The organism is Massilia genomosp. 1, from assembly GCF_011682185.1.
Classification (GTDB): Bacteria; Pseudomonadota; Gammaproteobacteria; order Burkholderiales; family Burkholderiaceae_D; genus Telluria_A; species Telluria_A rubra.
The window spans coordinates 56657-114327 of sequence record NZ_WHJF01000004.1 but is presented as its reverse complement, the minus strand read 5'-3'; the positions used below and the strand labels follow the sequence as shown (position 1 = coordinate 114327).

The 57671-nt window shown below is 65.6% G+C and carries 47 protein-coding genes and 1 pseudogene (1 of these 48 cut by a window edge); 29 read left to right on the top strand and 19 right to left on the bottom strand.

Annotation, left to right across the window (positions count from 1 at the left end):
• The 5 genes from F1735_RS02685 to F1735_RS02665 all read left to right on the top strand — a co-directional run.
• Positions 1–107, top strand: the 3' end of a protein-coding gene (locus F1735_RS02685) for a DNA-3-methyladenine glycosylase I (RefSeq protein WP_167235477.1). 466 nt of this gene lie to the left of the window's left edge; only the last 107 of its 573 coding nucleotides appear in the window; the start codon falls outside the window, past its left edge; it ends in the stop codon at positions 105–107.
• On the top strand, positions 104–1744 hold the full coding sequence (gene mnmC, locus F1735_RS02680) for an FAD-dependent 5-carboxymethylaminomethyl-2-thiouridine(34) oxidoreductase MnmC (RefSeq protein WP_167235476.1): 1641 nt from the start codon (positions 104–106) through the stop codon (positions 1742–1744). Before F1735_RS02685 ends, mnmC begins: the two co-directional genes overlap by 4 nt.
• A 92-nt stretch (positions 1745–1836) precedes the next feature.
• Entirely contained in the window at positions 1837–2544 is a 708-nt protein-coding gene (locus tag F1735_RS02675) for a sensor histidine kinase (RefSeq protein ID WP_167235475.1), read from the top strand.
• Positions 2541–4226 (top strand): tetratricopeptide repeat-containing response regulator, encoded by a 1686-nt coding sequence (locus tag F1735_RS02670; RefSeq protein ID WP_167235474.1) that lies wholly within the window; start codon positions 2541–2543, stop codon positions 4224–4226. The genes F1735_RS02675 and F1735_RS02670 overlap by 4 nt, the downstream gene beginning before the upstream one ends.
• 92 nt (positions 4227–4318) lie before the next feature.
• On the top strand, positions 4319–4534 hold the full coding sequence (locus tag F1735_RS02665; RefSeq protein ID WP_167235473.1) for a hypothetical protein: 216 nt from the start codon (positions 4319–4321) through the stop codon (positions 4532–4534).
• A 260-nt stretch (positions 4535–4794) separates the two neighbouring features.
• On the opposite strand, the gene F1735_RS02660 is transcribed toward F1735_RS02665, so the two are convergent.
• Positions 4795–5454, bottom strand: coding sequence for a PhaM family polyhydroxyalkanoate granule multifunctional regulatory protein (locus F1735_RS02660; protein WP_229505591.1), 660 nt, complete (start codon positions 5452–5454; stop codon positions 4795–4797).
• A gap of 133 nt (positions 5455–5587) precedes the next feature.
• Here F1735_RS02660 and F1735_RS02655 point away from each other — a divergent pair, with 133 nt between their 5' ends.
• Positions 5588–6739, top strand: a complete 1152-nt coding sequence (locus tag F1735_RS02655) for a DUF3108 domain-containing protein (protein ID WP_167235472.1) — start codon at positions 5588–5590, stop codon at positions 6737–6739.
• A 1-nt stretch (position 6740) separates the two neighbouring features.
• On the top strand, positions 6741–7487 hold the full coding sequence (locus F1735_RS02650) for a DUF3108 domain-containing protein (protein ID WP_167235471.1): 747 nt from the start codon (positions 6741–6743) through the stop codon (positions 7485–7487).
• A 313-nt stretch (positions 7488–7800) separates the two neighbouring features.
• Here the strand turns inward: F1735_RS02650 and F1735_RS02645 are convergent, their stop codons facing one another.
• Positions 7801–8703: a LysR substrate-binding domain-containing protein gene (locus F1735_RS02645; protein ID WP_167235470.1), complete on the bottom strand. Its 903-nt coding sequence runs from the start codon at positions 8701–8703 to the stop codon at positions 7801–7803.
• 101 nt (positions 8704–8804) lie between these two features.
• Between F1735_RS02645 and F1735_RS02640 the strand changes: the two genes are divergently transcribed.
• The gene (locus F1735_RS02640) at positions 8805–10097 is read left to right on the top strand and encodes an MFS transporter (RefSeq protein WP_167235469.1); all 1293 of its coding nucleotides are present in this window, start codon (positions 8805–8807) and stop codon (positions 10095–10097) included.
• A gap of 56 nt (positions 10098–10153) precedes the next feature.
• Here the strand turns inward: F1735_RS02640 and F1735_RS02635 are convergent, their stop codons facing one another.
• A complete protein-coding gene (locus tag F1735_RS02635; protein WP_167235468.1) occupies positions 10154–10585 on the bottom strand; it encodes a hypothetical protein in 432 nt (143 codons plus the stop codon).
• Between the two features lie 174 nt (positions 10586–10759).
• On the opposite strand from F1735_RS02635, the gene F1735_RS02630 reads away from it, so the two are divergent.
• The 3 genes from F1735_RS02630 to F1735_RS02620 are packed head-to-tail and all read left to right on the top strand — an operon-like array spanning position 10760 to position 15713.
• Complete coding sequence (locus F1735_RS02630; protein ID WP_167235467.1) at positions 10760–12127, top strand: hypothetical protein; 1368 nt, start codon at positions 10760–10762, stop codon at positions 12125–12127.
• Positions 12120–12878, top strand: a complete 759-nt coding sequence (locus tag F1735_RS02625) for a hypothetical protein (RefSeq protein ID WP_167235506.1) — start codon at positions 12120–12122, stop codon at positions 12876–12878. Before F1735_RS02630 ends, F1735_RS02625 begins: the two co-directional genes overlap by 8 nt.
• Positions 12879–12887: 9 nt before the next feature.
• Positions 12888–15713: an AAA family ATPase gene (locus tag F1735_RS02620; RefSeq protein ID WP_167235466.1), complete on the top strand. Its 2826-nt coding sequence runs from the start codon at positions 12888–12890 to the stop codon at positions 15711–15713.
• 219 nt (positions 15714–15932) lie between these two features.
• Here F1735_RS02620 and F1735_RS02615 read toward each other — a convergent pair whose 3' ends face one another.
• Positions 15933–16439: a hypothetical protein gene (locus F1735_RS02615; RefSeq protein WP_167235465.1), complete on the bottom strand. Its 507-nt coding sequence runs from the start codon at positions 16437–16439 to the stop codon at positions 15933–15935.
• Positions 16440–16606: 167 nt separating this feature from the next.
• On the opposite strand from F1735_RS02615, the gene F1735_RS02610 reads away from it, so the two are divergent.
• Together F1735_RS02610 and F1735_RS02605 are read left to right on the top strand one after the other, a co-directional pair.
• Positions 16607–19054 (top strand): S9 family peptidase, encoded by a 2448-nt coding sequence (locus F1735_RS02610; RefSeq protein ID WP_167235464.1) that lies wholly within the window; start codon positions 16607–16609, stop codon positions 19052–19054.
• 117 nt (positions 19055–19171) lie between these two features.
• The gene (locus F1735_RS02605) at positions 19172–19339 is read left to right on the top strand and encodes a hypothetical protein (RefSeq protein ID WP_166890286.1); all 168 of its coding nucleotides are present in this window, start codon (positions 19172–19174) and stop codon (positions 19337–19339) included.
• Positions 19340–19355: 16 nt separating this feature from the next.
• Here F1735_RS02605 and F1735_RS02600 read toward each other — a convergent pair whose 3' ends face one another.
• Both F1735_RS02600 and F1735_RS02595 read right to left on the bottom strand, forming a co-directional pair.
• Entirely contained in the window at positions 19356–23777 is a 4422-nt protein-coding gene (locus tag F1735_RS02600) for a translocation/assembly module TamB domain-containing protein (protein ID WP_167235463.1), read from the bottom strand.
• On the bottom strand, positions 23777–25621 hold the full coding sequence (locus F1735_RS02595) for an autotransporter assembly complex protein TamA (RefSeq protein ID WP_229505590.1): 1845 nt from the start codon (positions 25619–25621) through the stop codon (positions 23777–23779). The genes F1735_RS02600 and F1735_RS02595 overlap by 1 nt, the downstream gene beginning before the upstream one ends.
• A gap of 141 nt (positions 25622–25762) precedes the next feature.
• On the opposite strand from F1735_RS02595, the gene queC reads away from it, so the two are divergent.
• Both queC and F1735_RS02585 read left to right on the top strand, forming a co-directional pair.
• Positions 25763–26467, top strand: coding sequence for a 7-cyano-7-deazaguanine synthase QueC (gene queC, locus F1735_RS02590; RefSeq protein WP_167235461.1), 705 nt, complete (start codon positions 25763–25765; stop codon positions 26465–26467).
• 282 nt (positions 26468–26749) lie between these two features.
• Positions 26750–27625 (top strand): hypothetical protein, encoded by an 876-nt coding sequence (locus tag F1735_RS02585; protein WP_167235460.1) that lies wholly within the window; start codon positions 26750–26752, stop codon positions 27623–27625.
• Positions 27626–27676: 51 nt separating this feature from the next.
• Here F1735_RS02585 and F1735_RS02580 read toward each other — a convergent pair whose 3' ends face one another.
• Positions 27677–29299 (bottom strand): hypothetical protein, encoded by a 1623-nt coding sequence (locus tag F1735_RS02580; protein WP_167235459.1) that lies wholly within the window; start codon positions 29297–29299, stop codon positions 27677–27679.
• Between the two features lie 365 nt (positions 29300–29664).
• Between F1735_RS02580 and lodA the strand changes: the two genes are divergently transcribed.
• From lodA to F1735_RS02560, 4 genes are all read left to right on the top strand, one after another.
• A complete protein-coding gene (gene lodA / locus F1735_RS02575) occupies positions 29665–31824 on the top strand; it encodes a CTQ-dependent lysine 6-oxidase LodA (RefSeq protein WP_167235458.1) in 2160 nt (719 codons plus the stop codon).
• Complete coding sequence (locus tag F1735_RS02570) at positions 31802–32962, top strand: FAD-dependent monooxygenase (RefSeq protein ID WP_167235457.1); 1161 nt, start codon at positions 31802–31804, stop codon at positions 32960–32962. Before lodA ends, F1735_RS02570 begins: the two co-directional genes overlap by 23 nt.
• Before the next feature lie 162 nt (positions 32963–33124).
• Positions 33125–33868: a metallophosphoesterase family protein gene (locus tag F1735_RS02565; protein ID WP_167235456.1), complete on the top strand. Its 744-nt coding sequence runs from the start codon at positions 33125–33127 to the stop codon at positions 33866–33868.
• 88 nt (positions 33869–33956) lie between these two features.
• Positions 33957–36998 carry a CHASE domain-containing protein gene (locus tag F1735_RS02560; RefSeq protein WP_167235455.1) on the top strand — a complete coding sequence of 1014 codons (3042 nt, stop codon included), beginning with the start codon at positions 33957–33959 and terminating at the stop codon, positions 36996–36998.
• Between the two features lie 10 nt (positions 36999–37008).
• Here the strand turns inward: F1735_RS02560 and F1735_RS02555 are convergent, their stop codons facing one another.
• On the bottom strand, positions 37009–37395 hold the full coding sequence (locus F1735_RS02555) for a hypothetical protein (RefSeq protein ID WP_167235454.1): 387 nt from the start codon (positions 37393–37395) through the stop codon (positions 37009–37011).
• A 220-nt stretch (positions 37396–37615) separates the two neighbouring features.
• On the opposite strand from F1735_RS02555, the gene F1735_RS02550 reads away from it, so the two are divergent.
• From F1735_RS02550 to F1735_RS02535, 4 genes and pseudogenes are all read left to right on the top strand, one after another.
• Positions 37616–37861, top strand: a complete 246-nt coding sequence (locus F1735_RS02550; RefSeq protein ID WP_167235453.1) for a hypothetical protein — start codon at positions 37616–37618, stop codon at positions 37859–37861.
• Between the two features lie 135 nt (positions 37862–37996).
• A pseudogene (locus F1735_RS02545) lies at positions 37997–38404 on the top strand (transposase); the annotation flags it as partial.
• Between the two features lie 149 nt (positions 38405–38553).
• Complete coding sequence (locus F1735_RS02540) at positions 38554–38982, top strand: BPSL0067 family protein (protein ID WP_167235452.1); 429 nt, start codon at positions 38554–38556, stop codon at positions 38980–38982.
• A 2-nt stretch (positions 38983–38984) separates the two neighbouring features.
• Complete coding sequence (locus F1735_RS02535) at positions 38985–39422, top strand: STY0301 family protein (protein ID WP_167235451.1); 438 nt, start codon at positions 38985–38987, stop codon at positions 39420–39422.
• 151 nt (positions 39423–39573) lie between these two features.
• Here F1735_RS02535 and F1735_RS02530 read toward each other — a convergent pair whose 3' ends face one another.
• Entirely contained in the window at positions 39574–40617 is a 1044-nt protein-coding gene (locus tag F1735_RS02530) for a choice-of-anchor A family protein (protein WP_167235450.1), read from the bottom strand.
• Positions 40618–40844: 227 nt separating this feature from the next.
• Here F1735_RS02530 and F1735_RS02525 point away from each other — a divergent pair, with 227 nt between their 5' ends.
• From F1735_RS02525 to F1735_RS02515, 3 genes are all read left to right on the top strand, one after another.
• Positions 40845–41345: a hypothetical protein gene (locus F1735_RS02525; protein WP_166890326.1), complete on the top strand. Its 501-nt coding sequence runs from the start codon at positions 40845–40847 to the stop codon at positions 41343–41345.
• Between the two features lie 41 nt (positions 41346–41386).
• Complete coding sequence (locus F1735_RS02520; RefSeq protein WP_167235449.1) at positions 41387–43324, top strand: GAF domain-containing sensor histidine kinase; 1938 nt, start codon at positions 41387–41389, stop codon at positions 43322–43324.
• A 99-nt stretch (positions 43325–43423) separates the two neighbouring features.
• Positions 43424–44131, top strand: coding sequence for a DarT1-associated NADAR antitoxin family protein (locus F1735_RS02515; protein ID WP_167235448.1), 708 nt, complete (start codon positions 43424–43426; stop codon positions 44129–44131).
• A gap of 13 nt (positions 44132–44144) precedes the next feature.
• On the opposite strand, the gene F1735_RS02510 is transcribed toward F1735_RS02515, so the two are convergent.
• Together F1735_RS02510 and F1735_RS02505 are read right to left on the bottom strand one after the other, a co-directional pair.
• Entirely contained in the window at positions 44145–45650 is a 1506-nt protein-coding gene (locus tag F1735_RS02510; RefSeq protein WP_167235447.1) for an HD domain-containing phosphohydrolase, read from the bottom strand.
• A 188-nt stretch (positions 45651–45838) separates the two neighbouring features.
• Positions 45839–46576, bottom strand: a complete 738-nt coding sequence (locus F1735_RS02505; protein WP_167235446.1) for a DNA-formamidopyrimidine glycosylase family protein — start codon at positions 46574–46576, stop codon at positions 45839–45841.
• A 160-nt stretch (positions 46577–46736) separates the two neighbouring features.
• On the opposite strand from F1735_RS02505, the gene F1735_RS02500 reads away from it, so the two are divergent.
• Complete coding sequence (locus tag F1735_RS02500) at positions 46737–47231, top strand: DUF3016 domain-containing protein (RefSeq protein WP_167235445.1); 495 nt, start codon at positions 46737–46739, stop codon at positions 47229–47231.
• A gap of 49 nt (positions 47232–47280) precedes the next feature.
• Here F1735_RS02500 and F1735_RS02495 read toward each other — a convergent pair whose 3' ends face one another.
• The 8 genes from F1735_RS02495 to F1735_RS02460 form a co-directional block, all read right to left on the bottom strand.
• The gene (locus F1735_RS02495; RefSeq protein WP_187364135.1) at positions 47281–48216 is read right to left on the bottom strand and encodes a hypothetical protein; all 936 of its coding nucleotides are present in this window, start codon (positions 48214–48216) and stop codon (positions 47281–47283) included.
• Between the two features lie 25 nt (positions 48217–48241).
• Positions 48242–48736: a hypothetical protein gene (locus F1735_RS02490; RefSeq protein WP_167235444.1), complete on the bottom strand. Its 495-nt coding sequence runs from the start codon at positions 48734–48736 to the stop codon at positions 48242–48244.
• Between the two features lie 9 nt (positions 48737–48745).
• The gene (locus tag F1735_RS02485) at positions 48746–49348 is read right to left on the bottom strand and encodes an RNA polymerase sigma factor (RefSeq protein ID WP_229505589.1); all 603 of its coding nucleotides are present in this window, start codon (positions 49346–49348) and stop codon (positions 48746–48748) included.
• 63 nt (positions 49349–49411) lie between these two features.
• A complete protein-coding gene (locus F1735_RS02480) occupies positions 49412–49855 on the bottom strand; it encodes a thioesterase family protein (protein WP_167235443.1) in 444 nt (147 codons plus the stop codon).
• A 57-nt stretch (positions 49856–49912) separates the two neighbouring features.
• Positions 49913–51352 carry a PQQ-dependent sugar dehydrogenase gene (locus F1735_RS02475; RefSeq protein ID WP_167235442.1) on the bottom strand — a complete coding sequence of 480 codons (1440 nt, stop codon included), beginning with the start codon at positions 51350–51352 and terminating at the stop codon, positions 49913–49915.
• Positions 51353–51599: 247 nt separating this feature from the next.
• A complete protein-coding gene (locus tag F1735_RS02470) occupies positions 51600–51929 on the bottom strand; it encodes a hypothetical protein (protein ID WP_167235441.1) in 330 nt (109 codons plus the stop codon).
• On the bottom strand, positions 51926–52708 hold the full coding sequence (locus tag F1735_RS02465) for a hypothetical protein (RefSeq protein WP_167235440.1): 783 nt from the start codon (positions 52706–52708) through the stop codon (positions 51926–51928). Before F1735_RS02465 ends, F1735_RS02470 begins: the two co-directional genes overlap by 4 nt.
• A gap of 95 nt (positions 52709–52803) precedes the next feature.
• On the bottom strand, positions 52804–53340 hold the full coding sequence (locus tag F1735_RS02460) for a YcbK family protein (protein WP_167235439.1): 537 nt from the start codon (positions 53338–53340) through the stop codon (positions 52804–52806).
• 336 nt (positions 53341–53676) lie between these two features.
• Between F1735_RS02460 and F1735_RS02455 the strand changes: the two genes are divergently transcribed.
• Positions 53677–54459 (top strand): NF038120 family PEP-CTERM protein, encoded by a 783-nt coding sequence (locus F1735_RS02455; RefSeq protein ID WP_167235438.1) that lies wholly within the window; start codon positions 53677–53679, stop codon positions 54457–54459.
• A 19-nt stretch (positions 54460–54478) separates the two neighbouring features.
• Positions 54479–57646, top strand: coding sequence for a S8 family serine peptidase (locus F1735_RS02450; RefSeq protein WP_167235437.1), 3168 nt, complete (start codon positions 54479–54481; stop codon positions 57644–57646).
• The last annotated feature ends 25 nt before the right edge of the window (positions 57647–57671 follow it).

Genomic DNA, 57671 nt, shown 5'->3' with positions numbered 1-57671 from the left:
GCTTCAAGTTCGTCGGATCGACCATCGTGTACGCCTACATGCAGGGCATCGGCATGATCGACGACCACGCCGCCAACTGCTTCCGTCACGGGAAGCGGCGCGCATGAACTGGCAAAGCATCTGGGGCGAACGCGCCCACTTCGTCATTTTCGATGCCGCCTACGGCGACGGCGCGGCCTTTCAAAAGACGCTGCACGCCTGGCGCAACGACCCGCGCCGGCCCGCGCGCCTGCATTACATTGCGCTGGCCAATGAAGCGCTGCCCGGCTACCGGCGCATTGCGCAAATTGAAGACGCGGTCACGCTCGACCTGCTCAGCGCGCCGCTCGACAGCGCGCTCGAACAACTGACGGCGCGGCTGGACGTGATCTGGCTGCACGACGTCCAGGACGCCGGCACCCGCTTCGCGCACGCGCTGGGCAAGCTGGCCGCGCCGGGCGCGCTGCTCGACGCCGAGGGCTTGACGCACGCGCAAGTGGCGAGCCTGGCGCGCGCCGGCTTTGCCTGGGAACCCGGCGGGCAGCGCGCCGTCTACGCCAGCCGCCGTCCGCAGGCCGCAGCGGCGCCGCCGCGCGCGCGCCACGCCATCGTGATCGGCGCCGGCCTGGCCGGCGCCGCCGCCTGCGAACGCCTGTGCGTGCGCGGCTGGAAGGTGACCTTGATCGAACGCCATGCGCAGCCGGCGCGCGAAGCGTCCGGCAACCGGGCCGGCATCAGCATGCCGCTGCTGTCGAAAGACGACAACCTGATGACCCGCCTGTCGCGCGCCGCCTTCCTGTATGCGCAAGCCTACTGGAGTCGCATCGACGAGAACAGCATTGAGCACGCCCGCTGCGGCGTGCTGCAACTGGCGCGCGACGCCGCCCACGCCGAGGTCCAGCGCGCCATCGCCGCACGCCACCCTTACCCGCTTGATTTTGCCGAGTGGCTGGAAGCTCCGGCAGCGACCGAACTGCTTGGCGCGCCCGCGCCGGATGGGGCCTGGCTGTTCCGCCAGGGGGGCTGGATCCGGCCCGCCAGCGCCTGCGGCGCCATGCTCACCGTCTGCGGCGAAGCGTTGACACGCCACTTCGGCGCCGGCACCGTGACGCTCGAAAAACGCGGCGCCGACTGGTGCGCCATCGATGCCGCCGGCGAGCTGCTGGCGCAAGCGCCGGTGCTGGTGCTGGCCAACGGCACCGGCGCGGCCGACGTGGCGCAAGCCGCCGGCCTGCCATTGACCGCCGTCCGCGGGCAGGTCACCCACCTGGCCGAAGGCGCCGCGCCGGCGCTGTCCTTCGTGCTCTGTCGCGAAGCTTACCTGACACCCGCCGTCGGCGGCCTGCACAGCCTGGGCGCCAGCTACGACGATGACGACGATCCGGCCCTGCGCCAGTCCAGCCAGGACCAGAACCTGGACAAGATCCGCACCATGCTGGGCGACCCGGCACTGGGGCGCGCCGCGCCGCTGCTGGGGCGCGTCGGCTTTCGCTGCGTGGCGCCGGACCGCATGCCGCTGGTGGGCGCCTTGCCCGACCCGGAGGCGGCTGGCCGCATCGAGCGCCTGCGCGACGTGCCGCGCCACCAGGGCGTGTACGGCTTGCTGGGCTACGCTTCGCGCGGGCTGACCTGGGCGCCGCTGGCGGCCGAACTGCTGGCCGCGCAACTCAATGGCGAGCCGCTGCCGCTCGAAGCGGACCTGGTCGCGGCGCTCGATCCGGCCCGTTTCCTGTTGCGCGAAAGGCGCCGCAGCGAGGTAGGATAGCGAACCGGGTCCCTTGTCATCCGGTTATAATTGGTCTGTAGCAACTTTTCTGCAACCGATCGCCGCGCCCAGCGTGGCTGGAGCCGATCACGATGGACGATGCGCCCGAGTCGAACGAGCTGTTTTTGTTTCTTGCGTCCACCGCGCACGATATGAAAAACTCTGTCAGCGTGCTGAGCGGCACCCTGGAAACCTTGCTTGCGCAAGCCGTCCCTGGCGCCGAGGCCGCCTATCCGCAGATGGCGCACATGCTGTACCAGACCAAGCGCCTCAACGACAACCTGATCCAGTTGCTGGCCCTCTACAAGCAGGTCGGTAAGCCTGCTTATCCGTTCGACATGCAGCCGCTGGCGATGGGCGACCTGGTGGCGCAGGTGGCCGGCGCGGGGCGTGTCCTGCTCGACTCGCGCCATATCAAGCTGGAAACGAAGGCCAACCCCGACCTGGTCTGGCATGTGGACGAAGACTTGATCGTCGGCGTGCTCGGGCATGCGATCAACAATGCCATCCATTACACCAAAGACACCATCCGCCTGGCCATCGACGTCGTCGACGGCGACCTGGAAATCCGCATCGAAGACAATGGCGGCGGCTATTCAAGCGCGATGCTGGGCGCCGGCGTGTCGGCCATGCACGGCGCCAGCGCGGGCGTGAATTTCTTGACCAACAGCACCGGCCTGGGCCTGTATTTCTCCAGCGAAGTGGCCAAGATGCACAAGCACCGCCAGCGCAGCGGCCGCCTGCGCCTGGAAAACGGTGGCGCGTACGGCGGCGCCTGCTTCGTATTGAGCCTGCCATGATCGTCGATCCCAAACCGACCGCCAACCTTGCCACCAGCATCGACCTGGTCGACTGGGCCGGCAAGAATTACCTCGTGGTGGATGACTTCATCGGCATCCGCCAGTTGCTGCGCGAAAGCTTGCGCAACCTGGGCGCCAAGAACATCGACCAGGCCTCGAGCGGCGGCGAAGCGATCGCCATGCTGGCGCGCATCCGCTACGACGTGGTGCTGTGCGACTACAACCTGGGCGAGGGCAAGAACGGCCAGCAAGTGCTGGAAGAAGCGCGCGTGCGCAATTTGCTGCTGCCGAGCAGTGTCTGGCTGATGGTGTCGGCCGAGAAAAGTATCGAATCCGTGATGGGCGCGGCCGAACACCAGCCCGACGCCTACCTGATCAAGCCGATTACCGAGGGCGTGCTGCTGACCCGGCTGAACCGCGTGTGGCAAAAGAAACAGGTGTTCAAGCAGATCGACCAGGCGTTTGCCGAAAAGGATTACCTGCGCGCCGCCAGGATGTGCGACACCCAGATCGTGGCCAACAAGCTGCACGAAATGGAATTGCTGCGCATGAAGGCGCGCCTGATGCTCAAGAGTGGCGAGCCCGAAAAGGCGCGCGAAACCTATGAACGGGTGCTGCAGGAGCGCGATTACCAGTGGGCCAAGTCGGGCCTGGCCAGGATCCGCATGGCCAACGGCGAATACGAGCAGGCGCGCCAGATGTTCCAGGGCGTCATTTCCGAGAACCGCTACTACATTGACGCCTACGATCAGCTGGCGCTCACTTACCAGAGCATGGGGCAGATGGAGGAGGCTTGCGCCGTGCTCGAACGCGCCGCCAAGCTCTCGCCCAATTCGGTGATGCGCCAGCGTGCGCTCGGCCACGTCTCGCTCAAGCTGGGCAATGTGGCCATGGCTGAAAAAGCGTTCCGCAAGTGCATTTCGATCGGTGAATATTCGGTGATGAAAACCGTCGACGCCTATCTGGGCCTGGCGCGGGTCTGCGGGCTCAAGCTCGAAACCAAGGAAGCGATGCAATTGCTGGTGCTGGCCCAGCGCGAATTTTCAGGCGAGCAAGTCCAGCTGCGCTGCAAGATTACCGAAGGCATGGTCCACCACGAGAGCGGCGACTTCCAGCGCGCGCGCAAGGCGGGCGATGAGCTCGACGAACTGCTCGTCGCCAATCCGGAACGCCCGGATACGCCCACCTGCCTGGAACTGGCGACCTTGCTGTTTTCCGTGGGGCACCGCGATTCGCCGGTCGAGCTGCTCTGTTACGTGATCAGGAACAATCACGACAACCTGCAACTGCTCGACGACGTGCAAAAAATCTTCGACCGCGCCCACATGGGCGACGAGGGGTTGGCGCTGATCCGGTCCTCGAAGAAAGAAGCGAGCGACCTGATGAACCAGGGCGTGTCGCTATGGAAAACCGGCAAGCTGCCCGAAGCGGTGGCCTGGATGCGCAGTGCGCGCATGAGTTTGCCGAACAACCTGCGCATCCTGTTCAACTCGGCGCAGATCATCATTTCCCATATGCAACAGCTTGGTTTTGACGCCGAGCTGGCGGCCGAGGCGACCGGGGTGTTGCTTCACGTGGACAAAGTCTTGCCCGGGCAACAGCGCTTCGCCCAGCTCATGGAACAGCTCGCCGCACTGGCGCCGGGAGCGGCCGATGGGGCCGGCGGTGTTGAGCCATCCTGAGCCGTTTTCACGTTTGCCCTTGTCCCCACGCTTGCTGGTGATAAACTGCTCACTGCGCGGAAGTTTCCGCATTCAAGAAGAAAGGGACGTACATGCGCGACATCGCAAATGAAGTCTATGAAAAAATGCGTGTAGGCAGCAGTGCATGGATTCGGCCAGTGGCCGCCAAGGGCGATACCGTGCCCTCGTTCCAGGCTGTGCATGAGCAAGTCAAACAGATGGCGGACGATGGTTTGATTACCATTTCGACCATCAAACGCCAGGAAGATGGCTTGATCGACGCGATCAGGATTCAGCGACTGGCGTAAGTGCTGGCGCAATAGCGCAGCCAATACCCTCAAGACCGTCATTCCCACCACTGGCAGAAATGACTTCCCGCGCAGGCGGGAATCCAAGGCCTCTACGCTAAGCGACGGTGCCTTGGATTCCCGCCTGCGCGGGAATGACGGTTTTTTGCGTTAGCGGGAATGACGGTTTTTACGTTGGCGGGAATGACGGTTTTTACGTTAGCGGGAATGACGGTTGTTACGTTAGCGGGAATGACAGTTTTTAAGTTGGCGCCATTAAACTAAGCGTCGCTTTTCGGCTTGGCGCGGCGCGATGCGGCCTTGGCCGCACTCTCCGGCTCGGCCGGGTTGGCGTTTGTCGCGCCCTCGGATGCTCCCTGCGGCGCTGCTTTCCCTCCAGCATCTTCCGCCTGGCCGGCCTTGCCCGCGCCCGCTTCCGGCGTCATCGCCGTCGTTACCGCCTGATTAAATTGTTCCTGAAGCATGTTCCACCACGCCACGGGATTGTTCATCGCGTTCACTGGCGGCGTCTCCTGTTGCTTGACTGGCTCTGGCGCCTTGGCGGGCGCAGGGGCCGGCTGGCTGAAAAATGCCGACGCGAACGGCGCCGCCGCCAGCACCGATTTTTCATCCGCACCCGGCTGCTTGACGGCCGCCGCCAGGGTCGCGCCCATCGATTTCAAGGTGGCGATCGTGCCGCGCTGCACTTCCATGGTCTGGATGGTGCCGCGCAGCATAGATACGTTGATGTTGAGCCAAGCCTCGACGGCTTTCAGGTCTGCGATTTTCTTGTCCAGCTCGTCGAGCGAGACGGGCGGCATGGCCATATTGGGGAAGGACATCCCCGGCACGGCCATGCTTCCCCACAAATTCTTGACGAAGTCCAGCGTGTCGGTCACGGCGCCGACACCGGGGATGTTGGGCATGGGTGGTTTCAGCATGGAAGTCTCCGTTATGTAGAAGCCTGAGCGTAGCAGATAATTATCATCCTATCAAAGCTAGTTGTGCGAGGAGCAAAGCACGCGCGCTGAGCGGTGTCAGCGGCAAAAGCGCGAGACACGTTAAACTATGGCCATGATGATCGCTTCCTTCCTATCCCGACGGCGCCGCGCCCTGGTGATCGGCACGGCGACAGTCCTGTTGCATGTCCTGGCGATCGACTTTGTCGGTGCGCGCATCGGGCTGGCGCCGAGCGCCGCGCCCGCGCCTGAACCGGTGACCATCGTCGCCGTGCTGCACGCGCCGATCGCACCACCTGCGCCAGCGCCGCCGCAACCGACGCCGCCGCCAGCGCGACCGCGTCCGCCTGTGAAAGCCGTGCCGCCGCCCGCCGCCCCGCCGCCCGAGGCCACGGCCGACGCCGAAGCCGGCCCGGCCGACGGCGCGCGCGAGGCCATCGATTCCGCGCCGGCGCCCCTGCAGGCGGGCGCCGCCGAGGTGGCGCCCGCTGTGGAGGTGGCGTCCGCTACGGCCTCCGCTACGGCCGCCGCTACCGCGCCCGAGCCGCCGCCGGTGGCCGACCCTGTGCCGCCCGAACCGGTCAAGCCGGCGTTCAAGGTCAGCCTGCCGCCATCGGCCGACCTGAACTTCGACGTGGCCCGCACTGACCGCGACGGCGGCACCTGGTCCGGGCTGTCGACCATTTCGTGGAAGCATGCCGCCGGGGCCTACAAGCTGTCGATGGAAGCGAGCGTGAGCGTGCTGGTGGCGCGCGTCAACCTGGTGCTGTTGAGCAGCGAAGGTACGGTCGGGCCAAATGGCATCGTGCCGCGCAGCGCCACCGAAAAGCGGCGCGGCAAGACCCAGACGGCCACCCATTTCGGCGGACCGGACGGCAAGATCACCTTTTCCGCCTCCGAGCGCAGCTATCCGATGGTGCCCGGAGCCCAGGACAAAGGGAGCTTCCTGATGCAGCTGGCCGCCATCGGACGGGCCGACAGCGCCCAGCTGGCCAGCGGCGTCGAACTGTTCGTCGGCGAAGAAAAGGACGCCAACCCGTTCGCCTTCGTGCTGGTCGGGCAAGAAGACATCAATACCCCGATGGGGCGCATGGCGACCTGGCACGTCGCCCGTCCGCCGCGTCCGGGGGCTTACAACTCGCGCCTGGATATCTGGCTGGCGCCAGCGCACAACTGGTATCCGGTGCAGATCCGCAATACGGAATCGAACGGTTCGGTCACGACCCAGACGATCCGCAAGATTCTCATCACTGATTTAGGAAACTGATATGCGACCATTATTGACACACCTGTTGGGCGGCGCCGTGCTGGCCAGCGCCTGCGCCGGTAGTTTTGCGGCCGAACATGAAGCTGTGCTGCGCCCGTTCAACCTGGCGCCGTCGGCCGACCTGCATTACACGCTCAAGGCGCGCCAGAAAGGGCTGGCCTTGGCCGGCGATGCCCAGGTGACCTGGCGCGCGGGCGATGGCAAGTACAGCCTGGTCAACGAAACCCGCGCGCAATTGCTCGGCAAGATCCTCGACAGCCGCAGCGAAGGCACGGTCGATACCTACGGCATCGCGCCGGCGCAGTTTGTCGAGAAGCGCTTCCGCAAGGAAGCGACCACGGCCACCTTCGACCGGGGCGCCAAGACCTTGAGTTTCAGCGCCGGCAAGGATACCTTCCCCTTGCTCGGTGGCGAGCAGGACCGCCTGAGCGCGCAGTGGCAACTGGCCGCGCTGGCGCGCGCCCAGCCGGAGAAATTTACGCCAGGGTCGGAATGGCGCCTGTTCGTCGCCGGCCGCAAGGATGCGCAGCCGTGGTCGTTCAAGGTGGTCAATCGCGAGAAAATTGCGACCGGTCTCGGTGAAATCGAGGCCGTTCATCTGTCCAAGGCTCCGCCGCCGGGCGACAAGGACCAGACCATCGACCTGTGGCTGGCGCCGGGGCACGACTGGTATCCGGTGCAATTGCGCTACAGCGATGAAGAGGGCGACTCCATCGAACAGACGGTCGACAAGATCAACAAAAAATAGCCGCTGCCAGGCCCGGACTTTAACCGGTGCCAGGTCTGACATTCGGACACACTTTAACCGGTGCCAGGTCTGACATTCGGACCCGGCCCGGATCGGCACGGGCTCTACAATCTAACCTAACCGGTGCCAGGTCTGACATTCGGACACGGGCTCTACAATCTAACCGGTGCCAGGTCTGACATTCGGACCCGTTTAACCGGTGCCAGGTCTGACATTCGGACACGGGCTCTACAATCTAAACGGTGCCTAACCGGTGCCAGGTCTGACATTCGGACCCGGCCCGGATCGGCACAGGCTCTGCAATCAACTGGTGTCAGACTCTTGTGCTCAAGTTGCCGACATCGGCCAGTTCGTGGATGGCGTCGCGCAAAAGGTCCGCCAGCAGCGTGCTCAAGGCATTCTCATCGCCAGTCGGGCGGTGCATCGTCAGGCTGATGCTCGGCAACGCCGGCAGCTTGCCAGCCGGATCGAGCAGCGCCAGGTTCGACGGCAGCCCGATGCGCGTGCGGATGGTCATCCCCAGCCCGGCAGCCGACCCCGCCCACAACGCGGACAGGCTGGCGCTGGACAAGACACAGCGCCAGGGGATGCCGGCCCGGTCCATCGCATCGGTGGCGATGTCGCGCAGCACACACGGCGCCTCCAGCAGCACCAGCGGCAGTGGTCCGTTTGCGGCGCCAAGCAGCGGATCGAACCCGGCCGGCCCGATCCAGTGCAGGGGCAGGGTGGCGAGGCGTTCGCCGGCCAGCCCGTCCGCGCCGGCATCCCAGGCAATCGCCAGGTCGAGCTGGCCGGCCGCCACGCGCCGCTGCAACTCGGCGCTGCGCGCCACGCACACCTCGATGCGCGCGTTGGGATGGCTGCGGATAAATTGTCCCAGTACACGCGCGAGCAAGGCTTCGCCCACATCTTCCTGCAAGCCGAGCCGCACTTCGCCCGCCAGGCTGGCGCTGCGCAGGGCCAGCGCGGCTTCGTCGTTGACCTCCAGCATGCGGCGCGCATAGGCCAGCAGGGTCGCGCCGGCGTCGGTCAGCGCCAGGCCGCGCCCCGCCTTGCGAAACAGCACGGCGCCGGCCTGGTCTTCCAGTTTCTTCAATTGGGCGCTGACGGCCGAGGTGGAGCGCCCCAGCTGCGCGGCCGCCTTCGCGTAACTGCCGAGGTCAATCCCGGTGGCGAAGGTGCGCAGAATATCCAGATCAAAATTCACCAGTCGCATTGATTGTCCTGTTTTATGGCACGATTGCCATCATATTATCTGATATTAAAAACAGTCGCGCCGGCCGACAATCGAGCCTCCCACTGCATCAGGAGCCCTGATTGCCTGCCATCGCCACCACCGCCACACCCGATCGTCACCGTTGGAAAGTATTGAGCGTGGGCGTTGCCGCCAACGCCAGTTTCGCCGCCGCGTTTGCCGGCATTCCCGCCGCTGCGGTCATGATGCGCTCGGCGTACGGCTTCAGCGACGCCGCGCTCGGCCTGGCGCTGGGCGCGATGGCCTTGGGCATCGCTTGCAGCGAATTTCCGTGGGGCGTGCTGACCGACCGCTGGGGCGACCGCAAGGTCTTGCTCACCGGACTGGGCGCGACCGCGCTGGCGTTGCTGTTCATGGCGCTGTGGGGCGCCCCGGGCGGGCAATCCGTGCCAGGGCTGGGGCTGGTCGGCGCGGGACTGCTGCTCGTCGGCATGCTGGGTGGCAGCGTCAACGGCTCGAGCGGGCGCGCGGTGATGGTCTGGTTCAGCAGCGCCGAGCGCGGCATGGCGATGAGCATCCGCCAGACGGCGGTGCCGCTGGGCGGGGCGGTCGGCGCGCTGATCCTGCCGACCCTGGCGTGCGAGGCCGGCTTTGCGGCGGTCTACGGCCTGTTGTCGGCGTGCTGCGCCGTCAGCCTGTTGCTCACCTGGACCTGGCTGCGCGATCCGCAAGCCGGCGGCGCCGTCGGGGCCGCCGTTGCCGCCGCCGAGGCCGTGCCGCCGGACCGGGGCCGGCTGTGGGCGATGGTGGCCGCCATCGGCATCCTGTGCGCGCCGCAATTCGGCATCCTCACCTTCGGCACGGTGTTTTTGCATGATGTGCTGCATGCCGGGCTGACAGCCACCACTGGCGCGCTGGTCGGCCTGCAATGCGGCGCGATGGCCATGCGCGTCTGGAGCGGGCGCTGGACCGACCGCCACGGCAACCGCGCGCAGTTCCTGCGCGCCGCCGCCTGGATCAGCGTGCTCTGCTTTGTGATGCTGGGAGGGGCATCCTGCTTGCTCGCGCGCACCCTCGCGCACGGGCCGCTGGTGCTGGCCGCCATGCTGGTGGCGCTGGCCGTCAGCGGCGTGTGCGTGTCGGCATGGCATGGCGTCGCCTATGCCGAGCTGGTCACCCTGGCGGGCGCGCACAGGGCGGGCACGGCCTTGGGAATGGCCAATACCAGCGTGTTCGTGGTGTGTTTCGCGACCGCGTCGGCGATTCCCCACATCAATGCGCTGGCCGGATGGGCTGGCGTGTGGCTGGTCGGGGCGGCGTGCGCGGCGCTGGCCTTGCCGTTGTTTGCGCGCTCAGCTCGTGTCCGAATGTCAGACCTGACACCGGGGGCGATACCGGGGGCACCGAAGATTTAGTTGCCTGCTACAGCCGTGTTCGTGTCCGAATGTCAGACCTGACACCGGAGGTGGGGTTAGCGTTGTTTGATCTGTGTGTACGGATTGCCTACTGTGTCGCCGAATTCGGCGAGCGCCTCGCGCAGTTCGGCGGCAATGATGGTGTCGAGCGTGTGGGGATCGAGCGAGGTGGCGAACGCCAACGCATCGGCCAGCCCCAGGGTGCGGATAATGCTGATCAGTAGCGCGGTCGACGCCAGCGAGCGCCGTTCCCAGACGCCGATCGCAAACGCGCTCAGGCGCTTTCTGGCCGCATGCGGCAGGATTTCAAAGGTTTGCCATTGCCTGTCTGCAAGTTGCGCCAACGCTTCCATCATCAACAGCTTTTCCTGCGCGTCCGGCATCCCATGCCGGAACGAGCGCAGCAGGGAGGCGAGTTCCTTCTCCACCTGCGGAGACGGCAAATAATCGGGCAAGGCTGTAATCCTTTGCAACTCTTCGTGATTCACGCATATCTCCTCTTCATGATGTGATATTACTTTAGTTTCAATACATCTTGCAATTATGAAACAAGATTGCAAACAGGGGCGGTACATTTGGACAGATTGCCTTGGCTTAACTGATATACTGACGCCCCCAACGGCAGACCTTAGCCGCAAGCAAGAAACTGGTACCGGAACACGATGATGGAAACAACGGCAGGCGTGGCTGCAGAACCACTGACTTTAGGGCAAGACGACCACGACTCCTTGCAGGCGCATTTCCAGGCCGGCATTTCGGCTGACGAGATCGAGCAAGTCTTTCATTTGAAGCGGGCGCAACCGACCCTGCAAGCGTTTACCGCACTGTTCCACGGCGGCGCCGACGGCGTGTTGATCCGCCTGCTGGTGTTGCGCGAACTGGCGGCCGATACCAGCACCACCGCGTTTTCGCGGGCCGACATCAACCAGAAGCTGGCCTACCTGCTGCCCGAAAGCCTGGAAACGGTGCTCACCCGCCTGCGTTCGCACAGCCTGCTGGCCTGGGACGCCCAGGCCGCCGTGTACCGGGTCACGCCGATGGCGCGCAATGTGCTCTCCTCGCTCGACACCCTGCTGTCGATGGGCCAGGCCGACGACGATGCCGAGATGGGTTTTTTGCTCTCGCAAGTGGCCGGCGCCCAGGCTGTGGGCGGCGTCACCGTGGAACAGCTCAAACACCTGCTGGGGCGCCTGGTCGAACTGACCGAGGAGTTTCGCGATGCGATCGCCTCCGGTTCCGAATTTCGCCTGCGCACCTCGCAAGCGAAGTGGCACATGGCCTGCGACTGGGTCGAGAAGGGCTCCGAGATCCTGCGCGCGATCACCAGCGACGAACGCGCCGATTCGGCCACCCACAAGGCCGCGCAAGCGATCGGCCGCGCCCAGAGCGCGCTGCTGAACATGCAGGGCATGTTCTCGCGCGCGCTCAATCAGATCGAGCGCCAGCGCGTGCATCTGGGCCAGTCCGGCCTGTCGACCACGGACGTCAAGCGCTGGTTGCTGGCGCACGAGGACTTATCGAGTCTGGCGCATGGCGCGATCGACCGCCCGCTGATGCCGCTGTTCGTCACCCCGGCCGAAATGATCGACGTGGCCGAAACCGAACTGCTGGCCGAACGCGGCCCCGCCACGGGCCCGGCCGGCCTGCCGCAAGGCGAGGACGCGCCGCTGACGATTAACGACGGCCCGGCGATCCAGGCCGAACTCGATGACTGGCTGGCGCGCCTGGCCGATTTTGCCAACCTCGGTAACTTCCCCAGCTTCTCGGAGCACGGCCCGAAAACGGTGCCGATCCAGGATTCGCTGCTGCCGGCCAGCTTTGCGGTGGCCTCGTACCGCGCCTCGATGCTGCCGCTCTTGGGCGACGCCGCCGAAGCGAGCCTGCAGGGCGCCACGGCGCAACTGGCGCGCCTGCCGATCACCTTCACGCCCACCGACGAGATGGTGCAGCTGAACGACCCGCACGTATTCGCGATGTCGATCGCCACCCTCTCACTTGATCTGGAAAGCGGCCCGGCCGATGATAAATGACGACTCCCAAATCCTGATTGCGCGCCTGCTGACGCATCAGACCCTGCGCCGCGACGACCGCCTGGTCAAGCGCGTGCTGTCCGATGAACTGTTCCGCGCCGAAGTCGACAAACGCCTGCTCGAATCGGGCCTGAAGTTGCTCGACAACGTGTATGCCGACCATGTGACCCTGGCGCTGCACCGGGCGGTGGAACCGAAGATTTTCGGCGCCAAGGACATCTGGCAAAACAATAACTTCGGCCTCACGCGCGATGGCGTGGCGCTGCTGGTGGTGCTGTGGGCGCAGATCATCCTGCCCAAGCGCGAACGCCAGGAGACCCACCAGAACGCCGCCGACGACCAGAACGACCTGTTCGACAAGGACAAGCCGCTGCCGCGCGCGGAAGACACCTCGATCGGCATTTCGTACACCGCGCTGCTGTCGGACTTCGGCGACAAGCTCGGTAAAAAGACGCGCATGGACATGAACCTGGGCGCGCTCTCGCGCATGGGCTTCATCGAACGGCGCGGCGACGTGATCCTCGAAGGCGCGCTGCTCGACCTGCTGATGGATACCGACGTGCTCAAGGAGCGCATCATCAACGGCGCCCTGGCCGACGTCTTCAAGCGCGCGCCGGTGGTGGCCGTGCCCAGGCCGGTCGTGAGCGAGGCTGCCAACGACGCCGACGCCGACGTAGTGGCCGACGCCGTCTCGGCCATCCCTATCGAGCCAGCGGCCGATAGCGATCCCGCCGCCGATACCCCAACCTGAGGCTAGCCCATGTTCCACATTAAATCGCTCGAACTGGTCCACTGGGATTACTGGCAACGGATCAAGAACATCCCGCTCGACGCCAAGATCATCACCATCGCCGGCCAGAACGGCTCCGGCAAGACCACCTTGCTCGACGCGCTGCGCACCCTGTTCGGGCTCGATTGCTCGATGGGCCGCACCTACAAGCACTACGCGCGCCACTCCGGCCAGCAGACCGCGTGGATCCGCTCGGTGGTGGACAACAAGGCGGTGGGGCGCCAGTTGTCGAACCGGCCGTTCCGCAGCTCCGGTTTTTTCAGCGACGATGAAGTCACCCTGTTCTGCAAGATCGAAAAGAACGGCGGCGACTGGAAGCGCCAGTACCTTATGCGTCCGGGGAATATCCAGATCGAGGACGTGAGCGACGCCACCGACTGGCTGGGCGTCGAGAACTACCGCAAGCGCCTGCACAACGCCGGCCTGTCGCCGGCCATGGCCAAGGTGCTGGCGCTGGAGCAGGGCGAAACCGACAAGCTGTGCGAATACGCGCCGCGCCAGTTGCTCGACCTGGTGTTCCAGGTCTTCGGCGATAAGGAAGTGCTGGACGCCTACGACGAAGCCAAGCGCCATCAGCGCGACACCGAGACGGAACTGAAACGCTTCGAAACCGAGTTGGAAGCCTCGCGCACCAACCTGGAAGGCCTGCGCCTGCGCGTGGCCAATTACCACCAGTGGGAAGACCTGCACAAGGAACGCCGGAATCTGCTGGAAGAAGTGCTGCCGAGCCTCGAATACCACGAAGCGCGAGAAAAGGCGGCCAACGCCAGCCGTGCGCTGCGCGAAGCCCGTAAACCAATGGCGCAAGCCGACACCCAGCTGATCGAAAAGCGCAACGCGGTCGCCGCGCAGGCAAAAGCGCTGACGGACGCGCAGCAGCAGGAGACCTTGCTGGAGCAGGAAGCGACCGCCCTGGGCAGCCGCCTGACGCAAGTGAACGCCAAACTCAAACCGCTCGACAGCCTGCTCGAACAGAAGGAGCGCCTGCAAAAACTGGCCGCCGATTCCGGGGCGGACATCGCCGAAGTGGCGGCCCAGCTGGACCAGAAAGAAGCCGAACTGACGCGCCAGCGCCTGGCGCGCGACGCGCTGGCCAGCCGCATTCTGACCGAAAAATCGACCATCTCGGCCTTGCAGGGCAAGACCGCCATGCCCGAGCCGGACGCCGTGCGGGGCATGCGCCGCGCCTTGCGCGACGACGGCATCCCGCACGCGATGCTGTCCGATATCGTCGAAGTGACCGACCCCAAATGGCAGGGCGCGGTCGAAGGTGTGCTGGGCGGGTATGCCTCCGTGGTGCTGCTCGAACGTCCCAAGGATGCGGCGGCCGCCTACCGGCTGGCCGAGAAGGAGCGTTATCGCCACTTCATCGTCCCCGAGTGCATCAAGGCGCCCGTGACGAAAGACGACAGCCTGCTGTCGGTGGTGCGTTTTTCGGCCGCCGCTCCGCAATGGCTGATCGACCAGCTGGCGCGCATCGAGCGGGTCGATTCGGTGGAAAAGGGCTTCAAGCTGCACCGCGACGCCGAGTGGATCACGCCGGACGCGTATCACCGCGAACGGCGCGGCGGACGTTCGCTGTTCGTGGAAGTGTCGCGCTACCGCTTTGGTACGGCCGGGCGCAGCCAGCGCATGGAAGCGCTGCAAAAGTCGCTGCCGGCGCTCGAAGCGCAGGAAGACGCGCTCACCATCACCGTCAGCAAACTCGCGTCCGAAGTGGGCGCGCTCAAGGCCCGCATCGCCGGTGTCGACGCGGCCAAGGAACTGGCCGCGCGCCAGGCGGAATTCGACGAAGCGTTGCGCAGCACCGTGCCGCTCAAGGCCGAACGCATGGACGTGGGCACGCGCCTGGGCGAATTGCAGGCGCTGACCAAAGCGGCCACGGTGGCGCGCACGCGCGCCGACACGGTATGGCAGAACGCGCGCATGACCCTGTCGGAGGCCGAAGCCGGCCTGCGGCTCGGTCACAAGCGCCAGATCGAACAGCGCGCCGACCATGCGCGCGCGCTGCTGGAATTGCGGCGCGCCTGGCGCCATCTGCCGCAAGGCTGGCGCCGGCTGGCGCGGCGCGCGGCGCTGGTGGCCGAGCACCAGAATGCGCACCAGGTCGACCTGCGCGTGTCCTCGCTCGAACACAGCCTGGCGCGCGACGACTGGGAGCTGGACGCCACGGTCATCGACCAGCATCACCGCCTGAACGAGCAGTTGCAGGGCCGCCAGACCGAGACCGACGAACGGCGCTACCAGAACAACCGCGCGATCGACGCGACCGCGAATGCGCGTGGCGCGTACATCGAGCGGCTGCGCTACACCATCAAGACCTACAGCAAGAACATCAAGGAGCTGGGCGAGCTGGCGGGGATCGAAGTGCATGCCGACCCGGTCAAGCTGGAGAACGAAGACGTGCAGTTGTCGCAGGCCGGCCTGCACGTGCGCTTCAAGTTCGACGGCAAGGACCAGATCGGGATGAACGATGGCGAAGCGTCGGGCGGTCAGCAGGTGATGAAGTCGCTGGTGCTGCTGATTGGTTTGCTCAAATCCGAAGATGGGTCGGGCGGGTTTGTGTTTATCGATGAACCGTTTGCCCACCTGGATATCCGCAATATCCAGTTGGTGGGCGAGTTCCTCAAGAACACCGAGGCGCAGTATCTGATGACCACGCCGCTGACCCACAACACGGACGTGTACGACCCGTCGGAGCTGACGCTCATCACCAGCAAGAAGAAGAAGGATATGCCGTGGGCGCAGCCGATTTTCGTGCTGCAGCGGCGCGTGACGCCGGCGGTGGCGGTTTAGCCCTCCAGTCGCCCGGTCGTCGTTCCGCCACCACCCCGTCGTCCCCGCGCAGGAGGCTGTCTCAAAACGCTAAAATCACCGCTAGGCGGTAGACTCTTATCCGTCATTCCCGCGCAGGCGGGAATCCCATTCCGTGGCATAGCAGCGAACTTGGATTCCCGCCTTCGCGGGAATGACGGAGGTTGTGGGGGGCGGCGAAGGTGGTGCCGCGACCGATGTTCAGGCCGCGTTGATTGCCTTCTTCAAGGCGCGGCGCCAGCGGATCAAGCCCGCCGAATACGTTCCGAAATACCCCGCCGTCAGCCCCAGCGCGAGAAGCGTGATAAAACTGTCGGTGAACCCCGGCGTCGGCACGCCGCTGCCCTGGTTCGCATAAATCTCCACTCCGATATACATCACCCTTGCGAAAAACAGCATCGCAATGACCATTCCCAGGCGCGCATTCGGCGTGAAGTAGCAGGTGTCGTTTTCGAACCGGGTCAGCTTGAGCCCCCAGATCCCGTACGCGATGCCGGCCGCCGTGCCCACCGCCAGCCAGCCCAGGAGCGGCAAACGTGTCGTCACCTCCGACCCGGCCACCAGGATCATCGCCGCGAACACGCCCAGCCCCGTGTAATGGCGCGAGACGATCGAGCGCTGGCGCGTCATCATGGCCTTGAGGCGCTGGTAAAAGCGCCACACCAGAAAGGGGGCGAGCACCAGCAGTGCGATAGTGGTAATTGACATGGCGTGTGCGAATCCGGTCCTGAAACACGCATTATAAACGCCCGTCGCGGAGCCTTGGTTTCACCCACCCCGCATGCCCCAAGCCCCGTAAATACCGGAAAAGAGCGGATTGACAAGCCCGCCAGGAGTGCGCAAGATGGGCGATTGCCTACACCCGAGACCCCTCCATGCGCCACCGCCTCCCGATCGTCCCGCTGACCATGTCCCTGCTCGCCGCCACACCGAATGCGCACTCCCAGTACCAGCTGCCGCCGGCGCAATTGCAGGCCATTGTCGACGCGCCGCGCGCACCGGCGCTGGGCCTGTCCCCGCAGCGCAACCTGGCGATGATGGTCGATACCCCGGCCCTGCCCAGCATCGCCGAAGTGGCGCAGCCAGAACTCAAACTGGCCGGCCTGCGCATCAATCCGCGCACCTATTCGCCGAGCCGCTTTTCTTTCGGCACGGGTCTCAAGCTGCTCGATATCGCGACCCAGAAGGAAATCAAGATCATGGGCCTGCCCAAGCAGCTGCGCCTGGCCGACACGGCCTGGTCGCCCGACCAGCGCTACCTGGCCTTCACCCACGTCACCTACGCCGACCGTGACGGCGCCTCCGGGGTCGAACTGTGGCTGGTCGATATCAACACCCGCATCGCGCGCCGCCTGACCGCGCAGCCACTGTCCTACCTGGGCGGCTCCGGGTTTTCCTGGATGCCGGACGCCAAAGGCTTGCTGGTGCATTTCAAGCCGATCGGGCGCGGCAAGGCGCCGCAAGCGACCGGCGTGCCAAGCGGCCCGATTTTGCAGGACAGCCAGGTCAGCGTCGGCGCGCGCCAGCTGCGCACCTACCAGGACCTGCTCAAAAATGAAGAAGACGCGCGCCTGTTCGAGCATTACGCCAGCTCGCAACTGGCGCTGGTGGACCTGTCGGGCAAGCTGCGCCTGATCGGCAATCCCGACATGTACACCGACGTCACGGTCGCGCCGAACGGCAAGCTGCTGCTGTCGTCCGTGCTGCAACGGCCCTTCTCGTACGTGGTGCCGGCATCGGCCTTTCCGCGCCAGGTCGTGGTGCGCGACCTGACCGGCAAGCAGATGCACCTGGTGGTCAACAAGCCGCTCGAAGAAGGCCTGCCGCCCGGGAATGACGCCGTCTCGGCCGGCGTGCGCAAGGTCAGCTGGCGCGTGGACGCTCCGGCCACCCTGGTCTGGGCCGAAGCGCAGGATGGGGGCGACCCGGCCAAGGCGGCCGAGGTGCGCGACATCGTCTACGCGCACGCCGCGCCGTTCGCGGGTGAGCCGGCCGTGCTGGCCAAACTCGGCTCGCGCTACGAGCGCATCGTCTGGGGCAATGGCGACGTAGCCTTGCTGGGCGAAAGCTGGTACAAGACGCGCGCCGTCAAGATCTGGCGCTTGCGCCCCGAACAGCAGGCGGTGGCCCCCGAACTGCTGTTTTCGTACTCGGCCGAAGACCGCTACAACAATCCCGGCTCACCGGTCACCATGCCGGACGCCGCCGGCCGTCCGCGCCTGGTGATCGGCGCCGATTCGACCATCCTGTTGGGCGGCAGCGGCGCTTCGAACGAAGGCGACCGCCCCTTCCTCGACCGCTTCAACCTGGCCAGCAAGGCCAAGGAACGCCTGTTCCAGAGCGAGGCGCCGTACTACGAAAGCATCGTGACGGTGCTCAGCGACGACGGCACGCGCCTGCTGACCACGCGCGAGTCGCCCACCGAGCGCCCGAATTTTTATGTGCGCGACCTGAAACGCAGCGGCGCGGCGCAATTGACGGCGCTGACCAACTTCCCGCATCCGACCCCGCAGTTAAAGGATGTGCAGAAGGAGCAGATCCGCTACAAGCGCGCCGATGGCGTCGACCTGACCGCCACCCTGATGCTGCCGCCGGATTACGAAGCCAAGCGCGACGGCCCGCTGCCGCTGCTGATGTGGGCCTATCCGCAGGACTTCAAGAGCGCCAGCGCGGCCAGCCAGACCACCGGCTCGCCATTCCGCTTCAACGCCATCAGTTACTGGGGACCGGCGCCGATGCTGGCGATGGGCTACGCGGTGCTCGATAACCCGTCGATGCCGATCGTCGGCGCCGGCGACGCCGAACCGAACGACAGCTACCTGCCGCAGCTGGTGGCCAACGCCGAAGCGGCGGTCAATGAAGTGGTGCGGCGCGGCGTGGCCGAGCGCCACCGCATCGCCATCGGCGGGCATTCGTACGGCGCCTTCATGACCGGCAACCTGCTGGCGCATACGCGCCTGTTCAAGGCCGGCGTGGCGCGCAGCGGGGCGTACAACCGCACGCTCACGCCGTTCGGTTTTCAATCGGAGGAGCGCGAATTCTGGAAGGCCAGGGAGGTGTACCAGGCCATGTCGCCGTTTAATAACGCCGACAAGATCAAGGATGCGCTGCTGCTGATCCACGGCGAGCAGGATAACAATTCGGGCACGTTTCCGATGCAGAGCGAGCGCATGTTCCAGGCCATGAAGGGCCTGGGCGGCACCGCGCGCCTGGTGATGCTGCCGAACGAAAGCCACGCCTACCGCGCGCGCGAGTCGATCATGCACATGCTCTACGAGACCAATTCCTGGCTCGACAAATACGTCAAGAACGCCAAGCCCTAGCCAAGCCAAAAACGCCACAGGGGCCGCTGATGGCGGCCCCAAAGCGTGTCCAAGCGTACGGCCCCGCCGCGACGCTTATGATAGTGTCATCGCTCTATCCAACCAGGAGCGACCCCCATGAACCCAGCAACCATCGACGCCCACCGCGCACCGGACCCCGTGCCGGTCGATGAACCATCTCCCGAGCCGTTCGACAATCCCCACCCGCATCACCAGCCGGTCAAGCACCCGCAGGACGACGATCCGGTGCCCGACCCGAAGCCAAGCACCTTTTTCCTGCACTAAGCAAGCTGGCGCCAGCCTAATCGAAGGCCCACGAATAGAGCACGTCGAGCGCGGTGTTGGTCCCGGTCTGGAACTGCAGGGTGATGCGCGGATTGAGCTTGTAGCGAATCTTCACCAGGCTCGATGCGGTCGTCGCACCCTGCTCGAAACTGAGGTAGGCGCGCGACGAAATGCGCTTGCCGACCGTGACCACGGTGCTTTCCAGCCCCTTGGCCTGCGACAGTCCCAGCTCATCGACGCCGAGCGAATTGGCCAGGCGCGACTGGAACCCGCCGCCGCTGCCCGAGCCGCCCAGCAGGGCGCCGGCGGCGGCGCTGAGCAGGCCCGCTTCGTTGCCCGACGTCGCTTCCATCCCATGCCCCAGCACCAGCCATGACAGTTTTTCGCTGTCCGGCACCGACGGCGTCGACACCAGCTTGGCCACCGGCGAGAGGGCCGAGCCGCGCACTTCGACGCCCGCTTCCACATTCGTCTCGGACAGCTGTTCGCCTTCGGGGCGGCGGCGTACCGCGCGGATGTTCAGGGCCGGATTGTCGGCCGGGCCGCTGAAGGTCAGCACGCCGCGTTCGATGTCGAGGTTCTGTCCATACGCCTTGTAGGTGCCGCTGGCTACGCGGATCGAGCCGTTGGCGCGCGGCGGACGCCCGCCGGTGGTGCGCACCCGCAGCGAGCCGGCCAGTTCGGCGTCGATGCCCATGCCGCGCAGGCGGAAGGCGTCGCCCAGGTCCGCTTCCACATCCATCGTCAGCGGCATGCCTGGCTCGGTCTTGACCGCCGGCGTGCCCACGCCGGCCCGTCCCAACACGATCACGTCGTCCGAGAGGGTAGGGCGGCCCTGCGGCGCCAGTTCGATCAGCGCGCGGTCGGCCTTGAATTTTCCTTCCAGCGAGAAGCGCCTGGCGTCGCGAATCAGGGTGCTCTGGCCGCTGACGATCACGGTGCGGTCGGGGCGCGACAGGATTTCGAGCTTGTCGGCCACCAGTTTTAACTGCATGGTCGCTTCGCCGCCGGCAAAGCGCACCGCGCCGTCGGCCACCGCCGTGCCTTGCACGCCATCGAAACTGAGGCGCTGCAGCAGCAGCTGGTCGCCGCTGAGCTGGGCGCGCAACTGGCCGTTACCGAGCTTGACGCCCTGTTCGGCCCAGCGCAACGCCAGTTTGTCGCCGTTGACGTTGCCGTTCAGGGTCGGCGTGCCGACCGTGCCGCCGCCGGTGAGCGCCAGTTTGAGCGCGCCGTCCAGTTCCAGCCCCGGCTGCCCGGTAAAGGGCGCCAGCCACGCGATCGACACCATGTCGGCGTTGGCCGTCATTTTCAGGGGGCTGGCGTTGCCCAGGCGGCCTTCGAGCATTTGCGCGGTGGCGTCGACATTGGCCTGGCCGATGCGGGTGCCGTCGACCCTGGCCTGCATGCGCAGCGCGCCGCCTGTCACGTCGGCGCGCAGGTCGAGCGTGCGCAGTCCCAGCACCACCGGTACGTCGGCGCCGGCGATCACGTCGCCGCTTTCGCGGAACACGTGCAGCATGCCGTTCAGGGCCGGCGTGGCGCCATTCGGCGCCTGCATGTCGAGCGCCCAGTCGGCGCCGAGCAGCAGGTTGCCGCTGATGGCGTCGCGCATGCCGGGCGAGAATTGCGCCAGGTAGGTCAGCGGCACGCCGGCCGCCACGCCCTTGCTGGTCCAGTGCGGGCCGTTCTTGTCGAGCGACTGTACGCTCACGCTGCCGTTGGGGAGCTTGATCACCGCGTTGCTCATGCTGATCTGCTGCGGCCTGGCCAGGCCGGCCACGCCCTCGCCGGGAGCGACCGCGATGCGCAGCGGGACCGGCGCCTGCAGCGCGAACGCGTAGCGGCCCTTGTTCTGCAGCGCCGCCACGGTGCCGGTCCAGGCGCTGTTGGCCCAGCCGCCGCGGATCTCGCCGGCGGCATCAAAACTGTCGCTGCGCGCGTCCAGGCGCAGCACGTGGGCGCCGCGCGTGCCGCTCGTTTGCAGGTGCGCCGTGTCGATGCGGGTGTCGCCGCTGACGTACTCGGTAATCGCAATGTCGCTCACCAGCGGGTCGTCCGGCCCGCGCCCGCTGCCAAGATTGGCGCTCGCGCGCAGGGTCTTGACCTGGTGCTTGCCGAGCACCTTGAGGTTCTGGCCTTCCAGCGCGGCGCTGACGGCCGGCGCGGCCATCGTGCCCGAGACAGTGCCCGAACCTTTGAGCACGCCGCCGTAATCGGGTCCGAGCGCGGCCAGTTGCGGCGCGTCGATGCGCCAGTCAAGCTTGTCGGAGGCGGCGCCGAAGCTGCCCTTGGCGGCCACGATGTTCGGCCCCACGTGCAGGTCGACGTCGGCGTTCGAGACGTGTTTTGCGTCGGCCGCCACCTTGGCGTGCCCCCAGAAGGGCGAGTTGGCCAGGGTCGATGGCTGCAAGGCCAGATCCAGGTTGCCGCGCCAGTCGGGGCCGGAGCGCCCGGCGGCATCAAAGGTGCCGTTGATGCTGCCGGCCAGGGGCGAGCCGAAAGCGGCCGGATTGAAGCGCTGCGCCGTGCCGGCCGCCTTGACCTCGACCGCGCCTGCGGTTGCTCCCGACCCCAGCCATGCTTCGCCGGTCGCGTGCAGCAGGCTGTTGTTGGCCTTGCGCGCCGCCGCCACCCAGCCAAGGCCGGTGGCATCGACCTCGAAGGTGGTGCGCGGCGCGGCCATGATGCCGGTGACGACGCCGTTGGCCGCCAGCGCGCCGTACAAGTCGCTGCGCGCGGCCGCCAGGTCGGTGGCGTTGACCTTCCAGGTGAGTTTTTCGCCCGCTGCGCCGAACGAGCCGGCCAGTTCCGCCGTGTTCTTGCCCAGTGCGAGCGTGGCGTCCACGCCGCTGATATGGGCGGCGTCGGCATTGAGCTTGCCTTTGCCCGACAGCGGCTGGTCGAACAGGCGGCTTGGCCGCAGCGCAAAATCGGCCGCCACTTTCCACGCCGGCGACAAAGCGCCGCTGGCGTTGATGTCGGCGTTGATGTCCGCTTTCGGCAGGTCGCCGAAGGCGGATGGATCGAACTTGACGGCGCTGGCGGCGAGCTTGAATTCGCGCTTGCCACCGAGGTTGGCGCTGCCGTGTACATTCACGCTGCTGGCGCCGGCGGCCAGGCGCGCCTGCTGTACCGTGAGCACGTTGTCGGCCAGGGTGGCTTTCGCTTCCAGGCGCATGCCCGCTTCCACCAGCCTGGTGGTGAAGGTCTGGGTGCTGCCCTCGTTGGCGACGGTGATGTCGCCGGCGATCTTGGTCGACTTCATGCGGCTGTGCAGGCGCTTGATGTCGATGCCGTCGGTGTGCAGCGCAAAGCCGGCCGTGCCGATTCCCTTGTCGGCCGCGGTGCGCGCCACCGTGCCGCTGCCGGTGAACTTGCCGGCTTCGCCCAGGTCGATCAATACCGCGCCAATCTCCAGCGCCGACAGCTTGCCTTTGAGTTCAGCGCGCATGGCGCGCAGCGGCAGCCGTTGCAGGTCGATCGGGCCGGTCGCGCCGGCGTTGTCGATCGCCACGCTGCCGGCGATGTTGCGGTTCGCTTCGATGCGCGCCGTGATCGCCAGCGACAGGTCGGCTTTCGGCAGTTCGGGATTGAAAAAGCCCGGGTCGATATTCTTGCCGTGGATGGTCAGGGCGCGCAGCGGGATCGGATCGAACGGCGCCAGCGTGAATTTGGCGTCGCCGCTGGCCTTGCCCGATACCGCCGTGGCGTCGAGTTGCGTGGTCACCAGGTCGCCGCCCACGCCCAGCTTGATCTGGGCCGGCTGCTGGCCGGCGGGCACCACGAGCTGGGTCAGGCTGGCGCTGCCGGCCAGCTTGAACGGATGGTTGGCGCCGATGCTGGCGTCGGCCATGGCCTTGCCCCACGGGGTGATGGCGCTGGCGCGGCGCAGCGCCCATTGCGTCGGGTCGCCCAGGAGGTCGAAGCGCACGTCGGTGATGACCGTTTCGGCGCCCGGCGCGGCGGCGTTGGTGAGGGTGACTTTGGCCAGGCGCGCGTCGTCCACTTCGAGCTTGAACGGAGGGGCCAGCTTGGTCGGCATCCTGGCCGGTTCGCCTTCGCGCAGGGTATCCATGCGCAGGGTGGCCACGTGCAGCTTGTTGATCGCCACGCCGCGACTGAGGTACTGGAAGGGCGACCAGTCGATGTCGATGTTTTCGGCGGTGATGACTTGTTCGGGCGTGCGGTAGACGACTTTACCGACGTGCATGGCGCCGTACAGCGAGCCGTTGACGCCAGTGACGACGATGCTGCCGCCGCTGGCGTTGGCCACGCGCTGGACCAGCATTTGCAGGGTGGTTTCGCGTCCCAGGTACCAGTAGGCGCCGCCCAGCAGGGCGCCGGTGACGACCACGCCGACGGCGACGCGGCGCGGCCAGCGGCGCTGGCGGACCTTGGGATCCGACGGGGTGGTAGGGGTGTCGGCGGTAGTCATCAGAATGTAAAGCCCAGTGAGAAGTGCAGGCGCGCTTTTTTGAGCGCTTGTCCGTATGCGAGATCGACGTTGATCGGGCCGACCGGGCTGCGCCAGCGCGCGCCCAGCCCATAGCCCGATTCCGGTTTCAGGTCCTTGAATTTGTCGGCGGCGTTGCCGGCGTCGTAGAAGAAGGCCACGCCCCAGGGCGGCTTGAACCAGTATTGGTATTCCACGCTGCCGGTGAGCAGATAGCGCCCGCCGACGATGGCGTCGCCTTCGCGCACGCCCAGTTGCTGGTAGCCGTAGCCGCGCACCGACTGGTCGCCGCCGGCGCGGAACAGGAAGGTCGACGGCACGCCGGCCTTGTCGCGCGAGGCCAGCACGCCCGCTTCGCCGCGCACGATCAGGTTGCTCGACGGCCCGAGCGGACGGTATTGGACGAAGCGGGTGCTGGCGCGCAGAAAGCGTTCATCGGTCAGCACCGGCAGCACCGCGCCGCCGAACTGCGCGTTGAGCACATAGCCGCGCGTCGGCAGCACCAGGTTGTCGAGCGCGCGCTTGGTCCAGCTGAAGGTGAGCGGCACGCTCTGGCTGCGGCGCGTTTGCACGCCTTCGACCATGCGCCGCTCGCTCAGGTACTCGAGCGTCAGGCTGCGTTCGAGCAGCGGCGTGCCCCAGGCGCGGCGCCCGGCCACGGTGGCCACGTTGGTCACTTCGCCGCGCAGGTCGGTGCGCTCGAAACCGGCGCCGAAGCTGTCGTTGTAGCCTTTCTCGGTGGTCGGAAAGTAAAAATCGGAGCGCGCGGTCTGGCGCTTCTGCTCCATGATCAGGTTGCTTTTCATGCGCAGGCCGAACACGTCCAGGTCGGCGTAATTGAGCTGGGCGCGCGCGCCGGTGTTGGTCGAGTAACCGAGACCGACGTCGAGATTCTTTTGCTTGTTCTCGGTCACGCGCACCAGCACCGGCAGGATCGCCGGGTTGGCCAGCGGCGGGCGCGGGATGTCCTTCTGGTCGTCGCTCATGGCGTCGATGTCTTCCGACAGCGCGGCCGACATGTCGGCGCTCACTTCCACGGTGCTGAAGTAGCCGGTGTCCTGCAGGCGCGCCTGGTAGGCTTGCAGGGCCGCTTCGTTGTATTCCTGGCCGGGGCGGATGCGATTGAGGTTGCTCACGATGGTGCGCGAATAGCGCTTCAGGCCTTCGACCCGCAGTTCGCCGAAGCGCGCTTCGGGGCCGCTGTCGAGCACCACCTTGAGCAGGGCGCGGCGCACGTCGGGGTCGACGATGGCGCTCGATTCGACCAGCTGGGCGCGCGGGTAGCGCGCCATCATCACCTGGCGCAGCAGGTTGCGCTTGGCGCCTTCCCAGTCGGCCTGGCGAAAGCGCTGCCCGACCGGCAGGCCCCAGCGGCTGCGCAGGTCGTCCGCGTTGTATGGTTTGGCGTCCGGGCCGACTGGCTCGAAACCCTTGAGCACCAGTTCGACGTCGCCCACCAGCACCGGCAGGCCGGGGTCGACCGTGATGCGCGCGACCGGTTTGGCGCCGCTGGTGTCCAGGCCCGCGCTGACCTTGGGCGAATAGTAGCCTTCGGTCGCGATCAGGGTCTTGGCTTGCTCGGGCACGGCCTTGACCAGGCGCTGCAACTGGTCGAGGTCGAGGCGCGGGTTGCCCTGCCAGCGCACCAGGTCCAGGTTTTCTTCAAGCAGGTCGTCGAGCTGGCCGGGGGCGTCCACCTTGACCGAGTAGTCGATGCCGCGCGCCGGGACTGGCTGCACGGCTGGCGCTGGCGGCGCCTCGGTGTCCTGCGCCAGCGCCGATGCCGGCGGCGCCGCCAGGCACACGGTCACGGCGATCTGTGCCAAAATTCGTCGCTGAGGCGGCGTCCGGGCTGTTGTTTTGTCTGGTGTTGCGGGAAACATGTCGCTCCAATGGGAAAATGCTCCGGGCATCTTACCGGATCGGCTGCAATGATGGCGAACGTCTAATGATCTGGAAAATACAATATGCAACAAGCTGATACCGCACTGGTGTTGTTTAGCGGCGGACAAGACTCCGCCACCTGCCTGGCCTGGGCTCTGGAGCGTTATGCGCGCGTGGAAACCATCGGTTTCGACTACGGCCAGCGGCACGCCATCGAGCTGACCGTGCGTCCCGCGGTGCTGGGCAAGATGCGCGCCCTGAAGGCCGGCTGGGATGCGCGCCTGGGCGAAGATCACCTGGTCGACCTGTCCCTGATCAGCAAGATCTCGGACACCGCCATGACCAGCAACGTGGCCATCGAAATGCAGGCCAACGGCCTGCCGAACACCTTTGTACCGGGGCGTAACCTGCTGTTCATGACCGTGGCGGCCACCGTGGCCTACCGGCGTGGCTTGAATGTGCTGGTCGGCGGCATGTGCGAAACCGATTTTTCGGGCTATCCGGACTGCCGCGACGATACCATGAAGGCCTTGCAGGTGGCGCTGAACCTGGGCATGGCCACGCGCCTGAAACTCGAAACGCCGCTGATGTGGATCGACAAGAAGCAGACCTGGCAACTGGCGCACGAGGCCGGCGGCGCGGCGCTGGTCGACCTGATCCGGGAAGACACCCATACCTGCTACCTGGGCGAGCGCGGCGCGCTGCATGCCTGGGGTTACGGCTGCGGTACTTGCCCGGCCTGCGCCCTGCGCGCGCGCGGTTACCTGCAATACATCGGCGCGGCGTGAACGGCGCGGCGGCGACGTGGTTCTGTCCTGTCTCCTCATGATCGGCCTGCCGCTGCACCCAGGCTGCACCCGGCGCGCGCCGCCGCCACAGTGTTGGATTTTGGTCTACGACAGCCTCCGGCGCTGTATTTATAGGCTTCGGGCCGGCCGCTGAAGCTTCTTCAGTGCAATAATACTGATTGGAAATGAAAATGTCTGGCGCGCTTGCGCGCCGGGTTTTTCGCTTCCATCACACCCATCCCGCACCGATCCTGCACTCAAGCGAGCCTCTCTCCCATGACCATGAAAAACCTGTTCCCTGTCACTCCCGCGCTGCGCGGCCTGCTGGCCGGCGCCGCCATGCTTTCCTTGCTGACCGGCTGCCTGAACGCCCCGATGGTCGATACGACCAAGTACAGCGCCCCGAAATCGGTGGTGATCGAAGATTTCCCGGATATGAAAGTGGCGGCCGTGATTGGCGTGGTCGTGCCCAAGTCGTACGCCTTCCCGGGATTTCATTTTTCGCGTCACGCCGATTTTTTCTACATGGACGATGAGCTCAACGAGTTGCCGGCCGACGCACCGCCGCTGTTCCAGTACCAGAGCGCCGGCATTCTGAACGCGGCGATCGGGAACATGGTGACCGGTTCCGAAGAGAAGACCCAAAAACGCGCCGAAGGTTTCCATGGCGCCGTGCTGGCGCGCCTGCCGGGCTTCGACATGCGCAAGGATTTCCTGGCCAGCCTGCGCAAGTCGCTCGAAGCGCAGGGCATCACCGTGACGCTGTCCGATGCCGGCCGGCGTAACTATCCGCGCCATCGCTGGGCGGCCGCGGATGCGGAAGGCAACAAGTATCCGCTCGGTCCGCTGGCATCGTCGGCGCCGGTGGATGCCGACCTGCTGGTGCAGATCAGCCCGGTTGCGTTTTACATGGCGCCCGGTGGCTTGAATGCGTACTTCCGCAATGCCAGCGTCGGCGTGGCCTTGTACAACGGCCGCACCAAGCAGTTCCTCGGGCGCCAGACGCTGGTATTTAGCAACGGCGGCTTCGCCTACCAGTACATGAAGTACGATACCCTGGTCAGCGATATTCCAGTGGCTGCCCCGGCCCTGCGCGAGGCTGTGCTGTCGCTGGTGCCGCAACTGGTCGACCTGATCAACGCGCGTCCGGTCAAGTAAGCGCTCTTGCCGGGGCTGGCGGCATGTGCCGCGGCGGCCCCGGCGCTTGGGTCAGGGCTTGCGCACGAAGTTGTGGTATTCCGTGACCCAGCTCACGCCATTGTCGACGGAGCGGCGAATCGCGTAGAAGCCGCGCTCCTTGCCGTGGCTGAGCATGGCGCCCGAGGGCAGGATGTCCAGCGCGCCGCCCGGAAATTGACCGACCTGGGTCCATTTGCGGCCCAGGTCGCTGCTGGTATGCAGGACCGGGCCAGACGTCTGGTCGAGCGGCAGCGCCGTGCTGCGCACCCACAGGTCGTCGCCGCCCGCTTGCAGGGGTACCCAGGCGTTGCGCGGGGTGGGCACTTCCTGCCAGCTCAGGCCCTGGTCCTTGCTGATATAGGCGCCCCCGAACATCTTGCCGCGTACGCCGATGGTGCCGTTCGGACTGGCCTGGGCCGCCTCGACTTTCATTTCTTTCGGCATCTTGCGCGTGACCCACTGGCCGCTCGCGTAATCGAGCAGATGCAAGCTGTCCTCGACCGCGAAGCCGAAGCCGCGCTCCGTGCGCCAAGGCCAGAAGCCCGACTGGCCCCACCAAAAATCTTTCTTGAGAGGCAAACTGGTCACCTGCTTCCAATTGCCGCCGTCGATGTCCCTGGCGTGGAACACGCTCAACAGCTCATTGCTGTGCAGGGTGATATACCAGCCGGCGCGCTCGTTGCCGGCCACGTAGATCAGGTTCCCGTTTGGCAGGTTGCCGGGGGCGACCGGCGTGAGCGTGGTGGCGCCCGGCGCCAGCCGCACGATGGTGTTCGCTTCGCCGACTCCGATCAGGGTGGCGTTGGGCAGCGCGACCGGCAGCACGCACGCCAGCGAATTGAGGTCCTTGCCTTGCACGCTGCTCCATTCACCCGTCACCGAGCGCAGCAGCACCGCGCCCATTTTGGCGGCGGCGGCGATGCGTCCGTCCGGATACTCGCTGAAGCAGCCGGCGCCGACCGGACGGCGCAGCGCGATGGTTTCGGCCACGTCATCCTCCAGGCGCGCCGTGGTCCAGCCGGGTGCCGCGTCGCGGCCCAGTAAGCGGGCGTGCGGCGGCGATTTGCGTTCGAGAAGCTGGCGATTGTCGGTATGCAGCGCGCTGCGGCCCATGATCGTGGCTTTGTTGAGTGGGGTAATCACCGTGCGCCCCAGGTCCACCGTTTGGCCGGGCAAGACCGTGAAGGTGCCGAACAGGTCGCGCCGTTTTGAACCGATGGTGGGCGTGACGGTGGTCTGGGTGGTGATCCTCCAGCCCACCAGCTCGTCGACCGTTTGCAGGAAGTAAGGCTTCATCCTCACTTCCACCATCTGGTAGTCGCCGGCCGGCAGCACGCCGACAAACACCGCGCTGTCGAAGGCCAGCGCGGGGGCGACCTGGCCGATCACGTAGATATCGGCGTTCTCGCCCGGCGCCGCCGTCTTGCCCTCGCCGGGTGCGCCGAGGCGGCGCACGTTGACGGACATCATGTCCAGCACCGTCACCAGGTTGGTGCTCACGCTCACGACCACCGTCCCTTCCTCCGCCTTGGGCACGCGCGCGAGCGGGTCGTCGGCGCGGGTCGAGCGGTCGAAGGCGGCACCGGGGCCAGCGGCCAGCAGCAGGAACATGCCGGGCAGCAGTGCGCGGGCGGGGTGGAATGCAAGAGACATGAGGTCCGATCGTCGGTGCGGGGGAAGGGCGTCATCCGGCTGCTGAGCGCATGGAATTAACGCATGGAAATATTATCCCATGCTTGCCCTGGCCGGTGTGCCGCTGTATTCACAGTGTGGTTTGGCGGCACACCACACTTATTCAATTTGCATGACTATCTATTAACATTCTTGTTGTTGAAACCTTTCCCGCGTAGTACATTCAAGCCAGTGACACCTCCCCGATAGCGCATGCCACCGGGTCCGCCGCGCTGGACCCGGTGGCCCGCCGCGCGCCCGTTTTTGTCACTGCCCGCGCTATGGTTGCAGTCCTTCCGCTGTTGAATTACATGGTTCGTCCATCCATCAATCAGGAGACTTGATACATGCCATCCCCCGTCAGTTACCGTATTCACCCGTCGATCGGCGTCGGCCGCGTCGGCAACAGCCTCGATGCGTATTACCTTGCACCGGACAGCATCGGCGGCCTGCCGATCGAAGCGGACACCGATGGCGATCCCGTTCGCGACAATGGCGTCCCCAGGCGCGTGACCCAGTTCAAGGACGCCAAGGGCTTGATCAAGCGCCAGGCCGCCACCTTCAGCATCTGGCAGTCCAGCCCGGACGGGCTGGGCGAGGTCGAGCTGGACCTGACCGGCGAGCTGGTCGAGTCGGTGGTCTGGTCGGTGCATGTGGCAAACAAGAAGGCGGCGTGGTGGGATTTCACGCCCCTGCTGGGCGACCTGATGTTCGGCCAGTACAACAGTTACGAGACCTGGCAGGAGCCGCCCGACGCCTGGAACGTGGCCGGCCCGGTGACCGGCTATCGCAACCCCGACGTGGCCGGCGACGCCCGCAAGGGCCTGATCATCGATCCGGGCCCGCGCAGCGTGCGCGGGCCGCGTGCGGCGCCGGTGGAATTTACGGCGGACACGGTGCCGCCCGGGTACCAGCACGCCTCCTTCCCCCCGCCCGATCCAAGCCAGGGCTTGCCGGTCAAGTCGCTCGGCGAAATCCGCACCGATTCGCGCGCAAACCTGCTGGTGCTGGGCGGCTTCGGCCACGCCGGCGGCAACGAGAGCATTACCGGTTTCGGCGGCGGCAACACCTGGAACGACGATATCGCCGACGGCCCGGTGACGGCCACCGTCACCTTCAAGGACCAGAGCGTGGTCACCTTGTCGGCCTGGGTGGTGATCGGCTCGCCCAAGTTCGCACCGCAGCTGGTCAATGTGTCGACCTGGGACGACGTGGCGCTCGACTGCGCGCTCAAGTACCAGGGCGCGCGGCCCGACGTCTACGACCTGAGCGCGTGGCCGGAGACGGACGGCTGGAATCCCGACTACCAGGTCAACTACTGGGAAGACATCAAGCCTTTTCTCAACCGCATGGCCGACTACCAGTGGGTGGCGACGGTGCCATCGATGACGGCCTTCATCAACCCGCCTTTTGACCCCAACGATACCAGCGAACGGGCCGGGGAGCTGCGCGCGCAGTTCCTCAGTTACTTCCGCAACCCGCCGGCGCGGCGCGACGCCACCCTGGAGCAGCCGGCCGGCTTTGTCGGCACCGGGAACCAGCAATTGTTCAGCAGCGGCTTGCAGGAAACGAGCGGCATTCCGCTGGTGCCGATGAATTCGGGCTCGAATTCGGTGCGCAACAATGTGATCGACAAGTTTTCAGTGCTGACCGATACCCAGTATTTCCTGCTCAAGCAATGGGCGGCGGGCCAGTTCTCGCCGACCGCGCCGGCCTTGCGCATCCCCAATGTGCATCCGCTCGACCAGGCCGGGATCGGCAATTGCGTGGGCGAGCCGATGTGCCCGGGGATCGAAGTGACCTGGTCGGTGCGCAACCCGACCGTGTACGCGGCGCCGTACCAGATCCGGCACCGCCACGACGAGGCGTATTACAAGGAACACGGCCTGTCATGGTCGGAAGACGAAACCGCACCGGTCGACTGGAGCGCGCCGACCGTGGGCGCCGGTTGCGAGCCGGGCGACCTGACCAAGCGCATGGCCATTCCGTGGCAGGCCGACTTCTTCGATTGCTCGGTCCAGTTCATTAATTTCGATAACCCTGCGCAGGTCAAGGATCCGGCCACGATGATTCCCACGCCGCCGACCTATTATTCCTACTGGTGGCCGCCGCAAAGCCCGTGGAACGTGATCGCCGGCGGCTCCACCGCCGAGGAGCAGAAGGTGACCGGGGTGCCGGCCGGGATGCAGGTGATGTACAGCCGCGGCGTGAACAGCTTCACGCAGATGATCACCGCGTGGAAGTACCTGGGCTTCGTGGCCAACCAGAACCACGACCCGGCGTCCGGGCGCCAGTATCCATATTTCGCCGAGCAGGAGCGCAACCACCGCCAGTTCCACATGGCCAGCGTGGCGGTCGGCAATGTGAGCAGCTTCGTCACCAGCGACGATTCGACCTTCTATCCGGCCTGGTTCCTCAAGGATGAAGATCCCGAACCGCAGACCCGCCAGGGCGACAAGCCGCGCAAGATATTGACCTTGTCGCATGGCCGCACCAGCCGCCGCTGACCTTGGCGGCGCGCGCGCCGGGGACGATGAGGTCGACGTCATCATCCTCGGCGCCGGGCCGGCCGGCGCCGCCGCGGCGATCACCCTGCGCCGCCATACGCGGCTGCGGGTGGCGCTGGTCGAGCGGCGCCTGTTCGATCCCTTCCGTCCCGGCGAGACCGTCTCGCCGGCCTTGTTTCCATTGATGGACTACCTGGGCATCGCGCGCGCCCGATTTGAAGAACGCCATCTGCAATCGTACGCGCACGCCGCCGCCTGGGGTGGCGACAAGCTGGTGGTGCGCGATTTCCTGTTCAATGGCCAGGGCAGCGGCTTGCACCTGGACCGCCTGGCGTTCGACAGCATGTTGCTCGAACAGGCCGGCCAGCTCGGCGCGCAGATCGTGCAACCGGCCGAGCTGCTGGGGATCAGCGGGGGCGCGCGCTGGGCCGTCGCGTTGCGCCAGGGCGGGCGCAAGCGCACCCTGGGCGCCGCCTACCTCATCGATTGCAGCGGGCGCAGCAGCGTGATGGTGCGCCAGCAGCAGTGCCCGGTGCTGCAAACAGACCGCATGGTGGGGGTGTACGCCTACTACGCGGCCGGGCCGGCCGGCGGGGGCGAGCGGCTGCAGCGCACCCTGGTCGAAACCACCGAACAGGGCTGGTTCTACCTGGCCCCGCTGCCGGGCGCTCGCACGGCGCTCGCCTTCATGACCGACGCCGAGACCTTGCGCACGCTCGACTTGCTCGATCCCGCTACCTGGCGGCGCCATGCGCTGGCCAGCACGCATATCGGTGCGCTGGTGCGCGGGCTGGGGGCGCCGCAAGCGTTCCGCCAGTATCCGGTCCACAGCCGGGTGGCGCGCCTGCCGGCCAACGCCGCCTGGACCGCGGCCGGGGACGCAGCCGCCAGCTTCGACCCGGTCTCGTCGCTGGGCATCGGGCACGCGCTCAGTTCCGGCATCCACGCCGCCCGGGTGGCGCATGCGTACGTGGAGCAGGGCGGCGGACTGGGGGAGGGCTACCGCCAGTCCTTGCTCGCGCATTTCCAGTCGTACGCGGCCACCCGGCGCGCTTTGTACGCCAACGAGCGGCGCTGGCCTGGGGCGGGGTTCTGGCAACGGCGCCTGGCGCAGGAGGGCGAGCGCGCAGTCGCTTGACGCGCAGCCGCGGTCCGCGGCGGCCCGCGGCGGCCCATTCCCCCTTTTCCCTCCACGAACACGCCGCCCGGCAACACTTCCCACGCTATAATCAAGTTGAACACCAGTCATTGATTCCAGAATAGCATTCTTAACTGCGCGCCAAGCGACGCCGTCCCCACCATGCGCCTTGCCCTGCTGACCGACCTGCACGCCAACCGCGAGGCATTCGCCGCCTGCCTGGCGCACGCGCACGCCCACAAGGCCGACCAGTTTGCGTTTACCGGCGACTTCGTCGGCTACGGCGCCGATCCGGCCTGGGTGGTGCAGACCGTGATGGATTACGTGGCGCGCGGGGCGCTGGCGGTGCAGGGCAACCACGACTTTTCGGTGACCCACGAAACGCGTCCGCAAATGCACTTCGAAGCGCGCGAGGTGATCGAATGGACCCGCGGCCAGCTCAACCCCGGGCAGATGGCCTTCCTGTCGGCCTTGCCGCTGAGCATGGAACTGGAGCGCATGCTGTTCGTCCACGCCAGCGCCCACGATCCGGTCAAATGGGAATACGTGACCGGGCTCGAGCCGGCCGAGCGCAGCCTGCGCGCGGCCAAGAAGCGGATGGTGTTTTCGGGCCATGTGCATACCCCGGCCCTGTACCGGCGCGCCGACGACGGCCGCATGGGCTCGCACGTGCCGGTACCGGGCACGCGCATCGCCATCGCCCCGCAGCACCAGTACCTGGTGATCCCGGGCGCGGTGGGGCAGCCGCGCGACGGCAACAGCGCCGCCTGCTACGCCATGTACGACGACAGCGCGCGCGAGCTGGTGTATTACCGCATTCCCTACGACAACGGCGCCGCCGCGCGCCGCGTGATCGCCGCCGGATTGCCGATTGTGTTCGCGATGCGACTGATCGAGGGTATTTGACAACAGTCGTGTTGCAACGCCCGGGTTGCTCACGTACTATTGTTTTGTAAGAGGCCCGCCGTGCGGACCCGCACCCAGGACCGCTTCCATGGACCATGCCGCTCCCAACCCGGCCGTACCGGCGTCGCCAGCAGGCGCGCGCCCATCCGCGTGGTTCGGCGCGGCGGCGCTGGCGGCGCTGGTGATGACGCTGTGCCTGGTGCTGACCTGGCAACTGTGGGAAGCGGCGCGGCGCGACGCCGAGCGCGACTTGCGCATCGATTTCGAATTCGCCGCGCGCGACGTGGTCAACCAGCTGGCGCTGCGCATGGCGGCCCATATCCAGTCGCTGCGCGGGGTGCAGGGGCTGTTCAACAGTTCGGACGACGTCACGCGTCAGGAATTTGCCGATTTCGTGCGCGCCCAGCATGCCGACGCCGAGTATCCCGGCATGAAAGCGATCGGCTACATCGCCGCGCTGAGCGAGGGCGGGCGCGCCGCGCACCTGGCGCGCGTGCGCGCGCGCGGTTTTCCCGATTACGCGATCACGCCGCCCGGCACGCGCGCCGCGTACGCGCCGCTGCTGTACCTGGAATCGTTCACCGGCGCCCGCCTGCGCCCGTTCGGGCACGACATGCTGACCGAAGAGCCGCTGCGCCAGATGCTGGAACAGGCGCGCGACAGCGGCCAGCCCAGCATGTCGGGCAAGGCGACGGTGGCGCGCGAACGCGGACGGGCCGCCTCCGACGGCGTGCTCATCGCCCTGCCGGTGTACATCGGCAGGGCGCCGGACCAGGTCGGCCAGCGGCGCGACCTGCTGCGTGGCTGGATCTACGCCCCCTTCGTCATGGATGACCTGATGGCGCACCTGGGCGGCGAGCGCGGTGCCGACCTGCTGGTGACGGTCTACGACGGCAACGAGGTCGCGCCGGCGGCGCTGATGGCGGCCGGCGCCGTCCCCGGGGTGGCGGGCATGGCGGCGCTGCGCACCGAGCAAGGCATCGCCATCGCCGGGCGGCGCTGGACCTTGGTGGTCCAGGCCCGCCCCAGCTTTGGCGACGCGCAGAGCAACGATGCCGCGCAACTGGTGCTCACGCTGGGGCTGGCGGTGACGGTGATCCTGTCCATGCTGACCTGGATGCTGGCGCGCAGCAGCGCCTTGGCCGGCAGCGCATTGCGCCAGTCGCAGGCGCTCACGGGGGAGCTGAAGGCCGGCCAGCGGCGCCTGGTAGCGCTGGCCGATTCGGCGCAGCGGGCCCAGGCCATGATGCGCAGCATCCTCGACGCGACCTTAGACGCCATTTTGGTCGACAATGGCGACCGCCACATCCTGGCCTCGAACCAGCGCTTCCGCGCGCTGTGGAGCATTCCCGATGAACTCGACCTGGCGGGCGACGACAGCGCCGTGGTGGCGCACCTGCTGACCCAGCTGACCCAGGCCGGGCCGCTGTTGTACAGCCGTTCGCTGCAACTGGCGGAGCATGAGGAGCACCGCGAACTGCTGCGCCTGAAGGACGGGCGCTTCATCGAACAGCTGACGCGCCCGGTCCGGCTGGGGCAGGAAGGCGCGCGCCTGTGGTCGTTCCGCGACATCACCGAACGCAAGCAGATCGAACAGCGCGAGCGCGCGCACCGCCACGTGCTCGAACTGCTGGCGCACGGCGCGCCGCTGCAAGCGGTGCTGGGCGCGGTGGTGCTGGGGGTGGAATCGACCAATCCCGGCATGCTGTGCGCGATCCTGCTGCTCGACGCCGAAGGGCGCTTCCTGGCCACCGGGGCCGCGCCCAGCCTGCCGGGCTTTTTCAACGCCGCCGTCGATGGCTTGCCGGCCAGGCCCGGCTGCGGCTCGTGCGGCAGCGCCGCCGCCAGCGGCCGGCGCGTCATCGTCGAGGATATCCAGACCCATCCCGACTGGGCCGACTACCGCGACATTGCCGCGCGCGCCCAGCTGGCGTCGAGCTGGTCGGAGCCGATCCGCGGCGCCTCCGGGCGCGTACTGGGCACCTTTGCGATCTACCACCGCAGCCCGCATTACCCGAGCGCGGCGCACGTGGTGCTGATCGAGCAGGCCGCCCAGCTGGCCGGCATCGCCCTCGAACAGGCCCAGGCCGCGCAGGCCTTGCGGGTGGGCGAAGAGCGTTTTCGCAGCCTGTACGATCACGCGCCGGTGGCGCTGTGGGAGCAGGACTGGTCGGGCGCGCGCGAGGCCGTGGCGCGCCTGAAGGCGTGCGGCGTGAATGAACTGGGGCCGTGGCTGCGCGAGCGGCCCGGGGAAGCGGCGCGCCTGGCGGCGCTGGTGCGCATCACCGACGTCAACGGCGCCGCGCTGGCGCACGTGGGCGCCCGCGCCAAGGAGCCGGGCACGTTGGGGCTGGCGCAGAACTTCGGCAGCCTGGGCGCGGACGCCTTCATCGACGCGCTGCTGGCGCTGACCGGCGGGGCCTTGTTCTACGAGTGCGAGAGCAGCTTCCTGCGGGTCGATGGCGTGGCGCGCCAGCACGAACTGACCTTGCTGGTCATGCCGGGCCACGCGCACTCGCTCGACTTCGTGATCGCCTCGACGGTCGACATCACCGAGCGCAAACGGATCGACGACGAACTGCATGCGCTGGCCAGCACCGATTTCCTGACCGGGCTGCCGAACCGGCGCGTGTTCATGGCGCGCCTGGACGACCAGTTCGCGCGGCTGCAGCGCAGCGTGGACGAATGCGCCTCGGTGCTGATGCTCGACATCGACCACTTCAAGCATGTCAACGACGTGCATGGCCACGCGGTGGGGGACGCGGTGCTGCGCCACATGGCGGGCCTGATGCGTTCCGGCCAGCGCAAGATCGACACCCTGGGCCGGGTCGGCGGCGAAGAATTCGCGGTGCTGCTGCCGGGGACCACCGGGCTGGCGGCGCAGCAGTACGCCGAGCGCCTGCGCCAGAGCGTGGCCGACAGTCCGCTCGACGGCGAGGGCCGCCACATCGCGATCACGGTCAGCATCGGCATTGCCACCATCGACGCCGGCGACACCAGCCCGGATGCGGCACTGATCCGCGCCGACAAGGCGCTGTACCGGGCCAAGGCGCAAGGGCGCAACCGCGTGTGCGAGTATGCCGAGGCAGCCGGCATGGCCGCCGCCGAGGCCAGCCTGAGCCGCGCTTAGGGCTTAAGGTTTAAGGTTTAAGCGCGTCGGGCGCGGCGCGCGCTGTGCGTGGCTGGCGCTCGCGCGCCAGGTACCAGACGATGGCCAGCACGCACGCCAGCGGCAGCAGCAGGGGTGAGGCCAGCACGCCGACGCAGAGCAGTACCAGCGCCAGGGCGCCCACGGCCAGCACGCCGAGACCGGCGAACAGCACCGCCAGCAGCAAGCCGACGAACAGCAGGACCAGGGCCGCGATGACCAGGCCGCCGCCAGCGAACAGCACGCCGAGCAGGGCGCCGAGCGGGCCGTCGATGTGCTCGCCATCGATGTTGATCGACATGCCGGACGAGCCGGCCACGGCTTCCCAGGCGACCAGGATGAACAGGAACAGCAACAGCAGGGGAGCGAATTTTTTCATGGCGGTAGCCTCGGTCGGGTTGGCGTGGAGTGTCGGTTGGTACGCTTGCACTGTAGCTGTGCGGGCGGCGCGGCGCCATGCGGATGCGACAGGCTGCACGTTTGACGGGGTGAACGGGGCTGCGCACGGCGTGGGCGCCAGCTTACCGAAAACGCAATTTTTCACCTTGAAAATTCGAATTTATTGCCTATACTGAATTCTCTGACGGATGGAGATGCATATGGAATTTATTCACTATTCAGGCGACCGGTGGACGCTGGCGGCAGGCGACTTCGTGGCGCGCCAGTTGCGCATCCTGCTCGCTGGTGGCGGTCCCAAGGGGCCGCCGTCGGCGCCGCCGGCGATTCCACCGATTATCATCAATCCTTTCACCTACAACACGCCGGGGCCGGCGATCGATCCGCGCATTCCCCCGCCCGGTCCGCCGTTGCAGCCTCCCGCGCCGCCGCGCCAGCGGTTCGCATAAAAGAAGCCCACCGGAACAGGTGGGCATTTTTATGCGGCCCAGCACGAACAATTGATCCACGCATTCCTAGTGTCCTAAGTTAAAAATTCATTGAAGAATTTTTTCCGTGTTCTATATTGAGTTTGTACCCATGACGGCGAAGTACACCGGCGCCACCGCAGCAGCGAATTTCTGAAGTTCCTGCGCACGATCGAGGCGTCCGTCCCCACCGATCTCGATATTCACCTCGTGATGGATAACGACGGAACCCACAAGACGCCGACGATCCGGAACTGGTTTGCCCGGAATCCACGTTTCCATGTCCATTTCACGCCGACATCGGCATCGTGGCCAAATCAAGTCGAGCGATGGTTTGCCTCCCTCACCGAAAAACAGATGCGTCGCGGTACGCACCGATCGACCCGCCAAGTAGAGGATGCGATTCGCGCCTACCTCAAGATCAACAATGCCGACCCGACGCCCTTCGTCTGGACAAAATCCGCAGACGCCATCCTGTCGAGCATCGAACGATTTTGTCTGCGAATTTCTAACTCAGGACACTAGCATAAACAAGATTATCCCCCCCATATGCCGTCCTCGACGGATGCTCAAATCAAAACGCGTGGTGCCAACAAAACTGAAAAATTGACAATCTACCAATGTCATTTATAAGATATAATTACTTTTTATAAATATTTTGATGGGCCTAGCTGATGACCTATTTTTATTCGGCAGTGAATTCACTGATTGGTAAGAAATTGTACGGGGATGGCAACTGCGCCTTGATGGTCCAGCATTATGCCAAGCTGCCACACAGCAGCATGTGGCGCGCTGGCGCGCCGGTCCTCGAGCAGAAGAACATCTGGCCAGGTACTGCCATTGCCACCTTCGAGAATGGCCGGTATCCCAACCATGCGCACAACAACCATGTCGCTTTTTTCTTAAAATTCGGTCAAGCTAACCCTGATGGGACATGGAAGACGTTCTTCATCGTGGAACAGTTCAAAGGGCATGGCCGCCAACCAGGCTCAAAGCGTATTGTCACGCGTGAGCTCAAAGCGCTAGGAAAGCTGGACGCGCGGTACGGGGATCGCTGGGAAAACCCTTCGAATAACGCAGCTGCATTTTCCATTATCGAGTGACCATGAAACTGATTTTTTCGTTCTGCCTGCTGTTGGCCGCCATGAATGCCGGCGCCCAGGGCATCAAGCCTTGTCCGGAAGAGTTTCCCGTGGAGGCAATCAAACTGTCGTCTTTGCCGGAAGGTTGGATTGGCGTTACGCCAAGCAAATTGCCGTTGGTGTCCGCTGATGCGACAACCGGGCGGCCGCAGCCGGCTGCCGACATCGGGCAGCAGCGAAAGATGCGGCACGGCTATGAGATGATATTCAATACAAAAAGCACAGCGCCCAGCGAAAAGTGGTTGTCGTGCCGTTATGGTGTTGGTGGCGACCTGACACTGGCGCAGCGTCTTCCTGATAACATAGAGAGATGCACCGTCAGCTATTACAAACGACCTGCGTACAACGACTACGATATTTCGGTCGCATGTTATGCGGCGCCATCCAAGCCTCCACGTTGATCAGGAGCGTCCGCCAATACCAAGGCCGCTTTGACGTGCAAAAAAACGGCACCGGGATTTCTCTCCGGTGCCGTTTTCATGTGCGGCCAAGCTAAATGATGCTTCGTCGCTGTTCTGTCTTCGATCGCTTGCAGCCCGGTCGCGCCAGGAATCAGGCGCCCGGCGAGGACGTTCGCTTGCGCGTGAGGGCGAGCATCAGCGCGCCAGCGGCCAGCAAGGCCCAGGTGCCTGGCTCCGGTACCCGCGACGGGCCGGGGTCAACATGGCCGTCGAACGCTTGCAGGTGCAGTTCGCCATGCTGGTCGAGCGACCTGACGAACACGCCGCCTTCGATATTCTGCTTGTTGGTCAGGCGCGCCGACGGCGCCAAAATGGTGCCGCCGAACAGGGTATTGGTGGTGATGCTGGTGGCGTTCTGGAAATTCCAGATCAGCTTGCTGCCGAGTTTCTGTGCCGAGCCGCCCAGGAAGTTGGCGCCGATGGTCGCGTCCAGGCCGCTCGCGTTGAGGATCACGGTGCTGGCGTTGCCCAGGTGGAATTCGAATTCGCTGGCCTTGAACACGCCGGCGTCGAACAGGTTGAACACCGCCACACCGTTGGCGTTGGCCACGGCGTTGAAGGTGGCCTTGCCATAGCCGTTGAAGGTGACGCTGCTGCCGGTGCCGCTCATCTGGGCCAGGCTGGTCGAGAGCGCACCGAGTTGGGCTGCGAAATCGGTCGAGTGCGCGGCGTCGGCCTTGAGCTGCATGGCGGCATCGAGCGATGGCAGGCGTCCGCCGTTCGTATTGCTACCCTTGAGGCTGCCGCCGACCCAGGCCGCCCCGTTCAGGTTGCTGTTGCTGACGTCGCCATAGATCACGGCGCTGCCGGCATTGATGCTCGCGCCGCTCAGGTTGCCGCCAATGACGGCGCCGCCGGCATTGACCTTGACCTCGCCCGCATTGCCCATCACGGTCAGGCCGGCGTATGTCGAGGCCGGCATGTCGTTCGCGTGCTGCGCATAGTCGCCGCCGGTGGCCTTGCCGCCGACCCAGGTGCGGCCATCGACGTGCGATTGCGACTGCATGTCGGCCAGCACCACGGCGTTGAACTCGTGCAAAATTTGCTGGGAGCTGAGCGGCGTGGCCGCAGCTTGCGTGGCAAACACGGCGGCGGCGATGGCGGAAAGGGCGAGGCGGAAGTGACGGGCGATCATGGGATACCTGTGGACTGCGAAGAAAGATGCTGCGTTGCAATATATGCGCGCGCTGATAGTAACGTTATTTCAATGGCAATGCAACTGAAAACGCGGGGGCCTGCGCTGCGTCTGGCTGGCGCGGCGTGCGGCGGGCGCTGTGCTTGCTGCGGCCTGGCGCTGTGGAATGCGTGGAATTCGACTATCATTGCCCTTTCGGGCGACGCCCGCACCATGAATGCGACCCCATGACAGAAGAATTCTCCGACGACATCCCCCAGGACGACGACGCGCCCGTGCAGGAGCCGCGCCTGTGGAAAGGCAATGGCTGGACCGCGCGCGTCATCAAGAACGAGGATGACGAAGGTTGGGCGGTGGCCATGATCAAGGATGGCGAACCGGAGCCGGCGCTGGTAGGCCCGTGGACCATGGGACGCGATAAAAAGAATCCCAAGCCGCTCGACACCAATGCCTTCAACACCCTGGTCAAGACGGCCGCCGAAGTGCTGCGCCGGCACGAACAGCAATTGCACGCCATGCTGCACAAGAACACGGTGGTGTGGCACGAAGGCGCCGACATCAAGGTCACGCTCGACATCGTGCCGGACGACGAGCATCCGTACGCGCTGCTCGCTGCCTTCAACGAAGACGGCGAGCAGATCGCCCAGGTACGCACCTCGGCCGGCTTCAAATTAAGCCCGGCCAGCGCCACAGCCTGGATCGAAAACGACTTCCGCAACCCTGCCTGACCTGCTAGTATTTCCCTGATGCACTATCAAAGGGACATGCGATGGAAAGCCGTCTTGACCGTCTGGAAGCCGTCCAGGCGATGTTGCTGGGCATCGGGCAGATTTCGACGGGGTGTAGCGACATCGCCGAGTTCGTGGGGGCGGTGCATCGGGCGCTGGGCCGCATCATGTATGCGGCCAATTTCTATGTGGCGCTGAGCGACCGCGACGAGGGTACGGTGCGCTTCGTGTATTACGTCGACGAGCGCGACGCCGCCCCCGATCCCGAGGAAAAGCTGCGCCTGGCCTCGCCCGAGCAATCGCCGACCGCCTGGGTGATCCTGAACCGCCGCAATATGGTCATGACCAAGGATGAAAGCGCCAGGCACCAGGTCGACGGCCACGCCTGGGGCCGCGGCACGCGCGCCGAGCAGTGGATGGGCTGTCCCCTGCTCGACCATCAGCACCAGGCGCTGGGCGCCATCGTGCTGCAAAGCTACAGTTCCGCACATAGCTACAGCGATGAAGACCAGGCCCTGTTTTCGCTGATCGCCAACCACGTCTCGAATGCCTTGCAGGGCATGCAGAGCGTGGACCGGCTCGAGCGCGCGGTGCAGGAGCGCACTGCCCTGCTGGCGCACGAGGTGGCCGAACGGCGGCGCGCGGAAGCGGTCCAGCATGCGCTGTACGAAATCGCCAACCTGTCGGCCTCGGCCGTCGATGCGGAAATGTTGTCGAGCAATCTGCACAACATCATCAGCGAGCTGATCGTCGCCGAAAATTTCTTGATCGCGCTGTATCACCCGGAGACGCGCGAGTTCAGCATTCCCTATTTTGTCGACCGGAAGCACGCCGAGGCGCCGGTCAAGCGCTTCGCCTACGGCGTGGGGATGAGTTCCTACGTGTTGGACAGCAAGCAAGCCTGCCTGCACGACGCGGCCAGCTATGCGCGCCTGGTGGCCGAACGCAGCATGGGCGCGCCGCTCGGCAGCGTCGAGATCGCCAGCTGGATGGGCGCGCCGATGCTGGTGCATGACCAGCCGTACGGGGTGATCATCGTGCAAAGCTACGATCCGGCCATCGTGTACAGCGAGGCCGACCTGGAGTTGCTGGCGTTTATGGCCAGCCACGTGGCGGTGGCGATCGCGCGCATGCAGGCCGACCACGCGGTGCGGGTGGCCAAGGAACGCCTGGAGCAGCAGAATTCGGCCTTGAACGCCGCCCTGACGGCCTTGCAGGATGCGCAGACCGAACTGGTGCGCCAGGAAAAGCTGGCCTCGCTGGGGCGGCTGGTGGCGGGCGTGGCGCACGAGATCAATACCCCGCTCGGCATTTGCGTGACCGCCACCAGCCATCTGGTGCAGGAGTTGAAACTCACGCGCGAGGAACTGGCGGCGGGCGAGATGACCGAGGATAGCCTGGCGCAGTTCTTCGACATCGTCGACCAGTCGCTGCGCATCATGACCACCAACACCCAGCGCGCGGCGGCGCTGGTGCGCAGCTTCAAGCAGGTGGCGGTGGACCAGTCGTCGGACGATATCCGCAGCTTTAACATGAAGGCCTACCTGGCCGAAGTGCTGCTGTCGCTGCAGCCGCACCTGAAGGGGCGGCCTGTGAAGGTGGAGGTCGATTGCCCGGACGATGTGGTGCTGGAGAGTTTTCCGGGGGCGGTATCGCAGATCGTGACCAACCTGTTGATGAATTCGCTGGTGCATGGGTACACCCGCGAGCAGGCCGGGGTGATCAAGATCGAAGTGCGGCTCGATGGCGGGCAGGTGTGGTTCGATTACCGCGACGACGGGGCGGGGATGGACCAGGAGACCTTGGGGAAACTGTTCGATCCCTTCTTTACCACGCGGCGCGGGCAGGGCGGCAGCGGGCTGGGGGCGCATATCGTGTACAACCTGGTGACCGGGCCGCTGGGCGGGTCGGTCAAGGTCGATAGTGCGCCGGGGGAGGGGTTGCATTACCGCTTGCGGTTTCCGCAGAGCCGGAAGTAGCAGGGCGACGCGCGTTGCAAGAATCTATATTGCATGATCTTTTATGTAAGATAATCCTCACTTTTCAGATCAACCTTGCTTCTTCAACCGGAATTAAGAATGGCTCAGCGTCCTGTTTTTACGCCCTCCCTGACTGGCCCTTTGCTTGTCTCCACGCATCACATTGAATTTCAGTGGTTTCCAGGAATGTCGGTCAGTCAAGCCCAAAAATCCATCGATTCCTTGCACCAGCGTACTGTCGAGCAGCTGGGGGTGGATGCCGTTCTGGAGATTTCGAGCAAGTCGAAGGACGCGTGGGGCGTGCGGCTGAGTGCATTTAATCTGATGATCAAGACGGATCGATATGAACGTGAGTTCAGCCTGGAGTGTGCTTTTCAATCCAGTAAGGTGTTCGAACATGGGGGGCCGTTTACAGACTTGCTCGGCGCGCGCTCGATCGATGCGAAGCGCGACGAGCGCCTCAATCAGAACGGACGATTAATCAAATTTCAGTACTTTGATGTGGATTGGCCTTTGGAGCCGCGTACGGCGTTCTACGATTGGCTGTACATCAATGCGCTGTATAAACAACCTGAATTGGCTGACATCGTTCTGAATTATCGTGCATTTTCCGACATTGCTTTTAATCCCGCACGCTCGATCAATTGCCAGGCGTATGCCGCTGCGCTGTATGTGTCGCTGCATAAGCGGGGATTGTTAACTGAAGATGTTATTGCAGATCAGGCCGCCTATCTCAGACTAATCGACACCGGCGCGGTCAATCATGCTCATGAGAATGCTGACCGGAATACATCATTGTTTTCCTGATAGCGAGTTTGCCTCAGTCCGGCCAGCGCCGGTTGATATCGACCGCGGCGTCAATGTTGGCGATCAGCAGCTCCACAAACACCGGATCGAGATGCGTTCCTGACACTGCACGCAGGTGCGACACCACGTCCTCCAGCGGCCACGCATCCTTGTAACAACGCTTGTGACTGAGCGCATCGAACACGTCGGCCACGGCCACGATGCGCGCGTAAATATGGATATCCGGCCCCATCAAGCCCTGCGGATACCCGCTGCCATCGAATTTTTCGTGATGCTGGTGCGCGATCACGGCCGCCGCCTTCAAAATCGGGCGCGAGGAGCCGTCCAGGATCGACAGGCCCACGGTCGGATGCTGCTTCATGATTTTCCACTCTTCGGGCGTGAGCTTGCCCGGCTTGAGCAGCACCGCGTCGGGCGTGGCGATCTTGCCGATGTCGTGCATCGGCGCGGCGTGCATCAGCACCGCCGTCTCGTCTTCCGGCATGCCGGACGCCTGCGCCAGCATATGGCACACCTGCGACATGCGGCGCACGTGGTTGCCCGCCTCGTTGGAACGCGATTCGACCACGTCGCCCAGGCGCATGATCAGCTCGGCCTGGGTATCGGTGATCTCTTGCGTGAGCAGGATGTTGTCGAACGCGATCGCCACGCCCGAACAGAACACTTCGAGCAACTGGGCATCGATATCGGCGATTTCCTCCACGCCCTTGAGCACCAGCAGCGAGGCTTTACCACTGCTGTTGGGAAAGTAGCCGACGTAGGTATCGCCGTGCAAGCGCGAGATGCGGTTGCTGCGCGCGTCGTCGAGCTGGGCCATCAGTTCGGGGCCGAGCATGGCCTCGCCAATGTTGCCGATCTGCGCCAGCACTTCGTATTCGCTCTCGCCGGTAATGACGCTCGCGCCCGCCAGGCGCAGCAGCATGCTTTTTTCCAGGCGCAGCAAGGCCACGACTTGTTGCAACAAGCCGCTGGCGAAGTCTTTCAGGTTGCGTTGCTGGAAAATGTGCGAGGAGGCCGCGATCACCCGCTCCAGGCCTTCGCGATAATTTACTTGCAGCAGGCGCGCTTCTTCGACCTTCATGATGTCGCGGTAGGCGCGCAGGGCGGCAAAGGTGGTGGTGAACAGTTTGGTACGGTCGAGCTCGGTCTTTTCCTTGTAATCGTTGATGTCGTAATTGACGATCACGCGCTCTTCCGGCGCCTGCCCCGGCTGCCCGGTGCGCAGCACGATGCGGGTGAACTGGTTGCCCAGGTCTTCGCGCATCCAGCGCGCCACTTCCAGGCCGCTGTCGTCGTTTTCCATCACCACGTCCAGGAACACCAGCGCGATATCGCTCTCGCGCGCCAGCACCTCCTTCGCTTCCGCGCCGGTGTAGGCGTGCAGGAAGGTCAGCGCGCGCCCGTCGAGGCGGAAGCGGCTCAAGGTCAGCTTGGTGATGTCGTGGATGTCCGGCTCGTCATCAACAAGCAAAACTTTCCATGGGGCGAGTTTGGGCGCGGCGGAGGATAGAAAGGACATGAACGGGTTCCGATACCGGTGTGTTGCGAGGCAAGCGCATCGACAGCCCAAGGCCGGCCCGTGACGCGCGGGGGGGGACCGTTCGATTGTAGACCGACTGCACTCTATTAACAACAGGCAATACAAACCCAAGCGCATAGGCGGCGTGCATCCGACGTAATTTGATCAAGGGTGTCGCGCGCACGCCATTAACCATAGCGTTTTTGGCATCGCTCGCAATAAAACGCGCGCCGTTTGCTCAGGCCCAGATGGCCTTTTGAAAAAGCAATGTCGCAGCGCTGGCAGGTGCTCTTGCGGTGCGCCAGCCAGTGCTGTTTCAGCACGTATTGCTTTTTCCATTCGAGGAAGTCGACGCTGTATTGATGGGCTTGCTCGACCAGGGCGCGCAGCTTGGGCGCCGGCAGCGCGCCGATGGTCGAGAGCGGATGCAGGCGGACCCGGAACAGCACTTCGTTCTTGATGATGTTGCCCACGCCAGCGAAGATGGCCTGGTCGAGCAGGGCGTCGCAGGCCAGCATGGCGGGCGCGGCGCGCAGCTTCTTGCGCGCCTTGGCCGCATCCCAGGTGGGCGACATGATGTCGGCGTCCCAGTCGTAGGCCGCGTCGAGGTCGGGCTCGATGTGCTTGACCGAGCAGGCGTAGAAATTGAGTTCGCCGCCATCGGCAAAGGCGAGCGCCATGCGCGCCGGCTTGTCCTTGCGCTCGTTGATGCGATAACTGCCGAACAGCATGAAGTGAATGCGCAGCACCGTGTGCGGCAGTTCAATGAGGAAATGCTTGCCCCAGCTGCGCAGGGAGACGATGCGCTGTCCTTCCAGGCTGGGCAGGTCGACGGTCTTGGTGTTGCCGCTGGCGCGAACGATTTCCTTGCCGACGAAGGCAGTCGTTTCTTCACGCAGGATGACGAGCGATGGTCCTTCGGGCATGGTGATCTCCTTTTTTGCCGATTCTGGATTGAAAGCGCGAACCGCACCGTGAGGCGGCTAACATGTCGATACAAACGGCGACAATCCATGGACCGACGGCGTGGTCAAAAGCGCGTATATTTCATACTGAGGAAGCGCGTTGCGCATCGAAAGGATCAACATGAAAAGCGTATTGACGAAGGTCTTGCAAGCAAGTGCGCTGGCGGCCGTGATGGCCCTGCCGGCCAGTGCGGCCACGGCGGCGGCAACGGTGTCGTATGTCGAGCCGGACCGTTTTACCGACGTGCCGTTCACACCGTGGGAGCGCGAGCGCGTGCTCAAGCAACTGACGGCCCACTTCGACAAGCTGGGCGCCAGCCTGCCGGCCGGGCAGGAACTCAAGGTGGAGGTGCTCGATATCGACCTGGCCGGGCAGACCAAGCCGAATTTTCGCGGCGGCCAGGATCTGCGCGTGATGAATGGCGGCGCCGATTGGCCGCATATCCATTTCCGCTACAGCATCACCGAGGGCGGCAAGGTGATCAAGTCGGGCGAGGAAAAACTGAGCAATATGCAGTACCTGAACCGCATGAACCATTACGGCAACACCGAGCTGCTGCGCTACGAAAAGCAGATGCTCGATGACTGGTTCAAGCAGGCTGTGGCGACGCGCTAGGCTCAGTTCATACAAGCCAGATCATCATTGTTGCCACAAACACGGCCGCTCAGCGGCTCCGGGCCGCCCTGGCGCGCTCGGCCAGCGCGTCCCTGACGGGCACGTCCCTGACGGGCATGTCCCTGACGGTGTAGTCCGTCGGCACGACAAACAGGGATGCCGGCGGTTCCTCGCGCTTGATATTGCTCAGCCGGTAGATGCGCTCGCCGCTGCGGGGATCGCTATGCTTGCTGTACACCGTCACCTTCAGCTCGGGCGCGTACCAGCTTTCGTGCGACACCACGATGGCGTTGCGGTTGCCGATCCCGCCGGCGGGAATCTCGTAGGTGCGCAGCTTGCCGTTGGCCTTGACGCCCTCGATCTCTTTGCTGCCCAGCTCGCGCGTGCTGGCTTGCGCCGCCCAGCGCATGTCGCCGAACGCGTTCTCCACGGCCGCGCCGATGCGGCTTGCGGCCATGTCGGTGACGAGGATGCGTGCCTTTTCCGGGGATCGCTTGCGGGCGTCGCCTTCGGCCCGCTCGACGCTTTTGAGGATCACCTCGTCGCCCGCGTCGGCGCGCAGTTGCGCCGCCTTGGCCTTGGCTTCGGTCGCGGCGGCGCGCGCGGCGGCGCTCGGGTCGGGCAACTTGTCCGCGCTTTTCTGGCGCGGGTGGAGGATGTAGGTGACGCCGTCGGCCGGCAGGTACAGGGTGACCGTGCGCAGCTCGCCGTCGGCGTCGCGGATTTCCTGGCGCGTGCGGCCGGCGCTGTCGCGGTAATTCATGCTGCTGCTGGTGCGGTTGATCTCGTTGCCGTCGGCCAGGCGCTGCAACTGTTCCGAAACCGCCCCGGCGCTGTACGGCGCGTTCTTGACCACCTTGCCGTGCAGCGGCAGCAGCGGGCCGGTAAAGCGTAGCGGGTCGGGCGGCGTGGCGACGGCGGCTTGGGCGCCGGGAAGCAGTGCGCCGCCCAGCAGGACGGCGAACAGGAGGGAAGTGCTGTGCATGATGGTCCTCTTTCGGTGATGTAGCTTATTGCGAACTCAGGCGCAGGGCCAGCGGCGAACCGTCGGCGCCCACCAGCATCTCGGCGCGCACGAAGTCGCCCGCCGTTTCCGGGCTGACCGGCACGCCGAGCGCCGCCAGTTCGGTGCGTTGCAGGCTCGCTTCGAGCATGCGTGGATGGGTTTCCTGCTCGATGCGCTCTTGCGAGGCCAGCGCGATGAAGGCCAGGCCGTCGTCGAGCTGCAAGGGCGCGGCAGCATCGGCGGCGCCGGGCAGCGGCGCGCGCAGGATCAGCACGGCCAGCACGGCCGCCGTCGCACTGCCCAGGGCGCCCGCCAGGCCCCAGTGCGCGGGCGAGAGGCGCTGGTACCAGCGCTTGCGCGCGAACTGCTGTGCAAAGGCCGCCATCAGGGCTTGCTCCACACGCGGCGGCGCGGCGCAAGCGGCGCTGGCGCCGCGTAAGGTGGCAAGCGCGGTAGCGAGCGCGGTGGCCAGGGCGGGGTCGATGGGATCGTGGTTCATGGCGCTCTTTCAGAGGGACGCGTGCAGGGCGGCGGGACGGTGCGCGGCCAGCCGTTTGGCCAGGGCCGCGCGCCCGCGCGAGAGGCGCGAGCGCACGGTGCCGATGTCGACCTGGCAAATATCGGCGATGTCGAGGTAAGACATGTCGTGCAGCTCGTACAGGATGACGGCGTCGCGGTAGTGCGGCGCCAGTTGCGCCAGCGCGCGCCGCACCTGCTCGGCCGTTTCATTGTCGAGCAGGCGCGCCAGCGGTTCGCCATCGTCGCTCCCGGCCTCGGGCGCGTTCTCGTCGTCGGCATCGATGTCGGGCAAGCTGGCCAGGCGCCAGCGCGGCTGTTCATGCTTGAGGATGAGTTTGCGGGCCACGCCGAACAGGAAGTTTTGCAGCAGGCCGCGCAGCGGATCGTAATGAAAACTTCCGGTCAGCAAACCCATGAAGACTTCCTGGACGATATCGGCCGCCGTGTCGCCCGAGCCGGTGCGCAGCAGGGCGAAGCGGTACAGCGGCCCTTGGTGGCGCTGGTACAGGGTCTGGAAGGCCGCGCCCACGCCATCGCGCAGCTGGCGCAGCAGGTCGGTGTCGGTGGCGAGGGCGGTGGGCGGCATGGTCATGGTGGTCTCTTCCCTGTATTGCCGCCAAAGGAAGAAAAAGTTCCAACTAAGTGAGAGGAACCCTTAATCGATCCAGTTCACGCGCGGGAATTTGGCGCGAAACTCGTCCGGCATGGTCACCACTTGCGTGGTTTTGTAGTTGAAAAACACGAAGCCCGACTTGGCCATGGTGATCTCTTTCTTGTCGCGCGGACGGGTGACGCGGAAGATGATGTCGCCGCCGTACTTGTTAAAGTCCATCACGCCGACCTCGAACAGCAACTGGTCGCGCGCGTGCGCTTCGGCGCGGTAGGTGGTGGCCAGGTCGGTGACGATGATGCCGGTGCCGTCGCGCTCGGTTTCGGCGACGCCGAATTCGTACAGGAAACGCGCGCGCGCCTCGGAAATCATCGAAATCATCGAGTCGTTGCCGAGATGGTTGGCGCCGTTGATGTCGGTGACGCGCACGGTCAGCGGGGTCGTGTAGTCATACTGGTCTTCCGGAAAATCGAGAATCAGGCGGGCCATGGTGTCGGTTTCGTAGTGGACGGGGCAGACGCCGATTTTAGCAGCCTGCCGGCCCCCTCAAGCCTTGGGCGCGCGCACGATCCGGTACAGCTTGCCGGTGGCGGCGATCAGGTACAGCTCGCCGTCGCCATCCTGGCCGAACGATTGAATCGCACCGATGTCGGCAATGGCCCAGCTGGCCTGCTCGGTGACGCTGTCGTCCTTGTACAGGAAGCTCTTCAGGTAGCCGCCGCAATAGTCGGAATAGAAGTAGCGCCCGGCCAGTTCCGCAATCGCCTTGCCGCGATACACGAAACCGCCCGTGATCGAGCAGCCGTTGACGTTGTTGTTGCCATGATCGTATTCGAACGCCGGCAAGGTCAGCCCGTTCTTGTCGCAGATGGCCGCGTTGTAGCACAAGCTGCCTTCCATGGTGTTCCAGCCGTAGTTCAGGCCGGCCTGCTTGAGGCTGGCGATGTCGACTTCCTCGCGCCTGGCCTGGCCGACGTCGGCGATGTACAGGCGATCGCCGTCGAAGGCGTAGCGCCACGGATTGCGCAGGCCCGAGGCCCAGATCTCGGGGCGCCGGCCGCCCTGGCCGACGAAGGGGTTCGATGGCGGAATCACATACGGCTGCGCGCCGCGCGCATCGGCCACGTCCAGGCGCAGCATCTTGCCCAGCAGCAAATTGAGGTTTTGCGCCTTGCCCTGCGGGTCGCCGGCGCCGCCGCCGTCGCCAGTGGCCAGGTACAACATGCCGTCCGGGCCAAAGCTGACCAGGCCGCCGTAGTGGTTGGTGGCGCCGGGATGGGGAATGCGGATGATTTCCAGCACCGCTGACGGCTCGGCCAGGTTGCGGTTGGCCGACGATACGCTGTGCCGCTCGACAACGATGTTGTTGGCCGCATCGGTGTAGTAGATGAAAAACCAGCCGTTGCGGGCGTAGTCGGGATGGAAGGCCATCGACAGCAGCCCGCCTTCGCCGACCGAGGCGACCCGGTTGCGGATGTCGAGGAAAGGCGTGCCGAGCAGCGCGCCATCCTGCATCACGAGGATGCGCCCGCTGCGTTCGACGATGAACTGGCGCGTGTCGCCGCTGGGGGCGGTGAGGAACACGGCGCCGCTGACGTTGGCCACTTCGCGCGCGGCGAGCGCCAGCGTACTGCTGCTGTAGCTGATGTTGACGACGGCGCTGCGGTCGGCCGCCACGGTGGCGTTCTGGACCGGCGCGCTGGCGCTCCAGCTCAGGTTGCCGCTCAGGATGCTGTCGGCGCTGACGGTGTAGTTGCCGGGCGCCAGGCCCGACAAGGTCTGGCCGCTGCCGATGGTTTTTGCGTAGGAAGCCGGGCCGCTGATGCGCACCGCCGCCGGCAGGCCGGCGGGCAGGCCGGCCAGGTTGACCGTCAGCGCACCGCTGCCGCCCGCGGGCGTGGACGCCTGGTCGTCGTCGGAGCCGCAGGCCGGCAGCAGGAGCAGGGCCAGCGCGGCCAGGAGGGTCCGCAGGTGCGATGTGAGCATGTCAATCTCCGGGGGAGGGCATTGAGTAATTGACAATACGGGCGAAGCTGGCGCCGGTCTGTGCGCCATCGCACGCCGTTCAGCGCAGCCGCGCGGCGCGCTTCCAGCTCATCGGGCGGGAGCGGTTCGCCGAACAAGAATCCCTGGCCGTCAGCGCAGCCGGCCCGACGCCGCCGTGGGACTTGCTTAGTTCCCCCTCAGGCGCGCGCGTCGCTTATCGGTATTGTTCGCAGTGCCGGGACGCAGGCTAGGACGCAGGCTGGGACGGCGGAATATGCGCGCGCCGGCGCACCTTGCGCACCACCCCTTGCGCGTCGAGCAGCACCACGATCTCGTCGAAGCCGCCGGGCACGGCCAGCTGGTACAGCCATGTTTCGACACCGTTGTCGAAGGCCACCTTACGCGTGGCGCCCAGGCTGGCCAGCAGGCTCGCGCGCGTACACTGGCCCGGCAGGATGGCGCGCACCTGCCCTGCCGTTACCTGGGTTCCCGGCGGCGCCGCAGGCGCCTGGGCGCAGGCCGCGAGCCCTAGCGCCGCAGCCAGCACGGCAGCGCAGCGCGCCGCGGCCGCCCTCATGGCGCGCCGCCTGCCGCATCGTCCATGTAGTCGAATTCGACAATCGCGTCGTCCGGCCAGCTGGCGTCGAAAATCGGGGCGTAATAGCTGCGATCGAGCAGCACCTGGCAGTCGCAAAAGCGCAGGTCGTTGGCGCTCAGCTGGCCGCCGGCGTACAGCATGTTGAAAGGCAGTACTTCGGCGCGCGCGCCGTGCCGCACGGTGACGGCGAACACGGGCCGCTCGGCGAAGAACAGGTAGTTGCCATCGGCGCTGGCGCAGACCTGGTCGGCATTGGCGAGCGCGTCCGACAGCCAGCCGAACAGGGGCGAGCTGTTCGACACCAGCCCTGCTTCGATCCCGACCCGGCATTCGAGCCGCAAGTCGCCCAGGCGGCGCGTGCCCGGCGCCACGCCGGGGCTGTGGATGGCGGCGCGCCAGGTCAGGCTGTCGCCGCGCCGGTTGGCGATGACGGCGGCGTCCTCGCGCAGCGCCGCCGCATGGCGCGGCAAGACGAAACTGTTGTCGTCATCGAGCGCGAGCGGCACGCTGATGCGCTCGCCCGCGATGCGCACGGCGACGCCGCGCAGGTCGGTGCTCGGCAGGCGCGGCAGCAGCCGGAAGCGCAGGCTGGCCGTACTCGCCAGCGCATGCTCGCGTTCGAAACGCGCCACCCCGGCCATCATCTTGCGGTAGGACTTGTCGACCGGATCGCGCACGTAGGGAACGAGTACGGTTTGCATGGGCGCAGCCGCATCTTCCGGGGCCGCGCCGGCGGGCAGGATTGCGCTGGCCAACATGACAACGGCGAGGCGGAAAAAGATTGTCAGCAATGACATGGCGTCATGCGCCGGGGCGGCGCGCGCAGTGATGCGGCGCGCCCCGGCTGGCATGCTTACCAGCGCCGCAGGCGGCCGGTATCGAGGTGGACGAATTGCGAATCCGGGTAGTAGCCGACCCCGCCGCCGCGCGCGTTGAGCGCCGCCTTATGCACGTGCGACAGGCTCTGGCCCGGCATGCGGATGTCGATGGCCTTGCCTTCGAGGTGCATGCTGTGACGCGCCACGCCATCGCTCGCTTCGGCCAGCAGTTGATTGGTTTCGGGGGAGCGGTAACCGGAAATGACGTGCAGGACCGGATCGCGCCCGAGCTGGGTGCTGACCCTGTTGAGCAGCACCAGCAGTTGCGGGTCGATTTCGGCCACCGTGTTGCTGCGGTGGTCGCGCAACAGCTTGTTGATGTCGGTGAGCGATTCGGGCAGGAAACGGCCCTCGGTCCAGAACACGCTGCGCAGGCTTTCGCCCGTGTGGGTGTTGTACAGGCGCAAGGTGCGTTCGCCTGGTGTGGCCTTGGCGGTACGGGCCAGGGCGGGAAGACTCAGTGCCGATGCCAGTACAACCGAACTCTTTAGAAAGGAGCGGCGTGGGTTCATGATCGATCCTTACGCTTATAACGAATGACCATCATACACACCCTCGGCGCCGCGCGCACGCAATTACGCGTGAAAACGCAAAAAGAGTCAAGTGAAGCTAACACAAACAATGTTGGCAAATGTGGTGAAATTGTCACGGGCTTTTTTACCATCTTTTCATAGAGGAAACGAAACAAACTCTGGTGAAACCCCGAAAAATATGAATTTATTACGTTGAGATTATTGCTACAACAATTATTTCCTTTGCTATAGTCTTTTGCACTTTTAAGAAAAGTAGCAAGCAGGCAAATCGACCTGTACGCCCATTGATCGAACTAATCAAACATAAGGCAAGAGATGAATCGCACAGTCACCCCGCTGGGTACCCCACGGCGCGCCACCCGCGCACTCCACACGATCGCCGCTGTCGCCGCGCTGTTTTGCGCGCTGCCGGCCATGGCCAGTCCCATCACCTTCGAAACGCAGGTGCCGAACGCCCTGCTCAACGGCGAGTCGATCAGCGAAGGCGGCTACGAGATGCTCGTTCTCGCCAGCCCGATCGCCGCCGAGCTGGGCCTGTTCGGCTCGTTCGGCGCCGTTGCCAACCCCAAAGATCCGGAGACCTGCTTCGCGATCGGCTGCCCGGCAGGCGCCAGCGGACACTTTCTTGCGATCATCAACGACGGCGGTGTCAAATTCACGCGCGCCGGCCAGCAGTTCCAGCTCGGCAGCCTGAGCCTGGCGTTCCTGCCGCCGATCAGCGTCCCTGACGGCGACTATGGCTTGCTGCAATTTTCCGGCATCCGTGGCGACGGCACCGTGGTCTCGAGCACCGCGGCCTTTCCCGGCCAGACCGGCAACGGCAGCTTTACCTTCGGTTCGGCCCTGATCGACCAGAAATTCCGCAATGAAGTACTGACCAGCCTGACCGTGAACGCCTGCCTGTTCGACGGCAATGGCGGCTGCTTCAACTCGCTGGCCAACCCGGCCCAGGGCAAGGCCCAGTTCGCGCTCGACAATATCAGTTTCAACGCCGTGCCGGAACCGGGCTCGTTCCTGCTGGTGGGCCTCGGGATCGGCGCCATCGGCCTGACCCGCCGCCGCAGCAAAGCTTCCGCATCGACCCCGGCCACCATCTGAGCACGTAAGGAAATTGACCATGACACTTCGCCCCGTATCCCTTGCCGTCCTGCTGATGCTCGCTGGAATCACTTCCACCGCCGCCGCTGACGAAGCCCGCCGTTCCTACATCGTGCAACTGGTCGACAAGCCGGTCGCCACCTACACCGGCCAGGTGGCCGGCCTGCCCGCCACCAAGCCGGCCGAAGGCCAGCGCCTCGATGTCGACGCGACCGATGTGCAGAACTACATCAGCTATCTCGAAACCAAGAAATCGAAAGTCATCTCGACCGTCAACGCGGCCCAGATCACGCACCAGTTCAACGTGGTGCTGAACGGCTTTGCCGCCCTGCTGACCGACGCCGAAGTGCGCGCGCTGAAAAAAGACGCCGGCGTGGCCAACATCACGGCCGACTCCATCATGCAGATGGACACCAACTACACCCCGACCTTCCTCGGCCTGGACAAAGCCGGCGGCCTGTGGCAACAGCTCGGCGGCCAGGCGGCGGCGGGCGAGAACATCGTCATCGGCATCGTCGACAGCGGCGTGTGGCCGGAAAACCCGGCGTTCGCCGACAAGGTCGACGCCAACGGCGTGCCGAGCCACTCGGGCACCGTCTCGGCCTACGGCGCGCCGCCGGCCAGCTGGAAAGGCTCGTGCGACAGCGGCGAAGGTTTTGCGCTGACCAACTGCAACAACAAGCTGATCGGTGCGCGCTACTTCAAGTCGCCGACCCAGGCCCTGCACTGGACCGAATTTAACTCCTCGCGCGACTCGGTCGCCGGCGCCGAAGGCCATGGCGGCCACGGCACCCACACCGCGACCACGGCCGGCGGCAACGCCAACACGCCTATCATCAACGGCAACCTGAACCTGGGCCTGGCCAGCGGCATGGCGCCGCGCGCGCGCATCGCCGCATACAAGGTGTGCTGGACCGATGCCGCGTCCGGCAAGAACGGTTGCGCCACCGCCAACAGCGTGGCCGCGATCGAACAAGCCGTGAAAGACGGCGTGAACGTGATCAACTTCTCGATCGGCCCGAACGCCGGCGGCGGCGCCTTCAACGAAGCGACCGAAGTGGCCTTCCTGGGCGCGGCCAGCGCCGGCGTGTTCGTGGCGGCCTCGGGCGGAAATTCCGGTCCTACCGTGACCGCGCCGTCGGTCCCGGCCCCGGTCTCGCACATCAGCCCGTGGCTGACCACGGTCGGCAACTCGACCCACAACCGCCTGTTCGTCGGCACCGCCACCCTGGGCAACGGCGTCAAGCTGACCGGTTCGTCGAGCAATGCCTCGACCACCTCGGCCGCGCTGATCCTGGCGCGCGACGCCGGCATGGCCGGGGTCGATCCGACCAATGCGCAACTGCTGCAATGCTTTGGCGCAGCCGATAAGCTCAGCCCGCTGCTGGACCCGGCCAAGGTGGCCGGCAAGATCCTGGTCTGCGATCGCGGCAGCAATGTGCTGGTCAACAAGAGCCAGAACGCCAAGGATGCCGGCGCGGTCGGCGCCATCATCGCCAACGTGGCCGTCAACAACAATGCCATCATCAACCAGTCGCACGCACTGTCGACCGTCCACTTGACGGTGGCCGACGGCACCACGCTGAAAAGCTACATCGCCGCCAATCCGACCAGCGCCATCGCGTCGCTGGGCGACCTGAAAGGCGTGGTCAACCCGAACGTGGCGGCACCGGTGATGAGCGGCAGCTCCTCGCGCGGACCGAACGTGGCCAATGCCAACATCCTGAAACCGGACGTCACCGCGCCGGGCAGCGACGTGCTGGCCGGCGTCACCGCCGACCTGACCCGCGCGCAGCGCGACGCGGTGGCCGCCGGCGGCGCGGCGCCGGCGACCGACTGGGCTTTCTACTCGGGCACCTCGATGGCCAGCCCGCACGTGGCCGGCCTGGCCGCGCTGCTCAAGCAGTTGCACCCGAGCTGGACCCCGGCGGCGATCAAGTCGGCGTTGATGACCAGCGCCAGCCCGACCCAGCCGGACGGCATCACCGCCTCGGTTGCCTGGGACAAGACCGCCAAGGCCACCGGCACCCTGCCATGGGGCCAGGGCGCCGGCCACGTGACGCCGAACGGCGCCGCCAATCCGGGCCTGGTGTACGACGCGACGGAAATCGACTACGCGCGTTTCCTGTGCGGCCTGAACGCCGGCGTCTACAGCGCCGCCACCTGCACGGCGGTCGGCACCATCTTGCCGTATAACCTGAACCTGGCCTCGCTGACCGCCGGCAACGTGCTGGGCAGCCTGACCCTGACCCGTACCGTGACCAACGTCGGCGCCAGCACGGCGACCTACAACGCCACGGCCAGCGTGCCCGGCTACACGGTCGACGTGCAACCGCCAAGCTTGACCATCGGCGCCGGCCAGAAAGCCACCTTCAAGGTCAAGGTCACGCGCACCAACGCCCCGGTCGATACCTGGGTCTATGGCAGCCTGGTCTGGTCGGACGGCGTGACCAACGTGCGCAGCCCGCTGACCGTGCGCGGCTCGGCACTGGCGGCGGCGGCTTCGGTGTCGAGCGAATTTGCCACGGGCAGTAAGCTGATCACCATCGGCACCGGCTTCACCGGCGTCATGAGTTCGGTCAAGTCGGGCTTGCTGCCAGCGGTCGTGGAAACCCGCAGCGTCGGCGAATCGGGCACCGACTCGGCGCTCTACCAGGCAGCCTGCCTGGCTGGCGGCGGTCCTGGCGTGAATGTCCACACGGTCAACGTGCCGGCATCGACCATGGCGGCGCGCTTCGCGCTGTTTAACGACGACACCGCCGGCGGCGCGAACTCCGATCTCGACCTGATCGTGGTCGGCCCGAACGGCGCCATCACCAGCAGTGGCAATGGCGGCTCGAACGAGCGCGTCGAACTGGTCCAGCCGGCAGCGGGCGCCTACAAGGTGTGCGTGATCGGCTACGAGCCGGCCGGCGGCGAAGCCGAGTACAAGCTGTCGTCGTGGGTCCTGCCGGAAGGCGCCAACAACGGCAACTTCAAGGCACTGGTGCCGGCGTATTCGTATGTCGGCAGCACCGGCACGGTCAGCATGAGCTGGGCGGGCCTGGCGGCCAACCAGCGTCACCTGGGCGCACTGCGCTATGTGGTCGGCGGCGCCACCCAGGGCTTGACGATGGTGGAAGTAAACACCAACGATCCGCTGCCGCAGTTCGACGCCCCGCGTCGCGCCGTGGTACTGGCGAAGTAAGCGGGCAGGACGGGCGCGCCGCACG

Bases quoted from the DNA above. Each gene is read 5' to 3' on its own strand.
- F1735_RS02500 (WP_167235445.1), top strand. From the start codon at position 46,737: ATGAAAAGCGTATTGACGAAGGTCTTGCAAGCAAGTGCGCTGGCGGCC.
- F1735_RS02460 (WP_167235439.1), bottom strand. From the start codon at position 53,340: ATGAACCCACGCCGCTCCTTTCTAAAGAGTTCGGTTGTACTGGCATCG.
- F1735_RS02670 (WP_167235474.1), top strand. From the start codon at position 2,541: ATGATCGTCGATCCCAAACCGACCGCCAACCTTGCCACCAGCATCGAC.
- F1735_RS02630 (WP_167235467.1), top strand. From the start codon at position 10,760: ATGATGGAAACAACGGCAGGCGTGGCTGCAGAACCACTGACTTTAGGG.
- F1735_RS02450 (WP_167235437.1), top strand. From the start codon at position 54,479: ATGACACTTCGCCCCGTATCCCTTGCCGTCCTGCTGATGCTCGCTGGA.
- F1735_RS02485 (WP_229505589.1), bottom strand. From the start codon at position 49,348: ATGACCATGCCGCCCACCGCCCTCGCCACCGACACCGACCTGCTGCGC.
- F1735_RS02470 (WP_167235441.1), bottom strand. From the start codon at position 51,929: ATGAGGGCGGCCGCGGCGCGCTGCGCTGCCGTGCTGGCTGCGGCGCTA.
- F1735_RS02555 (WP_167235454.1), bottom strand. From the start codon at position 37,395: ATGAAAAAATTCGCTCCCCTGCTGTTGCTGTTCCTGTTCATCCTGGTC.
- F1735_RS02540 (WP_167235452.1), top strand. From the start codon at position 38,554: ATGACCTATTTTTATTCGGCAGTGAATTCACTGATTGGTAAGAAATTG.
- F1735_RS02520 (WP_167235449.1), top strand. From the start codon at position 41,387: ATGGAAAGCCGTCTTGACCGTCTGGAAGCCGTCCAGGCGATGTTGCTG.
- F1735_RS02585 (WP_167235460.1), top strand. From the start codon at position 26,750: ATGAAAAACCTGTTCCCTGTCACTCCCGCGCTGCGCGGCCTGCTGGCC.
- F1735_RS02650 (WP_167235471.1), top strand. From the start codon at position 6,741: ATGCGACCATTATTGACACACCTGTTGGGCGGCGCCGTGCTGGCCAGC.
- F1735_RS02600 (WP_167235463.1), bottom strand. From the start codon at position 23,777: ATGACTACCGCCGACACCCCTACCACCCCGTCGGATCCCAAGGTCCGC.
- F1735_RS02475 (WP_167235442.1), bottom strand. From the start codon at position 51,352: ATGCTCACATCGCACCTGCGGACCCTCCTGGCCGCGCTGGCCCTGCTC.
- lodA (WP_167235458.1), top strand. From the start codon at position 29,665: ATGCCATCCCCCGTCAGTTACCGTATTCACCCGTCGATCGGCGTCGGC.
- F1735_RS02495 (WP_187364135.1), bottom strand. From the start codon at position 48,216: ATGCACAGCACTTCCCTCCTGTTCGCCGTCCTGCTGGGCGGCGCACTG.
- F1735_RS02580 (WP_167235459.1), bottom strand. From the start codon at position 29,299: ATGTCTCTTGCATTCCACCCCGCCCGCGCACTGCTGCCCGGCATGTTC.
- F1735_RS02515 (WP_167235448.1), top strand. From the start codon at position 43,424: ATGGCTCAGCGTCCTGTTTTTACGCCCTCCCTGACTGGCCCTTTGCTT.
- F1735_RS02525 (WP_166890326.1), top strand. From the start codon at position 40,845: ATGACAGAAGAATTCTCCGACGACATCCCCCAGGACGACGACGCGCCC.
- F1735_RS02455 (WP_167235438.1), top strand. From the start codon at position 53,677: ATGAATCGCACAGTCACCCCGCTGGGTACCCCACGGCGCGCCACCCGC.
- F1735_RS02660 (WP_229505591.1), bottom strand. From the start codon at position 5,454: ATGCTGAAACCACCCATGCCCAACATCCCCGGTGTCGGCGCCGTGACC.
- F1735_RS02620 (WP_167235466.1), top strand. From the start codon at position 12,888: ATGTTCCACATTAAATCGCTCGAACTGGTCCACTGGGATTACTGGCAA.
- F1735_RS02615 (WP_167235465.1), bottom strand. From the start codon at position 16,439: ATGTCAATTACCACTATCGCACTGCTGGTGCTCGCCCCCTTTCTGGTG.
- F1735_RS02535 (WP_167235451.1), top strand. From the start codon at position 38,985: ATGAAACTGATTTTTTCGTTCTGCCTGCTGTTGGCCGCCATGAATGCC.
- F1735_RS02565 (WP_167235456.1), top strand. From the start codon at position 33,125: ATGCGCCTTGCCCTGCTGACCGACCTGCACGCCAACCGCGAGGCATTC.
- F1735_RS02605 (WP_166890286.1), top strand. From the start codon at position 19,172: ATGAACCCAGCAACCATCGACGCCCACCGCGCACCGGACCCCGTGCCG.
- F1735_RS02480 (WP_167235443.1), bottom strand. From the start codon at position 49,855: ATGGCCCGCCTGATTCTCGATTTTCCGGAAGACCAGTATGACTACACG.
- F1735_RS02610 (WP_167235464.1), top strand. From the start codon at position 16,607: ATGCGCCACCGCCTCCCGATCGTCCCGCTGACCATGTCCCTGCTCGCC.
- F1735_RS02645 (WP_167235470.1), bottom strand. From the start codon at position 8,703: ATGCGACTGGTGAATTTTGATCTGGATATTCTGCGCACCTTCGCCACC.
- mnmC (WP_167235476.1), top strand. From the start codon at position 104: ATGAACTGGCAAAGCATCTGGGGCGAACGCGCCCACTTCGTCATTTTC.
- F1735_RS02550 (WP_167235453.1), top strand. From the start codon at position 37,616: ATGGAATTTATTCACTATTCAGGCGACCGGTGGACGCTGGCGGCAGGC.
- F1735_RS02560 (WP_167235455.1), top strand. From the start codon at position 33,957: ATGGACCATGCCGCTCCCAACCCGGCCGTACCGGCGTCGCCAGCAGGC.
- F1735_RS02510 (WP_167235447.1), bottom strand. From the start codon at position 45,650: ATGTCCTTTCTATCCTCCGCCGCGCCCAAACTCGCCCCATGGAAAGTT.
- F1735_RS02530 (WP_167235450.1), bottom strand. From the start codon at position 40,617: ATGATCGCCCGTCACTTCCGCCTCGCCCTTTCCGCCATCGCCGCCGCC.
- F1735_RS02490 (WP_167235444.1), bottom strand. From the start codon at position 48,736: ATGAACCACGATCCCATCGACCCCGCCCTGGCCACCGCGCTCGCTACC.
- F1735_RS02465 (WP_167235440.1), bottom strand. From the start codon at position 52,708: ATGTTGGCCAGCGCAATCCTGCCCGCCGGCGCGGCCCCGGAAGATGCG.
- queC (WP_167235461.1), top strand. From the start codon at position 25,763: ATGCAACAAGCTGATACCGCACTGGTGTTGTTTAGCGGCGGACAAGAC.
- F1735_RS02570 (WP_167235457.1), top strand. From the start codon at position 31,802: ATGGCCGCACCAGCCGCCGCTGACCTTGGCGGCGCGCGCGCCGGGGAC.
- F1735_RS02505 (WP_167235446.1), bottom strand. From the start codon at position 46,576: ATGCCCGAAGGACCATCGCTCGTCATCCTGCGTGAAGAAACGACTGCC.
- F1735_RS02655 (WP_167235472.1), top strand. From the start codon at position 5,588: ATGATGATCGCTTCCTTCCTATCCCGACGGCGCCGCGCCCTGGTGATC.
- F1735_RS02675 (WP_167235475.1), top strand. From the start codon at position 1,837: ATGGACGATGCGCCCGAGTCGAACGAGCTGTTTTTGTTTCTTGCGTCC.
- F1735_RS02665 (WP_167235473.1), top strand. From the start codon at position 4,319: ATGCGCGACATCGCAAATGAAGTCTATGAAAAAATGCGTGTAGGCAGC.